Origin of the sequence: Neobacillus citreus, assembly GCF_018343545.2 — a bacterium.
Lineage (GTDB): Bacteria > Bacillota > Bacilli > Bacillales > Cytobacillaceae > Neobacillus > Neobacillus citreus.
On sequence record NZ_JAGYPE020000007.1, the window covers coordinates 71,602 to 128,512 of the forward strand.

The 56,911-nt window shown below is 42.3% G+C and carries 51 protein-coding genes (1 of these 51 cut by a window edge); 46 read left to right on the forward strand and 5 right to left on the reverse strand.

Annotated elements, in window-relative coordinates; all coding sequences use genetic code 11:
* The 25 genes from KHB02_RS06190 to KHB02_RS06310 all read left to right on the forward strand — a co-directional run.
* A protein-coding gene (locus KHB02_RS06190) for an SMEK domain-containing protein (RefSeq protein ID WP_213147703.1) crosses the window boundary here: on the forward strand, nt 1-975 show its 3' portion. It extends 6 nt beyond the left edge of the window; the window shows 975 of its 981 coding nt (coding positions 7-981); its start codon lies beyond the left edge, outside the window; the stop codon is at nt 973-975.
* Between the two features lie 684 nt (nt 976-1,659).
* Nucleotides 1,660-2,496 (forward strand): ABC transporter permease, encoded by an 837-nt coding sequence (locus KHB02_RS06195; RefSeq protein ID WP_213147702.1) that lies wholly within the window; start codon nt 1,660-1,662, stop codon nt 2,494-2,496.
* Nucleotides 2,489-3,268, forward strand: a complete 780-nt coding sequence (locus tag KHB02_RS06200) for an ABC transporter permease (RefSeq protein ID WP_213147701.1) — start codon at nt 2,489-2,491, stop codon at nt 3,266-3,268. Before KHB02_RS06195 ends, KHB02_RS06200 begins: the two co-directional genes overlap by 8 nt.
* A 41-nt stretch (nt 3,269-3,309) precedes the next feature.
* Nucleotides 3,310-4,350, forward strand: a complete 1,041-nt coding sequence (locus tag KHB02_RS06205; RefSeq protein ID WP_213147700.1) for an ABC transporter ATP-binding protein — start codon at nt 3,310-3,312, stop codon at nt 4,348-4,350.
* A 52-nt stretch (nt 4,351-4,402) separates the two neighbouring features.
* A complete protein-coding gene (locus KHB02_RS06210; RefSeq protein WP_213147699.1) occupies nt 4,403-5,458 on the forward strand; it encodes an ABC transporter substrate-binding protein in 1,056 nt (351 codons plus the stop codon).
* A gap of 75 nt (nt 5,459-5,533) precedes the next feature.
* Entirely contained in the window at nt 5,534-7,237 is a 1,704-nt protein-coding gene (locus tag KHB02_RS06215; protein ID WP_213147698.1) for an adenine deaminase C-terminal domain-containing protein, read from the forward strand.
* Between the two features lie 4 nt (nt 7,238-7,241).
* Nucleotides 7,242-8,573 carry an amidohydrolase gene (locus KHB02_RS06220; protein WP_213147697.1) on the forward strand — a complete coding sequence of 444 codons (1,332 nt, stop codon included), beginning with the start codon at nt 7,242-7,244 and terminating at the stop codon, nt 8,571-8,573.
* 260 nt (nt 8,574-8,833) lie between these two features.
* Nucleotides 8,834-9,298: a phage tail protein gene (locus tag KHB02_RS06225; RefSeq protein WP_213147696.1), complete on the forward strand. Its 465-nt coding sequence runs from the start codon at nt 8,834-8,836 to the stop codon at nt 9,296-9,298.
* A gap of 13 nt (nt 9,299-9,311) precedes the next feature.
* Nucleotides 9,312-11,387, forward strand: coding sequence for a DUF4179 domain-containing protein (locus KHB02_RS06230; protein WP_213147695.1), 2,076 nt, complete (start codon nt 9,312-9,314; stop codon nt 11,385-11,387).
* 118 nt (nt 11,388-11,505) lie between these two features.
* A complete protein-coding gene (locus KHB02_RS06235) occupies nt 11,506-12,294 on the forward strand; it encodes an enoyl-CoA hydratase/isomerase family protein (protein WP_213147694.1) in 789 nt (262 codons plus the stop codon).
* A 160-nt stretch (nt 12,295-12,454) separates the two neighbouring features.
* Nucleotides 12,455-13,390, forward strand: a complete 936-nt coding sequence (cyoE, locus tag KHB02_RS06240) for a heme o synthase (protein ID WP_213147693.1) — start codon at nt 12,455-12,457, stop codon at nt 13,388-13,390.
* A 352-nt stretch (nt 13,391-13,742) separates the two neighbouring features.
* Nucleotides 13,743-13,892, forward strand: coding sequence for a hypothetical protein (locus KHB02_RS06245; RefSeq protein ID WP_213120851.1), 150 nt, complete (start codon nt 13,743-13,745; stop codon nt 13,890-13,892).
* An 11-nt stretch (nt 13,893-13,903) separates the two neighbouring features.
* Entirely contained in the window at nt 13,904-14,371 is a 468-nt protein-coding gene (locus tag KHB02_RS06250) for a cytochrome c oxidase subunit II (protein ID WP_213147692.1), read from the forward strand.
* 15 nt (nt 14,372-14,386) lie between these two features.
* Nucleotides 14,387-16,066 carry a cbb3-type cytochrome c oxidase subunit I gene (locus KHB02_RS06255; RefSeq protein ID WP_213147691.1) on the forward strand — a complete coding sequence of 560 codons (1,680 nt, stop codon included), beginning with the start codon at nt 14,387-14,389 and terminating at the stop codon, nt 16,064-16,066.
* 163 nt (nt 16,067-16,229) lie between these two features.
* Nucleotides 16,230-16,862: an SCO family protein gene (locus KHB02_RS06260; protein ID WP_213147690.1), complete on the forward strand. Its 633-nt coding sequence runs from the start codon at nt 16,230-16,232 to the stop codon at nt 16,860-16,862.
* Between the two features lie 3 nt (nt 16,863-16,865).
* A complete protein-coding gene (locus tag KHB02_RS06265; protein WP_213147689.1) occupies nt 16,866-17,423 on the forward strand; it encodes a hypothetical protein in 558 nt (185 codons plus the stop codon).
* Between the two features lie 113 nt (nt 17,424-17,536).
* Entirely contained in the window at nt 17,537-18,358 is an 822-nt protein-coding gene (locus KHB02_RS06270) for an MBL fold metallo-hydrolase (RefSeq protein ID WP_213147688.1), read from the forward strand.
* Between the two features lie 99 nt (nt 18,359-18,457).
* Entirely contained in the window at nt 18,458-19,834 is a 1,377-nt protein-coding gene (locus KHB02_RS06275; protein WP_213147687.1) for an RsmB/NOP family class I SAM-dependent RNA methyltransferase, read from the forward strand.
* Between the two features lie 5 nt (nt 19,835-19,839).
* On the forward strand, nt 19,840-20,448 hold the full coding sequence (locus KHB02_RS06280) for an SAM-dependent methyltransferase (RefSeq protein ID WP_213147686.1): 609 nt from the start codon (nt 19,840-19,842) through the stop codon (nt 20,446-20,448).
* A 44-nt stretch (nt 20,449-20,492) separates the two neighbouring features.
* Nucleotides 20,493-20,993 (forward strand): hypothetical protein, encoded by a 501-nt coding sequence (locus KHB02_RS06285; RefSeq protein WP_213147685.1) that lies wholly within the window; start codon nt 20,493-20,495, stop codon nt 20,991-20,993.
* A gap of 67 nt (nt 20,994-21,060) precedes the next feature.
* On the forward strand, nt 21,061-21,705 hold the full coding sequence (locus KHB02_RS06290; protein ID WP_213147684.1) for a LytTR family DNA-binding domain-containing protein: 645 nt from the start codon (nt 21,061-21,063) through the stop codon (nt 21,703-21,705).
* A 130-nt stretch (nt 21,706-21,835) separates the two neighbouring features.
* A complete protein-coding gene (locus KHB02_RS06295) occupies nt 21,836-23,353 on the forward strand; it encodes an acetyl-CoA hydrolase/transferase family protein (protein ID WP_420848068.1) in 1,518 nt (505 codons plus the stop codon).
* Between the two features lie 119 nt (nt 23,354-23,472).
* Nucleotides 23,473-24,480 carry a DUF3231 family protein gene (locus tag KHB02_RS06300; RefSeq protein ID WP_213147683.1) on the forward strand — a complete coding sequence of 336 codons (1,008 nt, stop codon included), beginning with the start codon at nt 23,473-23,475 and terminating at the stop codon, nt 24,478-24,480.
* 128 nt (nt 24,481-24,608) lie between these two features.
* Entirely contained in the window at nt 24,609-24,728 is a 120-nt protein-coding gene (locus KHB02_RS06305; protein ID WP_213147682.1) for a histidine phosphatase family protein, read from the forward strand.
* A gap of 106 nt (nt 24,729-24,834) precedes the next feature.
* Nucleotides 24,835-25,848, forward strand: coding sequence for a DUF418 domain-containing protein (locus KHB02_RS06310; RefSeq protein ID WP_213147681.1), 1,014 nt, complete (start codon nt 24,835-24,837; stop codon nt 25,846-25,848).
* A gap of 232 nt (nt 25,849-26,080) precedes the next feature.
* Here the strand turns inward: KHB02_RS06310 and KHB02_RS06315 are convergent, their stop codons facing one another.
* Together KHB02_RS06315 and KHB02_RS06320 are read right to left on the reverse strand one after the other, a co-directional pair.
* Nucleotides 26,081-26,617 (reverse strand): ribonuclease H-like YkuK family protein, encoded by a 537-nt coding sequence (locus tag KHB02_RS06315; RefSeq protein ID WP_213147820.1) that lies wholly within the window; start codon nt 26,615-26,617, stop codon nt 26,081-26,083.
* 106 nt (nt 26,618-26,723) lie between these two features.
* Nucleotides 26,724-27,236 carry a DinB family protein gene (locus tag KHB02_RS06320; RefSeq protein ID WP_213147680.1) on the reverse strand — a complete coding sequence of 171 codons (513 nt, stop codon included), beginning with the start codon at nt 27,234-27,236 and terminating at the stop codon, nt 26,724-26,726.
* Between the two features lie 281 nt (nt 27,237-27,517).
* On the opposite strand from KHB02_RS06320, the gene KHB02_RS06325 reads away from it, so the two are divergent.
* The gene (locus tag KHB02_RS06325; protein ID WP_213147679.1) at nt 27,518-28,819 is read left to right on the forward strand and encodes a S8 family peptidase; all 1,302 of its coding nucleotides are present in this window, start codon (nt 27,518-27,520) and stop codon (nt 28,817-28,819) included.
* 154 nt (nt 28,820-28,973) lie between these two features.
* Nucleotides 28,974-29,567: a biotin transporter BioY gene (locus tag KHB02_RS06330; RefSeq protein WP_213147678.1), complete on the forward strand. Its 594-nt coding sequence runs from the start codon at nt 28,974-28,976 to the stop codon at nt 29,565-29,567.
* A gap of 116 nt (nt 29,568-29,683) precedes the next feature.
* Here KHB02_RS06330 and KHB02_RS06335 read toward each other — a convergent pair whose 3' ends face one another.
* Nucleotides 29,684-30,937 carry a GGDEF domain-containing protein gene (locus tag KHB02_RS06335; protein WP_213147677.1) on the reverse strand — a complete coding sequence of 418 codons (1,254 nt, stop codon included), beginning with the start codon at nt 30,935-30,937 and terminating at the stop codon, nt 29,684-29,686.
* Between the two features lie 245 nt (nt 30,938-31,182).
* Between KHB02_RS06335 and KHB02_RS06340 the strand changes: the two genes are divergently transcribed.
* Nucleotides 31,183-31,653 carry a nucleoside deaminase gene (locus tag KHB02_RS06340; RefSeq protein WP_213147676.1) on the forward strand — a complete coding sequence of 157 codons (471 nt, stop codon included), beginning with the start codon at nt 31,183-31,185 and terminating at the stop codon, nt 31,651-31,653.
* A 59-nt stretch (nt 31,654-31,712) separates the two neighbouring features.
* On the opposite strand, the gene KHB02_RS06345 is transcribed toward KHB02_RS06340, so the two are convergent.
* Nucleotides 31,713-32,447, reverse strand: a complete 735-nt coding sequence (locus tag KHB02_RS06345) for an IclR family transcriptional regulator (RefSeq protein ID WP_213147675.1) — start codon at nt 32,445-32,447, stop codon at nt 31,713-31,715.
* 171 nt (nt 32,448-32,618) lie between these two features.
* Here KHB02_RS06345 and KHB02_RS06350 point away from each other — a divergent pair, with 171 nt between their 5' ends.
* The 5 genes from KHB02_RS06350 to KHB02_RS06370 all read left to right on the forward strand — a co-directional run bounded on the left by KHB02_RS06350 (nt 32,619) and on the right by KHB02_RS06370 (nt 39,051).
* Nucleotides 32,619-33,473, forward strand: coding sequence for a dimethylarginine dimethylaminohydrolase family protein (locus KHB02_RS06350; RefSeq protein ID WP_213147819.1), 855 nt, complete (start codon nt 32,619-32,621; stop codon nt 33,471-33,473).
* Nucleotides 33,474-33,492: 19 nt separating this feature from the next.
* Nucleotides 33,493-34,296 (forward strand): dimethylarginine dimethylaminohydrolase family protein, encoded by an 804-nt coding sequence (locus KHB02_RS06355; protein ID WP_213147674.1) that lies wholly within the window; start codon nt 33,493-33,495, stop codon nt 34,294-34,296.
* Between the two features lie 28 nt (nt 34,297-34,324).
* Complete coding sequence (locus KHB02_RS06360; RefSeq protein WP_213147673.1) at nt 34,325-35,944, forward strand: M20/M25/M40 family metallo-hydrolase; 1,620 nt, start codon at nt 34,325-34,327, stop codon at nt 35,942-35,944.
* A 103-nt stretch (nt 35,945-36,047) separates the two neighbouring features.
* Nucleotides 36,048-37,457, forward strand: coding sequence for an amino acid permease (locus KHB02_RS06365; RefSeq protein WP_213147672.1), 1,410 nt, complete (start codon nt 36,048-36,050; stop codon nt 37,455-37,457).
* Between the two features lie 211 nt (nt 37,458-37,668).
* On the forward strand, nt 37,669-39,051 hold the full coding sequence (locus KHB02_RS06370; RefSeq protein WP_213147671.1) for an L-cystine transporter: 1,383 nt from the start codon (nt 37,669-37,671) through the stop codon (nt 39,049-39,051).
* A gap of 126 nt (nt 39,052-39,177) precedes the next feature.
* Here KHB02_RS06370 and KHB02_RS06375 read toward each other — a convergent pair whose 3' ends face one another.
* Nucleotides 39,178-40,335 carry a M20 metallopeptidase family protein gene (locus KHB02_RS06375; RefSeq protein ID WP_213147670.1) on the reverse strand — a complete coding sequence of 386 codons (1,158 nt, stop codon included), beginning with the start codon at nt 40,333-40,335 and terminating at the stop codon, nt 39,178-39,180.
* A gap of 218 nt (nt 40,336-40,553) precedes the next feature.
* Between KHB02_RS06375 and KHB02_RS06380 the strand changes: the two genes are divergently transcribed.
* From KHB02_RS06380 to KHB02_RS06440, 13 genes are all read left to right on the forward strand, one after another.
* On the forward strand, nt 40,554-41,846 hold the full coding sequence (locus KHB02_RS06380; protein ID WP_213147669.1) for an ATP-binding protein: 1,293 nt from the start codon (nt 40,554-40,556) through the stop codon (nt 41,844-41,846).
* Between the two features lie 194 nt (nt 41,847-42,040).
* Nucleotides 42,041-43,273, forward strand: a complete 1,233-nt coding sequence (locus KHB02_RS06385; protein WP_213147668.1) for a Zn-dependent hydrolase — start codon at nt 42,041-42,043, stop codon at nt 43,271-43,273.
* 149 nt (nt 43,274-43,422) lie between these two features.
* Complete coding sequence (locus KHB02_RS06390; protein ID WP_213147667.1) at nt 43,423-44,889, forward strand: PstS family phosphate ABC transporter substrate-binding protein; 1,467 nt, start codon at nt 43,423-43,425, stop codon at nt 44,887-44,889.
* A 320-nt stretch (nt 44,890-45,209) separates the two neighbouring features.
* Nucleotides 45,210-45,659 carry a hypothetical protein gene (locus KHB02_RS06395; RefSeq protein ID WP_241113749.1) on the forward strand — a complete coding sequence of 150 codons (450 nt, stop codon included), beginning with the start codon at nt 45,210-45,212 and terminating at the stop codon, nt 45,657-45,659.
* A gap of 1 nt (nt 45,660) precedes the next feature.
* Nucleotides 45,661-46,320 (forward strand): PspA/IM30 family protein, encoded by a 660-nt coding sequence (locus tag KHB02_RS06400; protein ID WP_213147665.1) that lies wholly within the window; start codon nt 45,661-45,663, stop codon nt 46,318-46,320.
* A gap of 171 nt (nt 46,321-46,491) precedes the next feature.
* Nucleotides 46,492-47,166, forward strand: coding sequence for a response regulator transcription factor (locus KHB02_RS06405; protein WP_213147664.1), 675 nt, complete (start codon nt 46,492-46,494; stop codon nt 47,164-47,166).
* Nucleotides 47,156-48,553: a sensor histidine kinase gene (locus KHB02_RS06410; protein ID WP_213147663.1), complete on the forward strand. Its 1,398-nt coding sequence runs from the start codon at nt 47,156-47,158 to the stop codon at nt 48,551-48,553. Before KHB02_RS06405 ends, KHB02_RS06410 begins: the two co-directional genes overlap by 11 nt.
* Before the next feature lie 114 nt (nt 48,554-48,667).
* Complete coding sequence (locus KHB02_RS06415; protein WP_213147662.1) at nt 48,668-50,302, forward strand: ATP-binding protein; 1,635 nt, start codon at nt 48,668-48,670, stop codon at nt 50,300-50,302.
* A gap of 340 nt (nt 50,303-50,642) precedes the next feature.
* Nucleotides 50,643-51,398: an NRDE family protein gene (locus tag KHB02_RS06420; protein ID WP_213147661.1), complete on the forward strand. Its 756-nt coding sequence runs from the start codon at nt 50,643-50,645 to the stop codon at nt 51,396-51,398.
* A gap of 243 nt (nt 51,399-51,641) precedes the next feature.
* Nucleotides 51,642-52,853 (forward strand): hypothetical protein, encoded by a 1,212-nt coding sequence (locus KHB02_RS06425; protein WP_213147660.1) that lies wholly within the window; start codon nt 51,642-51,644, stop codon nt 52,851-52,853.
* A 54-nt stretch (nt 52,854-52,907) separates the two neighbouring features.
* Nucleotides 52,908-54,098 carry a Zn-dependent hydrolase gene (locus tag KHB02_RS06430; protein WP_420848069.1) on the forward strand — a complete coding sequence of 397 codons (1,191 nt, stop codon included), beginning with the start codon at nt 52,908-52,910 and terminating at the stop codon, nt 54,096-54,098.
* A gap of 2 nt (nt 54,099-54,100) precedes the next feature.
* A complete protein-coding gene (locus KHB02_RS06435; protein WP_213147658.1) occupies nt 54,101-55,285 on the forward strand; it encodes an amidohydrolase in 1,185 nt (394 codons plus the stop codon).
* A gap of 590 nt (nt 55,286-55,875) precedes the next feature.
* Nucleotides 55,876-56,874, forward strand: a complete 999-nt coding sequence (locus KHB02_RS06440; protein WP_213147657.1) for a LacI family DNA-binding transcriptional regulator — start codon at nt 55,876-55,878, stop codon at nt 56,872-56,874.
* Nucleotides 56,875-56,911 lie beyond the last annotated feature (37 nt).

A 56,911-nucleotide genomic window follows, 5' to 3' on the forward strand; every position in this document is an offset into this window, starting at 1 on the left:
AAAGGTCAAAAGCAATTGGAAGAAGTAAATAAATACTTTTCGATACTTACTAATTACATTGAATTTCAAAATAGTTCGGGGTACTTTGATATAAATAAGTACTGTGAAAACTTCTTTTGTGAGTTGTTGAATAAAGTATATGATTTGGAGTTAGAAAATCTGAATAAAATTAAAGTCAATTTCCCTGCTGTTGACTTAGGAGATTATAGTGAAGGTGTATGTTTTCAAGTTACATCTTCGAATGGAAGAAAAAAGATAGTTGAAACTGTTGAAAAGTTCGTAGAAAACAAACTTTATGAAGATTTTAATGAGCTAAATATCTTGATTTTAGGATCTAAAAAGAATTATAAGAAAAGTGACATTGATACTAATGGAACTATTGAGTTTGATATTGATAAGAATGTCATTGATTTAAAAGATTTAGTAAAAGATATCTCCAATCTTAGAAATAAGAGGATTCGAGAAATTCTTGAATATTTGGAGGAAAATGTTGACCTTGAAACTCGTCAACCAAGTTATCTTTCTGGAATTAAGATGAGTGTAGCTAAAATTCCAAATAATTGTGCGAGTTATTTAAGATATTTAGATGTTTCTAATAGTATTGAAGCCAAGGATATAGTAGGAGATATAAAGTTATTTATTAATGATTTCATGCAGTTAGATGATAATACAAGAGAAATTGTTTATGCCATAATTAATAAGAGAAATTTGATCGATGAAAGAGGTATCCACTTTAATCATGTGGAGATTAGAAAGTATTTGAGGATAGAACAAAGTAAACTCTTTGAAGAACTTAGGATCTTGTATGATAGGGATTATATTTCTTCTGCCGATGATAATGGTACAGAGCATGATATACTTGGATACTGGACTAAGCATTGGGAAGTATTTAATGATTTAGTTAATTATTGTTTGTGGGGGAACATTGATATTAAAGAAATGATTGTGAATTTAGATTTCACATTATTGGATTGATAAAGTCTGATACCATTTCCTTAACACTTATAACTACTATGTGACACCGTAAAATAAAAGCTACACGTTATAATAAACTCGCTACCACCTGCAACCGCCAGTGAAAATAAAGTCTGTACCGAAAAGCATGAGCAAACAGCCCGTCAGGGCTGTCCTATCAACATTCGAGAAAAAAGTCAGAAGGAAAATCTTTATTTTAACTCGATAAAAAACGTGAAAAAAAGCGTGAAAAAATCCCGAAAAACTGATGGTTTTTGAAGAGAAAAAGGGTGAAAAGCGGGAGAAAAGGAAAGACTTTATTTTAACAGCAAACGGTGGAATGCGGGTTTGAGTGGGGGAAAAATGTAGGGTGTATTTTTTAACGGCACAAAAGTAAGACAATTAACCAACAATTATAATTCTAACCGTGAAAGGTTTTATTTCTATACCAAAAAACCACTCCTTATAAAAAATAGGGAGTGGTTTTTTGTTGATAATCTTCGTGAATGAGGGTAAAATTAATCGTCTGATTACGCAATATTATATTTAAAAATACAATTCACGAACATTAAACTTAAATATAATATATATCATTCGTATTTTATATTGCCAAAGAGAAATTAATAAATTATAATACTCATGGAAGGAATACAACTTATACTTGTTTACCAGCATGAATAACCCTTTTTGAAAGTGAGGCCAGATATGACACAGCGAAGAATCCCATACATCATCTTGGCTCCAGGATTGATTCTTTTGATTTTATTCTTGGTGTTACCGCTTATTACCGCCATTTACCCAACCTTCTTTGATGGAGGATTCACCTTGGCGAATTATACTTCGTTCTTCTTGGATGATTATAATTTTGGTATTTTTTGGCGGACGATAAAAATTTCACTGATTGCAACATTGATTTGTGTAGTGCTAGGAGTTCCGACTGCCTACTATATTTCGAAAAGTCCAAAAAAATGGCGTGGCCTGTTAATGTCGATTACATTGTTTCCATTGTTAACGAATTCGGTTGTGCGAAGTTTTGCATGGATCACCATTTTGGGACAAGACGGTATTCTAAATAATGCGTTAAAGGGCTTGGGGTTAATATCAAAACCACTTACCCTGCTTTATACGGAATTCGCCATTGTGATTGGCTCTGTGTATCTCTTCTTGCCTTTAATGGTCATTACTTTAGTGGGGATATTAGAGAACATTGATTCAGAAATTATGGAAGCTGCAGAAACGTTAGGCGCCAATCGTTTGGTTGCTTTTATGAAGGTTATTCTGCCGTTAAGTGTGCCCGGAATTATTGTTGGGAGTATATTGGTTTTCACTGGAAGCATGACCGCTTATACTACCCCGCAATTATTAGGCGGAAACCGGAACATCATGCTAGCAACTTTCTTATATCAAAATGCGACTGCGTTAGGAAACTGGCAGGGTGCCAGTGTTATTGCTTTGATTATGATTGTTGCGACTTTGATCGTGATGAAGCTGTTCAACTGGGTTGCGGGCCGCATGGATAAGAGAGGTGAGGCAAGTGCGTAAAAATGTTGGTTTAAAAGTCTTTGCGGGTTTGGTTTTTGCGTTTTTGCTAGTACCTTTGCTGATCATTATCGTGACTTCTTTTGGAACGAATTCAACCATTCAATTTCCAATTAAAGGTTTTACCCTTGATTGGTACGGCAAGGTGTTTAGTAATGAAGCCTTTATGGACAGCTTTTTTCTCAGTCTAAAAGTAGCTTTTATTGCGACACTCTTGGCATTGATTATTGGCGTGCCAGCTGCCTATTCTTTGGCGCGTCATAAGGTTTTTGGACGAAATTGGATTAAGAGCTTCTTCCTTTCGCCAACAATCGTGCCTGGTTTGGTCGTTGGATATGCGATGTATCAATTTATTGTGATTAAGTTCCAATTCCCGATTATCCAAGGATTATTGTTAGGCCATTTCCTAATTTGCCTGCCATACGTAATCCGGGTTGTCGGCTCAACGATTGAGCAGTTAGATTTTTCAATTGAAGAGGTTTCATGGACGTTAGGCTGTACAAAATTACAGACGTTTATCAAAGTAGTGCTGCCAAACATTACTTCGGGAATTTTTGCTTCCTTTATGCTTGCGTTCATTAACTCCTTTAACAATATTCCTGTTTCGCAGTTTTTATCAGGACCAGGTGTTACGATGCTGCCAACCAGCTTAATGAATTATATTGAATACAACTACGACCCATCGGTTTCGGCATTATCCGTTGTTTTAATGCTAGGGACGATTGTTTTAATGTTCATTATTGAAAAAACATTAGGGTTAGCCAGTATTTCATAGGAACAGACAGAATACAACAGCGACGGGGGTAGAACAGCATAATGTCCTATGTTGAATTAAAAGATATTCGTGTCAGTTATGATAACAAAGCTGACATATTAAAAGATTTAAATTTATCGATTGAAAAAGGAGAATTGGTCTCTTTATTAGGACCATCCGGATGCGGGAAAACAACCACTTTAAGGGTAATTGCCGGCCTAATTGAGCCAAATGACGGCGAGTTCGTGGTTGATAATCAAAACTTAACGAAAGTGCCCGTTCACAAGCGGGAATTTGGAATGGTCTTCCAAAGCTACGCCTTGTTTCCCCATCTAACAATTAAAGAAAATGTTGCATTCGGGTTGAAATTACGCAAGGAAAAAAAGCAAAATATTGAAAAAAAAGTAAGTGATATTTTAGCGATTACGGGATTAGAAGAGCTAGGCAATCGTTATCCTAAGCAGCTCTCAGGCGGGCAAAGACAGCGTGTAGCCTTAGCTCGAGCCTTAGTGATTGAACCGAAATTATTATTATTAGATGAACCACTCAGCAACCTGGATGCAAAATTGCGCCTGCAGATGCGGATTGAAATTAAACGGATCCAAAGCCAATTGGGGATTACATCCGTGTTTGTCACGCATGACCAAGAGGAGTGTTTTTCGATTTCGGACAAGGTGGCCGTTATGAATAAAGGCGTGATCGAGCAGTTCGACACACCTGAAGAAATTTATAAAAACCCAAAAACGGAGTTTGTGGCCCGCTTTATCGGGTTTGAGAACTTCTTTAAGCTAGTGCCTACCGAAGACTGGAAGTATAAAGCAGTTGATGGAACGGTCTTCGAAACCACCCGCCAATGGAGACCAGCAAAAGGTACAGGAACCATTCGTCCAGATGATATTGAGATTGGGGAAGGTACCGCGCCAAATACCAACAATGCGGTATCAGGAAAGATAAAGGTCCGGACGTTCCTGGGCAAGTCCTACCAATATGAGGTAGAAACCCCGATTGGAACATTACGGGCAAATAAAGCGGATGATGTCATCTACCAAGTTGGAGACACAGTTACATTATCCATCCCTGCTCACAAGCTAATCATAGTTTAATAGACAATAAAATTATTAATAAAAATACATCTAAGAAATGGGGACATGAAAAATGAAAAAGACAATAGGTTTAGTAGGTTTAACTCTTGCGGCTGCTAGTGTACTGGCTGCATGCGGCGGCGGCAGCACTGCAAGCAAGGAAAAACCAAAAACATTAGTAATCTCAACTTTTGGTTTGGAAGAAGATAAGATGCAGGAAGATGTCTTCAAACCATTTGAGAAAAAATATAATGTAGACATTGTGTTAGAAACAGGTACAAGCTCTGAGCGTTTAACAAAGCTTAAAAGCAATCCAAACTCAACGGTGGATGTAATTGAATTGTCCCAATCCAATGCGGCTGACGGTGTAGCAGCAGGTCTTTTTGAAAAAGTAGACAGCTCCAAGGTGCCAAATATGGACAACTTAATCGATAGTGCAAAAGAATTAGCTGCAGATGGTTCTGGTCCTGCTTACACGTTAAACAGTATCGGAATTGTCTATAATAAGAAGACAGCAGGGAAAGAAATCAAAGAATGGAATGATTTATGGGATCCTTCTTTGAAAGGGAAAATTTCCATTCCTGACATTGCGACTACCTTTGGCCCGGCCATGCTTTATTTAGGAAGTAATCACGAAAATACTGAGATTTCAAAGGATAATGGTAAGGCAGCGCTTAAAGGGATTACTGATATAGCACCAAACGTGGTAAAAACGTATAGCAAATCATCCGATTTGGCCAACATGTTCCAATCAGGAGAAATCACAGCAGCGGTTGTCGGCGACTTTGCTGTTCCGATGATTACCGAATCTAATCCAGATGTCGCTTATGTTGTACCGCAATCTGGGACTTACGCCAACTTTAACACTATCAATATCAACAAAAATTCTAAAAATAAAGATTTAGCTTATAAGTATATCAACTGGAGATTAAGCCAGGAAGTTCAAGAAAAAACTGCCGTTTCTCTAAATGAAGCGCCAACCAATAAAAAGGTAGAGCTAAACGAAGAAACAGCAAAAAATAAAACATATGGTGATGTGGCAGCTCGTACAAAGAAAGTGGATTCACTATTAGTCAATAAGAACCTTGAATCTTGGATCAATCAGTGGAATAGAATTTTGAACAAATAGTTTGGGTTAGGAAAAGGGCTGAGGATCATCTTGGCCCTTTTTCTTTAGCGGTTGATCTAAAGGAGGGAATGGGAAATGAAAGCTGATTTAGTCATTATAAATGGACAAGTTTTTAACACGTTTACGAAAAAGTTTGAACAGAAAAATGTGTACATTGTTAAGGATAAATTTTATTATTTGACAGCTGACGAAGTGGAGAATTTCCAGGCTGGTGATGTAGTCGATGCAAGAGGTCAGTATTTGGTCCCAGGCTTAATGGATATTCATATGCACATTGAAAGCTCTATGACGTCCCCTGCCATTTTTTCAGAGGCTGTCCTAACCCATGGAGTGACAACCGTTGTGGCTGATGCTCACGAGATTGCCAATGTGTTTGGCATGGAAGGGCTGGAGGCGTTTTTTGCCCAGCCGAGTGTCATGGATATTTTCTATGCGATTCCTTCCTCTGTTCCTTCGACGACCCCAGAGCTGGAAACGACTGGCGGTTATATTGGTGTTGAAGAAGTGAAGCAGCTCCTCAAGCATCCGAAAGTAATCGCTTTAGGGGAAGCAATGGACTTCAATGGCATTGTCAATCAACAGGATTCCTTGATTCGGCAGATTTTACGCGTTGTTCAAACGGAGAGGCCAGCTATGCCTTTGGAAGGACATGTGCCGCGTGTTTCGGATTTGGAATTGGCCAAATTTTTATATGCGGGCATTACCGCTGACCACACCCATCAGTCGCCCCAATCGATTTATGAGAAAATCACCGGCGGGATGTTTTTAGAATTTCAAAAGAAATCAATAACGCCGGAAAATATGCGTGTTATTGTGGAAAATCAATTCTATGAATATATGGCTATCATTACAGATGATGTGATGGCGGACGACTTGCTTGAAGGACATTTGGATGCAAACGTACGTTTAGCCATTTCATGCGGCATGCCGGCAGAACAGGCGCTATACTGTGCTACCTATACCCCTGCAAGACGGATGGGATTCCAGGACCGCGGTGCTATTGTCCCGGGGTTTAAAGCCGATTTTCTATTAGTAGATGATGTGGAAACCCTGGATATTGCGGCAGTTTATAAGGATGGAAAATTGGTACACGAGCGGGGAAATGCAATCAAGTATCCAGCAGTGGAACCTGCTTTTCCTGAGCACTTCTATCAATCCATACATTGTCGGGAACTGACTTTAGAGGATTTGCGGATCAAGGTGAATTCGGCTGAAAAGGCTGTCGTCAACGTGATGCAAATTTCCGAAGTGGGTACCTTTACCGAACATGTACAACGGGAGATGGCTGTTAAAGATGGCTATTTAGATTGGGAGAATAGCGGGCTGGCCTTAATTGTAGTAATGGAACGGTATGGGAAAACAGGGAACATCGCCTATGGATTTGTTGAGAATGCTTTATCTGAAAAAGGAGCTGTAGCCACTACTTGGGCACATGATCATCATAATTTGATGGTAATGGGGACGAGTGCGTCAGATATACTTGCAGCACAGAAACAATTATTGGACATGCAAGGCGGATACGTCGTGACACAAGCGGGACAGGTGAAAGCGGTATGCCCATTGCCAGTCGGTGGGATTATCAGCGATGCACCGATTCAAGAATTAGGTCAGCGACTAAAGGAAGTACGTCAAGCAATGATTACCTTAGGCTATCGCAACAGTAATGAGATCATGTCTTTTTCAACTTTGTCTTTGCCGGTTTCACCTGCTATCAAAATTACTGACAAAGGGATGATGAATGTACGTTCGCAAATGATGATCCCATTGGTGGAGGATTGAGAAATTGAAGATAGTTATTAAAAACGCTTGGATATTAACAATGAATGAAAAGATGGAGCAGTTTCAAGACGGCTATTTAGTAGTAGACGATGGTAAAATTATAGAGGTTGGTCCAATGAATTTACTGCCAAAGGGGCTGGCTTTCGACCAAGGTTTTGATGCCAGAGGGGCGATTTTACTGCCGGGTATGGTCAATACGCATACTCATATCGGGATGATTCCGTTTCGTTCCTTAGGTGATGACTATCATGACCGGCTGCGCCGTTTCTTATTTCCGTTAGAAAATGAATGTATGAATGAACAGCTTGCCTATACGAGCGGAAAATATGCGATTGCCGAAATGCAGCTTGCAGGTGTAACAACCTTCTTTGATATGTATTATTTTGAGCAGCAATTGGCAGAAGCCGCAGAAGAAATGCATAGCCGCGGCCTTTTGGCTGAAACAGTCATTGACTCCGTAACGGTCGATGTGCCGGTGCCAATGGGCGGCTTGCAATACGCCGAAGGGTTTCTGCCAAGATGGCATGGAAATATCAGGATTCGGGCAACGGTAGCACCGCATGCCCCTTACACGAACACCATTGAAGTGCTCCAGCAAGCGGATGCTTTGTCTCAAAGGTACAATGTGCCGTGGATGATGCATGTCAGTGAAATGGATTTTGAAATGGAGAAGTATCGTAAAGAACGCAATCAAACGCCGATTGAATTTTTAGAAGAGATCGGTGTGCTAAGCTCAAGGCTGGTAGCTGCCCACTGTATTCATTTGTCTGATCATGATATTGAATTGCTGAAGCGGTATGATGTAAAGGTTGCTCATTGTATCGGCGCCAATACAAAATCGGCTAAAGGTGTGGCCCGTGTCCAGGATTTATTGTCTGCGGGTGTGACAGTTGGGTTGGGAACAGATGGCCCAAGCAGTGGGAATACGCTCGATTTATTCAGCCAAATGCGCTTGTTTGCGAATTTCCATAAAACTATTTTACAGGATCGCGGTGCCTTCCCAGCGGAAGAGATTGTGAAGTTAGCGACGATCGGGGGAGCGAAGGTTTTAGGTATGAAGGAGCAAATTGGCTCTATCGAGGCAGGGAAACAAGCTGACTTCATTCTGGTAGAAGTTGATTCAGTCAATATGTTTCCTATTTTTGATCCGTATAGTGTTTTGGTGTACTCTGCAAATGCCGGAAATGTAAGAGATGTATTCATCGATGGAAAGCAAGTTGTGGCAGAAAAACAATTAGTAAATTTTGATCTAATGAAATTAAGAGCAGAGCTTACTTCAGCCATGGAGGAATGTGGATTTAAAAGAAAGGCACTAAAAGCAATGGAGGGAAAATAGGATTAGAGTTGGTTGGTAACTCCCCTTGCTGCATTATCAAACGTATCTACAATCAGTGGTCGACACATGTAGAATGTGGGGCGCAACTCATTTTAAAGAAAGGCAACTAACCTGGGGAGTTGCCTTTTTTCTATTTCTAACTAAATTTCACCGGTTATGATTAATTCAAAAAGGTTGAGATATGGCAGTGAAACGGATTAGTTTTTGGTGAAATGTGGTATCCTGTTGTTAGGAAATAAGAGATTAAAGGAGAGATGAAAATGTCCTATATCGTTGATTTTAAAAATGTGTCTACAGTGGGTTTAGAGTCCTCACCGGTAGCAGAAGCGCTTGCTGGTTTACGTGCTAATGAAGCCCGTTACTTTATGAACAAATACAAGCATGAATTTACGGTCGTACCAGCTAGCGAAAGCGGGGAGACCCTTGATTATGTGAACCGAATTTTGAAAGAAGAACGTGATATTGAGTTTGCCGCTAAACCTTTAGAGACGTCGCGTTTTCAAGTGGAAAATATCGATTGGACTTATGTCTTTTATGAGGATGGTCTTTCGGTCAACGTCCTGTATACAGTTGATAATCCTAAGAAGCGGGCTGTTGGTTTTAAGCTTTCTGAGGGGATGGAGGTACCAGAGGAGTTAGAAGGGAAGTTTAAGTTTGCTAGGCAGAAGTCTAAACTAGCTGGAACAATTCGTGGCTCGTTTTTTGTAATTAAAGGTGAATATTAGGGGGAACACGTTTATGATCCCAGCAAAAATAGATCCTTTATCTATCACTCCAATAAGGGAAAAAAGCCTCGAGTCCATCGTTGATTGGTTTGACCAACATAAACAATCGTTCTATACTCTGGGCTGGTCTTATCTTAGGACTCAGCAGCAAATGGAAGAGCTTTTTTACCGGTCTATTATAAAAGTGCACAAGGAATTACCTCGTTTTAAAAGTGAAACAACATACGAAACGGGGGTTACATCTATTTTTATACATAACTGCCGAGAACTTTCTAAAGATAGAAGTTTACAAGACTCAGAGGAAAGTGAACAACATAAGGATTTATTTAAAGCACTTGATCGGTTGAAAGAGGATGAGAAAGTAGCGGTGGCCCTTACATATGTAAAAGGAATCTCTAAGGAGGAAACGGCACATCTTCTCCAAGTTTCAATGGAAAAGCTGAAAGAGCTTCTGTTTTCCGGTATCCAGTCAGTTAGAAAAGAAATGGGGTACGGGTCATCCTTTAATGGTTGTAAGGAGTACCAAAAGAATTATATCGATTACTTGGAAAGAACCATGGATCGGTCGGAAAAGATTGATTTCGAGGTGCATATTTATCATTGTCAAGACTGTCAGAAGGATTTGGGTCCCTTTCAGGATGTCATGTTAACTATGGTAAATCTTACTGAAAGGATGAAGGATTTCCGTGTGCCATCTGATTTCATGGAGAACGTCAAAGCTAGGCTGGCAGAAAGGGAAAAGCAAAGACAACAGAAGAATAACAAACGTAAAAGAGTGGGCCTTGTTTTTGCAAGTGTTTTAGCATTATTAATGGGTATAGAAGTTTTTACAGGATCTTTTACCAACCTTTACTACACATGGACAGAAGAAGATCAAGAGTTGCGTGCCTTTCTGCAACAGGGCCTGGGTGAAAGGCTGAACCTGGAAGCGGAAAGCGCGGGGGTGAAAATTAAGATCAAGAGCGCGATTGCTGATGATGTTCAGACGCTTATCCTTTATGAAATAGAAGATACAGAAGAAGACAATCAATATGTAATGGATTATAATGAAGGTTTTTTTGTAGAGAACGAACAAGACATCATGAGCCGTGATACATATCCAAGGTACTATCCTCCTGACCTTAAATCGGCTGAAAATAATAGAGAAAAGAATGTGTATCATGGAAAGATTAGTCTGCTGCCACTCACAACGGATAACGGGACAATCAAACTCAAGATCACCAAGCTTCAGAAATTGATTCGTGATGCCTCTGACCAGAATAGTTTTAGGCCTTACGGGAACATGGAGAATAAAGCGGGGGAGTGGAACTTCGAGATTCCTGTAACAAAACAGCCATCTATCGAATATGCGTTGAATGAAGAGACTGACATCGACGGGATCCCAATTCGATTTGATAAACTAACGATTGCTCCAACAGCAACGATTCTGCAATATGCTATTAATAATGAACAGACAGAGAAACGGGTGGATTTTCTTAATTTTGACAATCTAGAAGTGAACGATAAAAAAATGAAAGCTGATATGTATGGCAGCAAATTTTTGGATATACAGCAAGACATGAATTGGACTACTTTTCAAACACATTTTGACTCTCTTTTTGGAGAAAAGCCTAAAAAGATCAGCGTTCAATTCAAATCTGTTCTTTTAACGTTTGAAGACCACAAAACCATTGAACTGGACGCTGCTAAGGAATATCCTCAAACTTTTGAGTATGCAGGCAGTACAATCTCTATCGACCAGGTGGAAGTTGGACAGCCTACCAATGTTATCATAAGCAATCATGAAATTAAGAATCGGGCATATGAGTCGCTTAACTTCAATATTGTGGGTGAGGATGAAAATGAAATTAGTTCAATGGAGATGGATTCAGAAGGAGTGCTCGTTGATAAAGACGGAGTAGAATACGATATGAGTAAAATTCATATACCATATGAAGAAATCGAACAGCCTCGCAATTTTTTTACCGTTCAAAGAATAAGATTACACAGTAACAACGCTGATGACAAAGTGATCCCTAAAAGACTGGAGATTTATGGGTATAGCACTACGAAATATTTGGATGATGTTGTGAAGATTTCGTTGGACTAACATAAATCATAGGTGATTATATTTTTCCAAAATAAGTAACTCGCATGTACAAACCATCTTGGATATGCTATGTTTTTATTAATCAGAAAATTTAAATTAATAGAATAGGAGGAGTAAAATGGAACATATTTTAGTAGAAACGCAGAATGGGGTTCGCACCTTAACACTAAACAGGCCAGAGCGTCTCAATGCTGTCAATGATAAACTTAGTGCTGAGATTATTCAGGCTATTTCAGAGGCATCTGCTGACGATGAAGTCCGTGTCATTGTGATAACCGGGAGCGGAAAAGGTTTTTGTGCAGGTCTTGACCTGACTGAGTTTGCGAAGAGAGATAAATCCGCTGATTCTCGTCATAAAACATTAGATAACCTGGGCTGGGTTGGTCATCAGGCGTTAGGAATCGTTCATTGTGATAAACCTGTCATCGCCGCGATTAACGGAATTGCAGCTGGTGCAGGACTCGCTCTGGCTCTTGCCTGTGATCTGCGCTTTATGTCTGCTGGTGCAAGGGTAACTGCTGGATACATTCGCCGCGGTCTTAATCCGGATGCGGGAATGACCTATTTCTTACCACGTTTGGTAGGACAGGGAAAAGCAACGGAGTTGATATATACGGGTCGCGATATCTATCCTGAAGAAGCAGAACGGATTGGTTTGGTTAATGGAATATTCCCAGATGAAGAATTCCAAGATAGGGTTATGAATTTTGCTAAGGAGTTAGCGGAAGGACCGCCTGTTGCGCTGACACTTTCCAAAAGATTGCTCGCCGCAAGCCCTGACACGGATCTTACAACAATTCTAAAACAAGAATTAGCTTCAATTAAAGTTTGTTTTGGAACAAAAGACGTCCAAGAAGGGGTAAAAGCTTTTGCCGAGAAACGGAAACCTGTTTTCCGGGGAGAGTAGTAATAAGTAAATTTAAAGAATAATTAAGTTTCGGGGGCCATCCCCCGTCTTTTTTTTTGCCAATTTTTCTACAAGAGTGTTCCATGATAAAGTATGGTAATATGGAATCATGTACTTAAGTTGTAGATAGTAATAACCACTTTTTGGGGAGGTTGTAAGGATGAGTCAAAATGGAATACCTTCCGCACTGAAAGGCAAAAGTGCTGCTATTTCAAATAATCGTTCCGGCCTTATGGCTGATATAAAAGCTCTTTTTAAAGGACCTGTCTTAATAGCCAATGTTCTGCCAGTATTTACTGGGTTTTGGCTGGCCCTTTATTTTACCGGCGCCTCTTTTTCTGATTACTTGAATGTATTTTTGCTGACCATCATCGGCAGTACGCTGGTCATGGGCGGAGCACTTGTCATCAATAACTGGTATGATGTTGACATCGATACTGTCATGGATAGAACGAAGCATCGGCCGACCGTAACAGGGCATATTCCTCTAAAAGTAGTATTAACGATAGGAATTGTCCTCACAGTACTAGGCTTCATTCTTTTGTCTTTTACAAGATGGGAGGCAGTGATTTATGCCTTCGTAGGCTGGTTTACTTATGTCATCTTATATACAATGTGGTCCAAACGGAGGTATACACTTAACACCGTGATTGGTGCCGTTTCAGGTGCTGTTACCCCGCTAATTGGCTGGACGGCAATTGAGTCAGGGACTCATATTGTTCCGATTATGTTATTTCTGATTATCTTTGTTTTCCAAATGCCGCATACCTTTGCCATCGCGATGAAGAAGTGCGAGGAATATCGTGCGGCGAAGGTAGCGATGCTGCCTGTGGTACATGGGTTTGAAATGACGAAGCGGCAGATGGTGGTCTATATCGCCTGCCTATTGCCATTGCCGTTTTATCTAGGATCGCTTGGGCTTACCTTTGTTGTCATTGCGACAGTGATGAACCTTGGCTGGCTAATTGTCAGCATCAGCGGATTTTTTACAAAAGATGACCTGAAATGGGCCCAGATTAATTTTCTGTACTCCGTAAACTATATCACCATCCTGTTTCTTATGATGATTGTGGTAACATTGCCAATATTTAAATAGGCTATTTAGCAGCTGTCCTTATGAAAAATAAGGGCGGCTTTTTTGTTTTTTTAAGATGATTTTACTTTAATTCACAAATTTGTCATTTTTGATTTCTTCCCCTTTTCCCGCCATTTTTTTCTATTCCACAATAAAAATTATTCGATTAACAAGTTAAAAACAGTGGAAATACAGCTATTTTCCGTACTCTTTTTCATAAACATTCGGATTTTGGACAAAAAGTACAATAATATTCCCTTTTTTCTTACGACCAAAATCACTTATGAAATGTGACGCAGTTCACTTCGCTGAGAATCGTTCCTAACTATGATAGAAGTAAGAAAACAGAATAAATCAAAAGGGGGATTCACAAATGGCATCTGCAAAAGCAAATCGCAATAATAAGCCAGGCAAGCAGCACGAAGAACCGTTAAAAGGTACATGGATTTCCGTAGGTGTGGTTGGCGTCGTTATTCTCGTTACTTATTTAACTTTATATGGGCTTTATATGACTAGAGTATAGGGGGGAAAGAAATGAAAATGCATCTTGATGAAAAAATATGGCTGGCATTAAGCTTCGGTATAATGATGATTTTCATGTTAATCACGGGCTATCAGGCTGTTGCTGAAGGAATGGCACCGCCAAGTAATGTCCAAACAATCGATTCGCAAAAAGTAGATCAAACAGCGCCTTTTGATAAGCCTGGAATTAAACAGATTGGCGATCATGAATACGAAGTAGTCATGACATTGCAAGTATTTAGCTTTAATCCTGGAAATATTGAAGTTCCAGCTGGATCAACAGTACATTTTATCTTAACTTCAAAAGATGTTGTCCACGGTTTTGAAATTGCCGAAACTAACGCTAACGCAATGGTAACACCAGGTTATATCTCAAGAGTTACCCAAAAGTTTGATAAACCGGGAAGTTATTTAGTGTTATGTAACGAATATTGCGGTGCCGGTCACCAAATGATGAGCACGACAATTACGGTTAAGTAAAGGGGGGAAAGGCTAATGGAAACAGCAATAAATCAAACGTATAAAACAAAAGCAACTAAATTACTAGGTGTTAATAAAGCAGACGCAAAAATTTCGAAAACATATTTATTTGTATCATTTGTCATCTTGTTAGTTGGTGGATTTTTAGGGTTAGCGCAAGGATTAAACCGTGCCGGTCTTCTAGAACTGCCATCGTGGTTAAACTATTATCAGGTTCTTACGATGCACGGTGTGTTCATGCTTCTTGCCTTCACTACTTTCTTTACATTCGGCTATCTGTATGCAGGTCTTTCACATGAACTGGGAGGGCTTCTTCCAAAGGTTAGAAAGATTGTCTGGACTGCGTTTGCATCCAAGATTATTGGCGCGGTATTGGTTGTTATTCCAATCCTCATGAATGAAGCATCAGTAATGTACACATTCTATCCTCCTTTAAAAGCACACCCAATGTTTTATATCGGGTTGGTATTCTTCGCAGTGGGTATGTGGCTGTGCAACGTTGGCGCATTTATCCAAGTAGCCAATTGGCGGAAAAATAATAAAGGAAAGCATGTTCCAATCTTCTCTTACTTTGCAACTGGTATTAACGTTCTAATGTTTTTTGCACTTATTCCTGTAGCAATCGAAGTTTTATATCTAATTCCTTGGTCTTTAGGCTGGGTTAAGACCGTTAATGTTATGGTTTCTCGTACATTATTCTGGGCCTTTGGACATACGCTCGTAAATATCTGGTATTTAACAGCTACTTCTGCATGGTATGTCATTGCACCGAAATTAATCGGCGGCAGACGCTGGAGCGACACATTAACCCGCGTCGTTATTATCGCTTTGGTAATCATGAACATTACCGGTGGATTCCATCACCAAATCATTGACCCAGGAATTTCTTTACCAGTTAAAATGATGCACGTATTTATGAGTTTAGCAATTGGTTTCCCATCATTAATGACCGCTTGGGCAATGTTTGCAGTATTTGAAAAGACTGCAAGAAAGCAAGGCGGAAAAGGACTAATCGGCTGGTATAAAAAAATGCCATGGGGCGATGTTCGTTTCCTAGCGCTATTTATCAGTATGGCTTCCTTTGCTCCAGCGGGTGCCGGTGGTATTGCGCAAACAACAAACCAATTGGACACAGTTGTTCATAACACGATGTGGATTGTCGGTCACTTCCACTTAACACTTGGTGTGACGGTCGCATTGGCATTCTTTGGGATTAGTTATTGGTTAGTTCCATATATTTCAGGACGTGTTCTAACACCACAAATCAATAAATTAGGTGTTATCCAAACTTGGATCTGGACAATCGGCATGATCTTTATGTCAGGTGCCATGCACACAGTCGGATTATTTGGCTCACCACGAAGAACTTCATTTACAACATATGGCGATCATGCAACAGCGTTAGGCTGGAGCCCATATATGATGGCAATGGCTGTCGGTGGTACTTTGTTAATCATCGGTGTTATTCTTCAAGTGTATGCGGTAATTAATATGATGTTCTTTGCACCAAAAGGAGAAACAGAATTCCCAATTGCGGAAGCAGAAGAAAATGCCTCTCCAACTCCTTATTGGACAGAGCGCTGGGGACTATGGATTGTGGTTATGCTGTTAGTCGTTGCAATGGCATATGTCGTTCCAATAACAGAATTTATTGTTAATGCACCTCCAGGATCACCTGGATTCAAAACTTGGTAATTAGAAAAGCGGAAGCGCCTTGCACAGGGGCTTATGACCCCGAGCCCCTAGGCGCTGAAGCTGGACAGAATTGATAACAAAAGAGATAGCTCGTTTGCTGGGCTATCTCTTTCTGCTAAAAGAGAGAGAACTTTTTTAAAAATAGGTTTGGGAAGTGGTCGTTATGATCAAAAATCGGCATCAGGTAATTTCACTATTAGTCGTATTTGTGTTTGGATTTGTTTTATTTTATACAGGTACAGACGGGTTTCGGGCCTTTACGGCGGAAACGGCCAGGGTGAACAGGCTGCTGGACGAGAAGCCGAAATTTCCTAAAATAACGTTGGAGGACAGTAAGCAACGGGAGTATTCCATTTCTGAATTCAAAGGGAAGTACGTATTTATTACCTTTCTTTATACGTCTTGTACATCTGTCTGTCCACAGTTAGAAATGAACATGTCAAAGGTTTACGAGCAGATTCCAAAAAAATATTTGGGAAAAGATATTGTATTTTTAAGCATTAGCTTTGACCCATCCAGAGACACTCCACAGACGCTGGAAAAATACCGCACTTATTTTAAAAGTGATGGGGAAACCTGGCGGATGGCAAGGGTTCCGGACAAGAATGAATTGGATGCATTGCTAAAAGAATTTGGAGTGACTGTCATTCCTGACGGATACGGGAATTTCACGCATAATTCAGCATTTTATTTAGTGGACCCAAAAGGCATTCTTCAAGATGTGATGGACTATAAAAAAATAGATGAGGCATCCGATAAGGTTGTCAAGATTCTGAATCAGGAAGCGGGGGAATAATCAATGCAACAATTTATATATGGATTATTGTTACTTATTGCCCTAGCTATTCCGCCTATTGCTCATTTTATGGAATCCGTGATGATTATCCATATGCATATGCAAATGCCAATGGTGGTGTTTGCGGGATTCCTGATGGCACGACTTTTTATGGACCGCTTTCCGAGATTTTTTGAAAAATGGAACGGGAATGGCGTTCCGGGAATTTTATTGTTTGTCATAATTATAGGCTTCTGGACTCTGCCGCGTTCGATGGATGATGCTTTAACTGAACAAAGCGTAGAGGTATTTAAGTTTTTGAGTTTATCACTTTTAGCTGGAATTCCCTTGAGGGACAGCTGGAAAAAGTTAAATTCTCTTGGTAAAAATATTTTTTTCATCTTCTTCACCATTTTGTTCCTGGTGGTGGGCTGGCTTTATATTGATGCGCCTGTCCAGTTATGCAATAACTACTTGGTTATCGAGCAAATCACGCTAGGCTGGGGCTTCTTGACTACGGCAATTTGTATAGTTATATACTTGATATATATTACCTTTACGGACCGGACGAAATATGAATAATAGAAATGCAGCCGCTTGGAGTGATTCCGGGCGGCTGTTTTTAGGCAAATAAAGAGGGATGTTTAATGGCAGTGTAGAAGTAGATGACTGGAAGATAAAGAGGTGATTTAATAATGATTGAAGTGTGCTCAAAAGAGGATGTTGTCTGTGTCGAGGGGACCGTGGAAAGGTTTGGCCGCAAAATTTTTGCCTATTTAGTAGACGGCATGTTAGTTGATACGGGTCCTCAATCCCTTGAAGAGGATTTTATTTCTTTCTATAAAGAACATTCATTTGATAAGGCTGTTTTAACCCACAGCCACGAGGATCATTCCGGAACCGCACCGTGGATTCAGGAGAATCGCGATATTCCAATTTATGTCCATCCAAAAGGGGTCGGCGTTTGTGCGGAGTTTGCTCCTTATCCGAAATACCGCCAAATTACCTGGGGGGTACGAAGGGAGTTTCAGGCATTGCCGCTGGGAGAATCAATTCAATCGCACAAATCAACTTGGAAAGTGATTTACACCCCGGGCCATGCCGATGACCATGTTGCGCTTCTAGATATGGAAACTGGACGGCTTTTTTCCGGAGATTTATTTGTTGCTCCCAAAACAAAGGTGATTATGTCGAGCGAATCGATTCCAGTCATTATGGATTCGTTACGGACTCTATTAAATTATGATTTTGGTTCGATGTTTTGCGCCCATGCAGGTTACATACCGAATGGAAAAGATACGCTGAAGCAAAAATTAGACAATCTCGAGAATCTTAGCGGGGAAGTGGAGCATCTTTATAGAAGCGGGCTTTCTGTAGCAGAGATTAATGAAAAGCTGTTTCCAAAAAAATACCCGCTTATTACTGTTTCGGGCGGGGAATGGGACTCGATTCATATCGTTTCTTCAATAGTCGCGGATTTTCTAAAAGATGTTATTAAAAGTGGATCACAAGATTAACGGCAGTAACCCGGAAACGGGGAACTGCCGTTTTATTTTTTAAAAAAAAGTGGTAAATTTATCGTAAACATTATTTTAATCAGCAGATGGGTGATCAACATGGAGTTGCCAAAGGATTTTCTCGAAAAAATGAAGGGCCTTTTAGATGAGGAATATGAGGATTTTGTAAAAAGTTATCACGAGAATAGAGCGCAAGGGTTTCGGGTAAACCCTTTAAAAATCTCAGTTGAGGAATTTAAAAAAGTCAGCCCTTTTAATCTGGAAAAAATTCCATGGGTGAAAGAGGGATTTTTCTATGGAACAGAGGACCGGCCCGGGAAGCACCCGTTTCATGAGGCGGGCTTGTACTATATTCAGGAGCCAAGCGCGATGGCAGCAGGGGAGCTAGTTGACCCGCAACCGGGTGAGCGTGTCTTGGATTTATGTGCAGCGCCTGGTGGGAAAACCACTCATATTGCGGGTAAGATGCAGCAGCAGGGATTTTTGCTCACGAACGAAATCCACCCTGCACGTGCCAAAATTCTTTCGCAAAATGTGGAGCGGATGGGGATTAGGAACGCCGTTGTAACCAATGAAACCCCGGCGAGACTGGCCCAGCGGTTTCCGGGTTATTTTGACCGGATTATGGTCGATGCACCGTGCTCTGGAGAGGGAATGTTTCGCAAGGACCCTGATGCCTGTACTGAATGGAGTCCTGAGAATGTAGCGGTATGTGCCGCTCGGCAGTTTGATATTCTCAGACACGCTGGGACGATGCTTCGCCCGGGGGGCAGGATCGTTTACTCGACCTGTACATTTTCACCTGAAGAAAATGAAGGTGTCATTAGTAATTTTTTAAAAGATAACCCTACCTTTGAGATAGAGGACGTTCAGGTTTATGAGGGCTTTGGAAAGGGCAGACCTGACTGGATTTCGGATGGTGCTTCTGATCTTAGAAAGACGGTCAGGATTTGGCCGCATCAATTACAGGGTGAGGGCCACTACATGGCCGTTCTAAGAAAAACGGATGGTGACGAGGCGGGCGGCAGGCTGAAGTACGCCAAAACTTTGTCCGACCAGAAAGTTTTAAAAAGCTATTATCAGTTTGCGGAGGAGACTTTACTTGAGACGCCAAAAGGGGAATTTCTTTTATTTGGCGAGCAGTTGTACTTGCTGCCGAAAGAGATGCTGTCATTGGAAAGTTTGAAGGTAGTCCGGCCAGGATGGCATCTGGGAACGATTAAAAAGAACCGCTTTGAGCCGTCACATGCCTTCGCTTTAGGTTTAACCGGGGAACAAGTGAAGCATAAATGGAATCTCAATAAGGATTCCCGAGAAATGCTCGCTTATTTGAAAGGAGAGTCTTTGGCGGCAGAAGGCCCGAAAGGCTGGTACTTGTTGGAGGTAGACGGCTATTCCATTGGCTGGGGCAAGCTGTCAGATCATATTTTGAAAAACCATTTCCCAAAAGGGTTAAGATGGACGGGGATGGGCTGATAGACATGAAAGAACATTATTATGATAAGCTATTAAATATAAAGACAAGAGCGGAGCAGCAGGGATTTCACCAGTCCATGCATTACCACCGCTATGAGCCAACTCCCTATAGCGGGCTGGAAGAATTATTTAAAACCTATGAGCTGAAACCGGACGACCGGGTTGTGGACTTTGGCTGCGGACGGGGGCGGCTGAACTTTTATATCGACTATTTTTTTCATGCATCAGTGGTTGGAGTTGAAATGGATGAGGGGCTGTTTCAGGCAGCTTTGGCAAATCACGAAAGTTATATTAGAAAAACAAAGAATCGCAGCGGCAAAGTTGAGTTTCGTTGCTGCCTGGCTGAAGAATATCCGGTAGCTCCTCGGGATAATCGGTTTTATTTTTTCAATCCGTTTTCGGTTCAGGTCTTTCAAAAGGTTATTAATAATATCTTAGTTTCACTGGAAGAACACCCGCGGGAAATTGATGTGATTTTATATTACCCATCTGAGGATTATATCTATTTTCTGGAAAACCAAACGGCCCTTGAACTGCAGGAGGAAGTAAAGTTGCCGTATGTTTATCGTCATAATCAAAACGAGCGATTTTTAATTTATAGGCTGGGATATTAGAGAAACTGTACGGGCAGCGTTAGGATTCACCGGGAGGGATATGGTTGTACCACCGTTTATGGATTTTTTTAAATGGATGTTTAGCCTTGATTTCTATCGTCTATATTTGGTTATTCAGTCCTCATGATAATTCACTAGTAGTTCTGGCGCAACTCTTGGCTCAGTTGGCAATGCTATTGTTTATAGTCAATATCAATATGTATTTCATCTTTTTAGTGATTCGGAAGACGTCGATACGAAAGGTGAAAATCCGGCTTGCCAAGTTTTCACGCTATTTTATGAAATGGCATATCCCGATTGCGGTATTGGGTACGTCAACGATTATTGGCCATGCTGCGATCAATTTATATGCGATTGCCCCACTCCTTGGCTGGGGACATGTAAAATTATGGAGCGGCGTATTGGCAATGGTGACGCTGGCAGTCGTGTTGTTTGCGGGCTGGCTAAGGCACAAAAAGGCATCCGGATTCCGCCGCAGGTTCCACCTCACCGCCGCGATGATATTTCTAGTCATATTCTTGGTCCATATGTTTATTCCAGTATAATAAAAGGTATTGAAATTAGCTGAAGTGTCCTCGGACGGTGCCTGACCTAATTTGGAGGTGATTTTGAATGGAGAGTATTACGGTTGTTTCGCTGTTAGATGTAATTAGTGAGTTGTTTTCGGATGAGATTTCGATTGCGGTTTCCAACACTAGTGAGTATATTTATTACCGGCCGAGCAAGCGGATTGATTTGAAGATTCGGAGTGGCGATCCTTTGAAGGATGGCACGATTGCCTATAAGGCAGTGAATACTGGGCAGAAGGTTTCGGAGTTTATCGACCGTGACGTTTTTGGGATACCATACCACGGGATGGCTGTGCCATTTTTTCATGATGGGAACATTGAAGGCTGTGTGACAGCAATATTTCCGTCACTGACAAGCGGCAAGTTAGTCGTCACCATTAAATCAGAAGATGGCTGGATTCCAGTTCCGTTTTCACAGGTGATCTACCTCGAGGCTAAGGAAAAGAAGACCTTTGTTTACGCCGAGGAGCATAGCGGCACCCATAAATATTCGCTGCAGGAATTTGAATTTCTGCTGCCAAAGGATAACTTTATCCGCTGCCACCGCTCGTTTCTTGTGAATGTCAATCATATAAAGGAGATCCACCCTGACACCCATTCAACCTTTATTTTAACGATGAAAAATGGCGACAGGGTGCAGGTCAGCCAATCTTATTCGAGCTATTTTCGTAGATTGTTAGGATTTTAGAAAAAAATTCTGCTTTAGTCAGTAGATTTTCTGTTTTATCCGAAAATTTCGTAACTAGTCCCCAATTTCTCTGACTGAAAACCTTTATCGGTTACAATTAAAATAAAATTCCATTGGGGAGTGGGATGAAATGTTGGATAGCAGATACGAACGGATTAAAGATTCACGACTTTGGGACCGTGTAGTGTCACCAGAAGAGGCAGCATCTTGGATTCAAGACGGTATGACGCTGGGATTAAGCGGCTTTACACGTGCCGGTGATGTGAAAGCGGTTCCCTTTGCATTGGTGAAACGTGCCGAGCATGAATCGTTTAAGGTAAATGTTTATACGGGAGCATCATTGGGCTCAGACGTTGACAAGCTGTTTGCAGAGGCTGGAATTATTGGGAAAAGGCTGCCTTTCCAAGCAGACCCGACGATGCGCGGAAAAATCAATAACGGTGAGATGTTGTTTGTAGATCAGCATTTATCACACACTTCGGAACTAGTTCGCGCTGGTGTAATGGATCCTGTCGATTACGCTATATTGGAAGCGTTCTCAGTTACTGAGGATGGAATGGTGATTCCGACCACTTCAGTGGGCAATTCTCTATCGTTTGCCCTGAATGCAAAATCGATTATTATTGAGATCAATTTGGCCCATCAGGTGAACCTGGAAGGCTTGCATGATTTATATGAGCCTGGGAAGCAGGGAGAGCGCGGACCGATTCCATTGACGGGGGTAAAAGACCGAATCGGAACGATTGGAATACCGGTTGATATTGATAAGGTAAGAGGGATTGTGTTTACCAACCAGCTAGACTCACCTTCAACGATTGTTCCTCCAGACGAGGAAACGGTCATCATGGCCAACCATTTAATTGATTTCTTACGTACCGAAGTGCAAACGGGCCGTCTCACAAACCGGCTTGCGCCGCTTCAGTCAGGGATTGGTTCGGTTGCGAATGCAGTTCTTCATGGCCTCTTGGATTCAGAGTTTGAAGACCTTGAAGTATACTCTGAAGTATTGCAGGATGCCGTGTTTGATTTAATTGATGCTGGGAAGGTTAAGTATGCTTCATGCTGCTCGATTACATTGTCAGAGCAGAAGATGAAAGAGGTTTATGGCAATTTTGAAAAATACCGCGATCTGCTTATCATGCGGCCGCAGGAGATTTCCAATCATCCGGAAATTATCCGCCGTCTTGGATTAATTTCCATTAACACCGCGCTGGAATTAGACATTTACGGCAATGTCAACTCCACTCATGTACTTGGAACAAAGATGATGAACGGAATCGGCGGTTCCGGGGATTTCGCTCGCAATGCCCGCCTTGCGATTTTTGTAACGAAATCCATCGCTAAGGGCGGTAAGATATCAAGCATCGTCCCTTTCGTTTCCCACGTCGACCATACCGAGCATGATGTCGATGTCATTGTGACGGAACAGGGGTATGCAGACTTACGGGGACTTGCACCGAGGCAGCGAGTAGAATTGATCATCGAGCGCTGCGCTCATCCAATGTACCGTCAGCAGCTGCGCGAATATTACCAGGAAGCTCTCACAAGAGGCGGACAAACCCCTCATGTATTGGAAAAAGCATTTTCCTGGCATACCAATTTCGCTGCGAATGGTACCATGCTGCAGCCTGTACTGGAAACGGTCTAAAATATTATATAGAAAAGCTAAAGGTGAGCCATGTATTCTAGGGCTCACCTTTAGTTTTTTGTTTGAAAAAACATATCTAATTGAAGTTTGGGGGAATTTAGATGATGGAGGGATAAAAAATGAATAAAAATGTGATCAAGCTAACTAGTAGTGAAATATCCTCGTTATGGTCTTCATATATAAACATCGGTGTGGCAAACTGCCTATCAACACACTTTGAAGAAACATGTAATGACCCTGAAATTCTTGCTCTTCTTGAAGAGTGTCAACATTGTGCCAAAAAACATTTGAAGCTGATAGAAGATTTATTTAATGCAGAGAAAATTGCTATACCTGAAGGCTTCAAGGTGGAGAAGCATGTCATCCCCCGCGCACCAAAACTTTTTTCCGATATGTTTTATATCCATTCGATCCTTCATATTGCAATGTTTGGGATTACCTCTCATACTGCTGGAATGATTCTTGCGGCTCGGGAAGATGTTCGGATATTGTTTAAAGGGCTATTTGATGATGTTTCTTATCTCTATAATAAGGTTGTAAATTGTATGCAAGAAAAAGGGATTTTTGTAAGAATGCCATATATGAACTATCCAACTAAAATTGACTTTGTAAATAAAGAAAGTTTTTTAACTGGGTGGTTTGGCAGAAGGCGTCCTCTGTTAGGTATTGAAGTAACCCATTTAATGGTCAATGCCATTCAGAATGAAGTTGGAAGGGCAATTTGTGCTGGATTTTCTCAGGTAGCCCAAGACCAGGAGGTTAGAGAGTACTTTCTCCGAGGAAAACACGTCTGCAAGCATATCCTAAGTTCCATCCATGATGTGTTAATAGAAAGTGATGTCCCAGCGGCGATGTCGTGGGATACAAGTGTAACCGACTCAACAGTTGCACCATTTTCGGATCAATTAATGATATATATCGTGGGGATTCTTTCTAATCTAGGCATTGCAGCCTATGGCACTGCGTTATCAGCGACAATGCGCAGGGACATAAGTGCCATGTACACCGGCTTTATCGCCAAAACGGGAACGTTTGGCGAGGATGGTTTGAATTTAATGATTGAAAGAAGATGGATGGAACAGCCGCCACAATTTGAAGATCATGATAAATTGGCTAAAAAGGAATAAATGATGAAAATAAATGATTGAAAAAAGGGAATCAACCTGGTGACTGGTTATTTCCCTTTTTTATATGGAGGAGATATCAGGAGAGCGGCGAAATAAAAGAAGTGTTTGTTTTTAAGGGGGGATGTTTAATGGAAAAAAAGGTGTACGTGATTAGGCATTGTGAGGCGGAGGGACAGCTAAAGGGTGCGCAGTTAACAGAGAAGGGGCGAAAGCAGGCGAAGGAATTGGCTGAATTTTTGGCGACCTAAGTAACCCAGATGTCTACCTTTTGACCTTTTGCAATCAGAATGTCAGTATTAAGCGTGTGTGGGAGTAGAATGATCTGGTGTCAGGGACCAATTTAAGGAGAGTACAATGGAGTTAAATAAACGAATTGATGTAATTGATTATTTGCGCGGTTTTGCTTTGTTGGGAATCATTCTAGTGAATATTGGACCATTGCTGTCTGCTAAAACCCCCGCGCCTCACTCATTGGACGCTTCCTATTGGCGATTTTTATATTTATTAGTGGAAGGCCGGTTTTATACCATTTTCACCTTTTTGTTTGGCGTCGGATTCTATATTTTTATTACACGGGCCAACGCAAAGGGCAAGAACGGATATGTCTTATTCTTGAGACGAATTGCTGTACTATTCCTCTTTGGCTTGATTCATGTACAGTTTCATCCGGGAGAGGCATTAACCGTTTATGCAGCCTGTGGATTGATACTTTTGCCTTTTTATAAGATTAATAAAGCGGTTAATCTCATCATAGGGATTGGTTTGTTAGTCATTATTGGCATTTCCGCCATAAAAATTTTAATGGTTATTCCGGTTATGCTGTTAGGGATTGCAGCAGGTCAGTTCGGTTTGTTTGAGGTTGTGTCCAAAAGGATAAAGCAGGTTGCCGTTTTCACTGTGATTATGTTCGGGTTAAGCGCAATAGGACTGCTTTATCAATACCAATATGCACTGGTTTTATCCGAGGGTGTATTATTTGGAAGAGAGGCATCGAGGTTTATTAATATTGGCATAACAATAGGTCCGATTGTTTCGGCTTTTTATACCGGTCTTTTAGTGCTGTTGCTGCAGATTCAGATTATCCAAAAGCTGCTGTCACCTTTAAAAAGCTACGGAAGGATGGCACTGACGAATTATCTATTGCAAACTATGTTTATCTATCTGGCAGGCTATACCTTTAACCTGTTCGGAAGGGTTTCTTACATAGAAACTCTTTATATATGTCTGGCTATTTACGTTATTCAAATGACATTTAGTGTCATTTGGCTGCGATTCTTCCAATACGGCCCGCTCGAATGGATTTGGCGGGCAATCACCTATATGAAGCTTCCGCCAATGCGGCGACGCACTAAAGCGCCGGGGGCCTGACCCTCGGAACCCCATTCTATGCCACAAAGGACAAAGGAATCGGGCTTGGCCTATCTGTCAGCAATAAAACTATCTAAGAACACCAGCCACCATGAAAATCGAAAGTCAAATCGGCCATGGCAAAACAGTAAAAGTGGAATTGGAACATATTTAAAAAAGGTGTCAGGCACCGCTCGTGGACAAATGGGCAATTTGTCCACCAGGGGTGGACACTTTTTTGCTGTTTGCAGCATTATTTTGTATAACGGTTGGCATAGCTTGAGGCGACGAAGGCATCAGGTTTTATTTTTGGTTCTACGCCCATGGATTCCATTCTCATGACCATTTCTTTCACAAACTCACTCGTTTTGTTTCTAATTCCCGCCCCGATGTCGATATGGCCCTCTATCGTAAAAGTAGCCCCTTGATAGACATTAGGCAGAACAATATTGATTAATTCATTTTTCTTTTCCTCTGTAAACAGGGAGACGACTTCCTCCGTTAATGATAATTCCAGTGAAATCCGCTCGTGCAGCTGAGTCATTTTTCTTGGAACAATCACCTTTTTAATACACGCCCATACGCCATTCCCCATATTTTGAATGACAATGCCGGTAATGAAAATGGTATGTGACCTGTGAACCTGAGAATCCGTTCCCACCATTAAGCGGTAATTCCCGCGTGGATCACACTTCATAAATTCAGTTATTCGCTCGAAAACCTGTTCAAATGCCATTTTGCTCTCTTGAAGATTTTTAAATGTATGGCCTGCAGGCCTGGGATTTACCATCATGAATCCACCACATCTTTCCCTTCAATTCTTTGATGTTATTACTCTAGCTTATGGAAAAGTAAGGATTGGCGTGCAGCGATTGAAATGATTCTAAGGATGGGCTTTAGAGAATTTCAGATTTAATTTCCTTTATTTGCTCAATATGCCGTTGATCGTGCAAATAGACGTTTTCAATCCATTGGTAAAGAGGCAGATAACCAAAAAGAGGATGTTTAGCAGATTTCTCTGTCAGAATGGTTTCGTCCTTTATTCCATCCATAACCTCGAGTAAAAATGTTCTTGATTCATCTAGCAAATTGAGAATTTCCTCCAGCTCGATAGACTCCGCTGAAGGGGCAACGATACTCGGGGCATCTACTTTCTTGGAACGGTCTAATAAATATAGGTGTAACGGTTTTGCTTCTGCCTTTTTACTCTTTTCGGAGTTAAGGCCATAAAGTAGCGCACTAGTAAAGGACTTTTCAGCTAAATAAAGATGGTGGCAGACTTGAGCAACACTCCAGGAATTTTCTCCGGGTAATTTGTTTAAATCTGCAAAACTGAGCGTTTGGATCTCGTTCATCAACTGCTGGCGAGCCTCTGCCAGCCTTTCGCGTAGAGCCTCCAATTCTATCATAAACATTCCCCCTAAATTGGACTAACAAAATATGTCCCACTATGTTTTATATTCGCCCCCAAGCCAAATATTCCTTTTTAAGCCAATCAACAATGGTGAGAATTTGTCCTCCTGAGGTGGACAATGTCCACGAACGGTGCCTGACACCCTTACAAAACAAACGGTTATTTTTCAGAAACCTTAAAGGTACGTCTATTTACTTGAAAATTGGACAAGTACCGTTACCATTTTTTTAAAGTTTCATAACTTATTTAAAAAGCTATGAAAGGGTGAGAAAATAATTGTTTGGTTATTCAATGGTTCAAATGGTGCGTACTCATGCCCATAAATTGGACAGACATTTGCGGGAAGAAGTTTTAAACCTGTACAAGCCGTTTACATGGACACCATGCTTTTTGCATAAACATTTCGAGGGATTCCTTAAATGGGGCCGCAAAATGTCCGTTATTATTGAATTTGAGGAAGGCTGTTTTGAAAAAGGCTGCCATCAGGTATCCGAAGTAATGAAACAGCATGCCCGAAATAGCATGAAACGAAGTTTATCAAGTGTTTCCTGCCATAGTGCAGACTTGACGCCAAATGGGTTAGAAGGGATCCTGTCAAGCTGCCATCATGTCAAAAAGGTTTATTTAAACAGGGAAGTGAAGGCTTTGCTTGATATTGCTGTCCCTGCTGCTAATGCCAAAAATATCAAAAGAAATAACACTGTACTAACAGGGGAAGGAGTAACAATCGCGATTATCGACACTGGCATTTATCCACACAAGGATCTAGGGGATAGAATTAAAGGCTTTGTTGACCTCGTCAATAATGAAATAGACCCTTATGATGATAATGGCCATGGCACGCACTGTGCTGGTGATGCGGCTGCCAATGGTCCCTATGCAGGACCAGCCCCAGGAGCTCATCTGATTGGCGTAAAGGTGTTGGATAAATTGGGCTCGGGGTCCTTGGATACCGTCATGGAAGGGGTGGATTGGTGCATTAATTACAATGCCGGTAATCCGCCTGAGAAAATTGATATCATCAGCATGTCATTAGGTAGCACAGCTCAGCCGGGTGAAGATCTAATGGTTAAGGCGGTTGAAAAGGCCTGGGCAGCAGGGATTGTCGTGGTAGTGGCAGCTGGGAATGAAGGTCCAAATTATGGAACCATCGCAAGTCCTGGTATTAGTCAAAAAGTAATTACCGTTGGGGCTCTTGATGATAAAAATACAGTAGGCCGTGGCGATGACGATGTGGCCAGCTTTTCCAGCAGAGGGGCAAAGGATGTTAAAGATGAGCTAAATAAGCCGGATATTTTAGCGCCAGGGGTGAATATCATTTCACTAAGATCCCCTAATTCCTATTTAGACAAGCTGCAAAAATCTGCAAGGGTAGATAATGATTACTTTGTTTTATCAGGTACTTCCATGGCAACACCTATTTGTGCGGGTATATGTGCATTGATTAAACAACGCGTGCCTGGAGCAACACCGCAGCAAGTGAAAGATCTATTGAAGAATAACACAGATTTATGGAAGGACCGCGAGAACGCGATTTACGGCGAAGGCTATATTAATGCGGATAGATCAATTCCGTAGTGAGCCAATAAAGCGGAATAGGGAGATATCTCATTAATTATGGTAGAAATCAGTTATTTTTGTTAACTTAAATCATATTTTGGTTGACAAATAACCACCCGCCCATTATTTTTAAACTATCAGATATCAGAATTTAATTTAGGGTGGGGAGAAAATGAGAAAGTTAAGAGCGCTGGACATCACGCTTGTCGGGATGTTCGTGGCCCTGATGGCGGTCGGGGCAAACATTACGACGATTGCACCATTTTTGCAGGTTGGCGGAGTACCAATCACGCTGCAGACCTTTTTTGCTATTTTAGCAGGGTTAATTTTAGGAAGCAGATTGGGAGCCATTGCGATGATTGTTTATACGTTAGTTGGCATGATCGGAGTACCTGTTTTTGCCGGCTTTTTTGGAGGACTCGGAATAATCCTTCGTCCAACCTTCGGCTTTATTATTTCTTATATTTTTGCAGCTTTTATCATTGGGAAAATCGTCGAAAAGAAAAAAAGCCTGCCTGCTTTTATTATAGCGGCTTTAATTGGAATGACGGTCAATTACCTGTTTGGAACCAACTGGATGTATTATGCCTACAAGCTTTGGGCTGCAGCGCCGGAAGGCTTCACCTATAAAATGGCCTGGTTATGGATGGTACCGCCGCTTCCGAAAGATATCATCCTGTCCGTATTTGCCGGCATCATGGCCCACCGTCTAGAAAAAACCGTCCTCTCTAAGGGACAATTCAAAAACCTGAAGCGGGCATCCTAAGGTAAAAGACTAAGCGGGCATCTTGAAATGTCCACCCCATGTGGACAAATGTCTTTTGTGTTGCCTGTCACCAAAAATGGCACCACACCAAAACAAAGAAGCGGCAGTACCTATTGTTAGGTTACTGCCGCTTCTTTGTTTATAAGACCGTTTAGAAAGGATACATGGTTTTTTCCGAGCTGCTTGGATTCGAACATTAATTCGTCGGCAAGGATATAGGCCTTTTCCATTGATACATATTCATTAACCTTATAGTAGTAAAGTCCGAAAGATGCGGTATAAAAAATCAGAATGTTTTCCCCGTTGTATTCCGCATTTACTGACCCTTTTTCAATCCCATTGCGAATATCGTTAACCAAATCAACGGTTTGTTGGAAATTCCGATTTCGGAGGCAAAGTGTAAATTCCTCTCCGCCGCTCCTAAACAGATAATCCTCCGGTCCAAGATAACTCTTTAAAGTGGCGGCAAACTGCTGAATGACTTTATCACCCACAGCGTGGTTATAGCTATCGTTTATTCCTTTGAATTTATCAATATCGGTTACGACAATCCCGATATTTTCATTAGATCGACTGAGCTCGGCCAATTTTTTGTCCATAAAGGTCCGGTTGAAGGCCCCTGTCAAAAAGTCTGTATAGGCCATTTGCTCGAATTGGTCACGCTCCAATTTCGTTTGAATGTTTTGCGATTTTAAATAGAAGGAATGGCTGACGATGTAATTCAAAATAAAGACAATGATTAACATTTCCCACTTTTGATCCTGAAGGAAATGGAAAAGAAGGCCGTTTGATATGGAAACTTTCCCATAATCCAGCATGCTGATGTCTTTAAAAATAAAATCGATGGCCTTCTTAAAGGATATTTTTTCACCCAAAAATAGAAACAGGATGACCATCGTGGTACCGGAAAGGTAAGAGGTAATGCAAACAATTAGAAAGATTAGAATCCAATACCCAAAGGGAATGGCTTGAAAGCTTTCATGGAGGTAATGAAATAACAGGTAGGCTGCCGAGTTAGTGATCACAAAGGTTCCGGTATTATAAAAGGCATCAAAAAACTCGGTCGGGTCTGCTTTTTTTGTCCATTTCCGATAAATATAAACAGAAAAACGGTAAATCGTCTCAAATATAAATAAGCCGAGCGGCCCGGCAAATAGGACAAAGGATAGGTCGTAGCTAATCCCATACTCAATATTGGTATTGCCATTTTTAAAGAACACCCGAAGGCGGAAGTAAAGAATGGAGAAGAACCAGTATACAATTAATATTTTAAAAAAAATGGAATGGTCCACTAAAATACCGGAAGAACTTAAAGCTGCCAAAAGAGCAGCGGTAAATAAGGAAATCTCGTAAAGCTTGGCTTTATGCATGATTGTCAGTCCTTCCAACAGGTTTCAAAGAAGAGGCAATGAAATTGCCGATTTATTAAAAAAGAATGATAATTGGCCAAGCGAGTGGATAATCATATTTTACAAAATTTCTATTATATAACCTACATTTTTTAAAAAAATATCCTGCCTCAATTTTAAGTGGGAAAATAAGTCATCATTCTTTTTTCATAGGAAGGATAATAAATTGAAGGGAAGAGATAATGTCTTAGTGTTGGGGGGAATTTATGAGGGACGAGAGGTTTATGAAAATGGCCGTTGATGTAGCGCTTGATAATGTACTCCGTTTTGGCGGCGGTCCGTTTGGGGCGGTTATCGTGAAGAATGGCCAGATTATAAGTGTTGGCCGTAATCAGGTAACCGTGAAGACTGACCCGACTGCCCATGCTGAGATGCAGGCGATTAGGGCAGCCTGCAAGGTTTTAAATAGTTTCCAATTAACCGGCTGTGAACTATATACAAGCTGTGAGCCCTGCCCCATGTGTTTCGGCGCCATCTATTGGTCCAGATTAGAGAAGGTGTATTATTCCTGTACACATGAAGATGCCGCGAAAATCGGGTTCGACGACCAATTTATTTACGAACAGCTTAAAGTGCCTCCTGAAAAACGCACCATTCCTTTTATACGGCTTCTCACAAACAACACTTATCAGCCCTTCACTGCTTGGGTCAACAAACCAAACAAACAACAATACTGAGCAAATGTCCACCCAGGGTGGACATTTGCTTTTTTTTGCGGTGCCTGACACCGTTTCGATTATTTTGCTCCTAATTTTCCGGAGATGCGCAGCCCAAATTCCATTACTTTTTCAATCAAAAAGCTTTTCCTTTCCTCCGTTACATTGAAATTGACATAACCAATGCTGATGGCGCCGATGAGCTCGTTTTGGTGGTTGTAAATCGGAGCGGCGACGGATGACGTACCAGGTGTCCTTTCCCCGTGACTCTCTCCATACCCAAGCTTTTGAACATCCCGCAATAATTGTAAAAATGCCTCGTGTTCATTTTCAGGTACTAAAGAAGAAACAATTTTTAGCTTTTCTTTTGGAGGCATGTGAGCAAGCATCACTTTATTAGCCGCGCCAATGTTCAACGGAATCCGTATTCCAAGCTGATCATAAATTCGAATCGGGTTATTCAGGCAATCGATTCTCTCCACAACTAAAGACTCTAAACCAATGGGTTTACTGAAATAAACGCTTTCCTCTACTTCATGCATTAATTTTTCCAATTCCGGCCGGATCAGCGCCACAAAATCAAAGGTATCGTACATTTGCAGGCCATACTCAAGCCAGGCAGTCCCCATTGAATAGAATTTTGAATCGGAATCCTGTTGAATAAGACCGTGCTGCTTCATGGATTGCAAAAGCCGGTGAAGAGTACTGACAGGCAGTCCACATTCCTTCGATAATTCAGAAATGGCGAACCATCTTTTTGTATCACTTCCTGCAAGAACCTTAATAACCTGCATTGCTCGATCGATTGTTTGCATATAGCTATTCCCTGCCTTTATTAAACTACTGGAAGATATTGTATATATTCTGTAAATTCAAAAAATATTGACATGTAATTTCTAAGATTATAATATCATATTATAAGTTTTCCTGTCACAGGAAACACATTCCACTATGCGGAAAATGGAGGAGATTTTTTGCTGACGTCCATGTATAAGAAGCTCAACAGAGTCATCGTCAAACATCCGAAAGACGCTTTTATCAGTCAAGAACATTTAGGTAGGGAATGGAAAAGATTCAACTATATTAATGAACCGGATTTTCTAAAGGCTCAGCATGAATATGAGCAGTTTATTGCCATCATTAAGGAGCATGTGGGAAATATTGAGTTTTTGCCTGTCTCGGAACTGGTTGGATTGGATTCACTCTATGCCCATGATCCCGTTAAATTTACGCCAAAGGGCGCCATCATTTTGAAATCAGGAAAAACATTGCGGCAGCTGGAGGCAGAGGTTTACAAAGATTTTTTACAAGAAAAAGAGATTCCGATAGTAGGAGAATTGACGGGCGAGGCAGTTGCCGATGGGGGAGACCTTGTCTGGCTTGATGACCGCACACTGTTAATCGGACGCGGCTACCGGACAAATGATGAAGCCATCCGGCAAATTAAAGAGATGGTCGCAGATCAAGTCGAAGAGGTCATTGTCGTGCAGCTGCCACATGACCAAGGGGAGAACGAGTGTCTGCACCTAATGTCCATAATCAGTATCGTGGACAAAGATTTGGCAGTAGTCTATTCAAGATTGATGCCTGTCTTTCTCAGACAAATGCTGATTAAACGGGGCTTCCGGCTGGTTGAGGTACCCGAAGATGAGTACCTAAGACTTGGCTGCAACGTGCTCGCGCTGGCACCTCGGGTTTGTATGATGGTTTCTGGAAACCCCTTCACGAAACAGCAATTAATCGATGCCGGAGCAACTGTCTATGAATATGACGGAAACGAAATCTCTTATTTAGGGACGGGCGGCCCGACCTGCCTGACATGCCCAGTGGAACGAGAATAAGAAATTGGAGGATGAAAAAATGTTAAAAGAATCTGCATTGAAATCAACAGAAGGAACAAAATTGTTCCATCATACAATTGTCAAAAGACCTGGAGCGACTTACGTTAATGGCTTAACTACCTCAGACCTTGGCAAACCGATTTTGGAAACAGCATTTGAGCAGCACGATGCTTATATTGAAGCACTTAAAAAGTGCGGCACTGAAGTAACTGTCCTGCCAAGCAATGACCAGTTTCCGGACTCCACCTTTGTGGAAGATACAGCTGTTTTAACCCCGGAATTTGCGGTTATTTCCAATCCGGGCGCTAAGTCAAGAAACGGAGAGATCCATGACATGGAGCCGGCTATCAAATCCTTCTACGATAAAATTTACTATATTAAAGCGCCAGGTACACTCGATGGCGGCGATATTTTACAAGCTGAAGACCATTTTTATATCGGCATTTCCGCCCGGACAAACCAGGAAGGCGCCGAGCAGCTCAAAGCAATTTTAGAATCTGAAAACTATAAAGCTACTATTGTACCGCTTCAGAAGTTCTTCCATTTAAAAACCGGTATCGCGTATTTAGGAAATCAATTAATTGTTGCAGCCGGTGAATTTGTGGATCACCCTGATTTCAATTCCTACAAAAAAATTATCGTGCCTCCGGAAGAGGAGTATGCAGCGAACTGTATTCGCATAAACGACTACGTTATAATCCCGACAGGCTATCCGCAAACTAAACAAAGAATTGAGGAAGCCGGCTATCAGACGATTGAGCTGGATACATCGGAATTCAGGAAATTAGACGGCGGTTTGAGCTGCTTGTCACTAAGATTTTAAAAATTGTGTGTGAAGGAGTTTGGAAGCAATGACACAGCTTAAGTGGGGAACACCGAAAGCTTTGCGGGAGCTATTATGCGAAGTAGTAAGCTGGAAAAGTATGACGCTGACGGAGGGAGAGCGTGAATTTCCTTCCAAGTTGATGGCGAAGCTTAAAGATTTGGCATATTTTCAAGAAAATCCAGAACACTTGGGTCTTCATGATGCCGATCTGGGCCGCCGTTTTGTAACCGCTTTATATAAACACCCGAGTGCCGCGGAAACGGTTGTATTGATTAGTCATTTTGATACGGTGAATACCGAAGAATACGGAGACCTTCAGGAGTATGCATACCGTCCAGAGGAATTAACCAAGCTTCTCCATTCTCGAATCGAGGAATTGCCGGCAGAGGCCCGGGAAGATCTTTTATCAGGAGAGTACCTATTTGGCAGGGGCACGATGGATATGAAAATGGGTCTGGTCATGCATATGGGGCTGATTGAAAAAGCTTCGGTCGAGCAATGGCCGATTAATCTCTTGCTCCTGACGGTTCCGGATGAAGAAGTGAATTCTTCGGGAATGCGGGCAGCGGTTCCAAAATTATTAGAATTAAAGGAAAAGCATCAGCTAACCTTTAAGCTTTTCCTAAACGGTGAGCCGGTCTTTACCCAGGAGCCGGGCGACCGAAACTTTTATGTGTATTCAGGTTCAATCGGCAAGATTATGCCGTCTGCCCTTTTTTACGGAAAAGAGACCCATGTAGGGGAACCGCTTAGCGGAATTACCGGACCGTACATTGCTTCATTTTTAACACAGAGGATGGAGTGGAATTTAAGCTTGCAGGAAACAGTGATGGGAGAAAGAACGCCCCTTCCAGTGACACTGCAGCAAAAGGATTTACGGCTAGAGTACTCTGTTCAAACACCATACCGTTCAGCCGCTTTGTATAACGTATTTTTAATGCAGCGGAATGCGGAAGAAATTATGAATATGTTTGAAACGGTCGCATTAGATGCAGCTAAATCCTGCAACCAGGCCTATTATGAGATTTGCAAAGCCCAGTCGGTTACTCCGGTAGGGCAGGTACGGGTGCTGCGCTATGATGAACTGGAAAAGCATGCGCTTCGAAAATTTGGTGCAGATTTTGTTGCGGGGATCAAAGCCTCCGTTCATAAAAGGGAGGAGTGGGATGACCGTGAAAAATCTTTCCGTATTGCGGATGCCTTAATCATTGAGTGTCAGGAGCTTGCACCAGCGATTGTCCTCTTATATGCACCACCTTATTATCCTGCTGTAAACTCGTCGGAAAATGAATTGGTGAAAAAGTGCATTGCCTACGTGAAGGAACACGGTTTTGAAAAGTTTGGGCTTCCTGTCAATCAAGTCCACTATTTTAATGGAATCAGCGATTTAAGCTATGTCAATTACCAGGATGCCGGCGAAGGCTGGACCGTCTATAAAGAAAATACACCTACTTGGGGAACAAGCTACAGCATCCCATTCGATGAAATGACCCAGCTCCATGCACCGGTTCTAAACGTCGGACCATTCGGCAAAGATGCCCACAAACGAACCGAACGCCTTCACATCAAAAACGCCTTCGAAGAAGTGCCAGCCCTCGTCGAAGGCATGGTCAAAATGCTGGTGGAGAAAAAGGTTCGCTGCTAGAAATTAATGAATGTTATTGGAATTGGTGTCAGGCACCGCGCGTGGACAAATGGGTGTTTTGTCCACGTGGGGTTGGACACCGCTAAAAAAGGGGTGGGTAAAGATGGAACAAGAAGGTCAAAAGAACCAGTTAAGCAGGTCAATGAAACGGCGTCATTTGTTTATGCTTTCGCTAGGTGGTGTCATTGGCACCGGGTTATTTTTAAATGCGGGCTACACGATTAACCAGGCAGGAGCAGGCGGGGCGTTAATAGGGTATTTATTTGGCGGCCTTATTTTATATTTAGTAATGGTGTGCCTGGGAGAGCTTGCGGTCTATATGCCGGTTACAGGTTCTTTTCAAACATACGCCAGCAAATTTATTAATCCAGCAGCCGGTTTCTCGTTAGGATGGATGTATTTCATTGGTTCCGCTACCACTGCGGGTGTGGAATTTACAGCTGCGGGTATCCTGATGCAGCGGTGGTTTCCGGGTGTTTCAGTGTGGATTTGGTGCGCCATTTTCATCGCCTTGTTATTTGTCCTAAATGCGCTGACCACAAGGGGCTTTGCAGAGGCCGAATATTGGTTTGCAGGTATTAAGGTTGTAGCCGTTATTTTCTTTATCATTATTGGGGCAGCGGCGATTTTTGGCATTATTCCGCTTGAAGACAGACCAGCACCATTTATGGAAAACCTCGCTCCCAAAGGGCTGTTTCCAGCAGGGCTGACAATTATTTTTGTCACCATGATGAATGTTATTTTTTCCTACCAAGGCTCAGAATTAATCGGCATTGCCGCCGGCGAAAGTGAAGAACCTCAAAAGAATATACCTCGTGCCATTCGAAATGTCCTTTTTAGAATTATCATCTTTTATATCGCTTCTATTATTATCTTATCGGCTATTTTTCCAACAAAGGAACTTGGCCTGCTGGAAAGCCCGTTCGTTACGCTGATGGATATGGCGGGAATCCCATTTGCTCCTGATATTATGAACTTTGTTATTTTAACTGCAATTCTTTCGGTGGGGAACTCCTGTATTTATGCTTCCACCCGATTGCTTTGGGCGATGGCCCATGACGATATGGCGCCTAAGTATTTCGGAAAATTATCAAAACGGAAAGTGCCGTTCGCAGCCCTTGTGTTTACGATGATTTTCTCATTATTGTCGCTGCTTACAAGCGTGTTGGCGGCAGATACAGTGTTTGTGCTGCTCATGTCCATTGCCGGTATTTCTGTGACCATCTCGTGGATTGGGATCGCTTTGTCCCAGTTCATGTTCCGGCGCAAATTCTTGCAAGCAGGCGGAAAATTGGAAGACCTGCAATTTAAGGTTCGCTACTATCCACTAGTTCCGCTCGTTTGCATCATCTTCTGTGTATCCATATTAATATTCCTGGCCTTTGACCCAACCCAGCTGACCGGGCTCCTGATTGGACTAGGCTTCTTATTAATTTGCTATTTGTTCTATTACTTTAGAAATAAGAAGTTGGAGAAACTCAGCGCAACGAGTAACGATATAAATCCACTTTAAGAACATTCTATTTAACTGACTTGCTTCGCGGCAGGTCAGTTTTTTTCTTCAAAAATTTATTCCATTACACCGTTTCTGTAATGGAATTTTAATATTCTTCTAGACATATTTATGTAATATCAAACGTTTGATGATGTAAAACGGAATTCCGACTTGGCGCATTGGAATGTGTGAGTAGCGTTTCCCAACAACTTTATAAGGGAGGACTAACATGAATACCATTCTGATCATTGTAAACATTGTTGTTCTGTTGTTGCTCATGTTCGGGTTGTTCCAAATGCAAAGGAAGCATGTCTCGTTTTCGAAGCGTGTTTTCACGGCGCTTGGCTTAGGTATTATTTTTGGAATTATTCTTCATGCCATCTACGGTACGACATCTGAAGTGCTGGCCCGTTCCATTGAATGGTTTAATATTGCCGGAAACGGTTATGTCAAACTACTGCAAATGGTAGTTATGCCGTTGATCTTTGTCTCGATTGTCGGGGCATTTACGAAACTGAAACTATCCAAAAACATTGGCAAAATCAGTGTCCTTGTCATTGGTATCCTGCTGGGGACGACGGCGATTGCGGCAGCCATCGGAATTGGCTCTGCCCTAGGATTTAATTTAGACGGCGCTCAGTTGACCCAAGGCGATGCAGAGAAGGCCCGTATCGCACAATTGGAGGAACGGGTTCCGACCGTGGAAAATATGACATTGCCGCAGCAAATCGTTGATTTCATCCCAAGTAATCCGTTTCAAGACCTTACAGGCGCCCGAGCAACCTCAACAATCGCGGTGGTCATCTTTGCCGCCTTTATCGGGATTGCCTATCTCGGGGTAAAACGAAAAGAACCGGATCATGCGGAATTCTTTGCAAAAATCATTGATACCGTCTATTCGATCGTTATGAGAGTGGTCACCCTGGTTCTCCGGCTGACACCATATGGGATTCTTGCGATTATCACGAGGGTGGCTGCAACAAGCGATTACGACGCGATTGTGAAATTGGGGACGTTTGTGATCGCATCCTATGTAGCACTCATCATTATGTTTATTGTGCATCTATTGCTTTTAATGGCGGCGAAATTAAGCCCATATAACTATGTGAAAAAAGCATTGCCAACGTTAACCTTTGCGTTCACTTCACGAACGAGTGCGGGAACGCTGCCGATGACGATTAAAACCCAGTCGAAGGATTTGGGTGTATCAGAAGGGATTGCAAACTTTGCCGGCTCCTTCGGACTGACCATTGGGCAAAATGGCTGTGCCGGGATTTATCCAGCAATGCTAGCGGTCATGGTTGCACCGGCTGCCGGGGTCGATCCGACGAGTCTAAGCTTTATTCTGACCCTTATTCTTGTCGTCGCAATTAGTTCTTTCGGTGTTGCCGGTGTTGGCGGCGGTGCGACCTTCGCAGCTCTCATCGTGCTATCCGTGATGAACCTGCCAATCGCCATCGTCGGACTGCTCATCTCCGTTGAGCCGCTCATTGATATGGGCCGTACCGCCCTAAACGTCAGCGGCGCCATGACAGCTGGCGTTCTCACTAGCAAAGCAACAGGTGAATTCGATGCTGACACCTACAAACAGCCGGATATCGTTGAAGCATAAGCACAGGTGTCAGGCAACGCTCGTGGGCATTTGTCCGCCTAGGGTGGACACCTAATATAAAAAGCCGAGCCCCAAATGTTATGGTTGGGGTTCGGCTTCTTTTATTCCTTATTAAACCTCTCTAATCTACGCTTGCAGCGCCAGTTGAATCATGAGTTCGATAGCGGTTGGGATAGCGTCTTCGTCAATATCGAATTTCGGGTGGTGGTGCGGATACTGGCTTTTATCACTTTGCATCCCGACGTTGATGAAGGCCCCGACTTTATCTTTCAGGTAATAGGAGAAATCCTCGGCTCCTAATACAGGATCTATTGGCAAGAAAGCATCTGCTCCGAAGGTGTTTTCGATGACACTGCGAGCAAATTCACATGCCTCCGGGTGATTGTACAACGGAGGGGTTCCCTCGATAAATTGATAATGTCCTTTAGCCCCAAAGCTTGCGCAGATGGACTCTGTCAACTGGGCCGTTTTCTCATGCATGAGCTCGGCTGCCTCAAAGGTCAACGCCCGGATTGTCCCCTTCAACGTCACCTCGTGAGGAATGACATTGTAGGAATTTCCTGCCTGCATCCCACCAAATGAAATAACGCCTGCATGCAATGGATGCAAATTCCTGCTGACAACGGATTGGAAAGCCTGAATCAAGTGGCTGGCAATATAAATCGGGTCGACCGTATCATGTGGATAGCCGGCATGTCCGCCTTTACCTTCAATTTTAATATCAAAATCATTACAGGAAGCCATCGCATAGCCGGTGGCAAAGCCAACCTTTCCCATAGGCATGCGTGATATCAGATGGATTCCATAAATCGCGTCAATCCCGTCCAGCACTCCTTCTTTCACAAGCTTCTGGGCGCCGCTTGGCGAGGCCTCCTCTGAGCTTTGAAAAATCAAGCGGATATTATTTTTCACCAAATCAGGATTGTTGCTCATCCATTTTGCCGCTGCTAGCAAAACCGCTGTATGGCCGTCGTGGCCGCAGCCGTGCATGACGCCTGGAACCTTGGAAATATAAGGCTTGTCCCCTTCCTCTTGGAGTGGCAGTGCATCCATGTCGGCCCTTAAGGCAATCGTCTTGTTGCCTTCCGTTCCTTTAAAAAAAGCCACTACGCTTGGGCCTGAAAATTTGTCATCCAAAGGGATGCCGAATTCCGCCAATTTTTCTTTTACATAGGCGGAGGTATTGTACTCCTGCCCGGACAGCTCCGGATTCATATGAAAATGTCGGCGCTGCTCGATGGCCCAAGCCTTTAACTCTGAATCTACATTTTTTGTCTGTAACATGATGTAACTCCTTCGATTATATGTGTATTTTTATGCAACCAATTTTAAGGTATATTCACTAATATTACAAGAATCAAATGCTGGATGGAAAAAAATGCTGTCATGCATCGGCTTATCTAGATAGTTCCCAAGGACCTAATCCGGAAAAGAAATCCACTAGACTATTAACCTATTTAAGAGATATATTTATTGTAAGATTTTTGAAAAAGGAGAACCGGATGAAAAACAATAAAGTACTTTTTAATGCAGGGGAAATGGACCGCACAGAATTACCTTACTATTACGATTATGGAAAAATTATTTCCACGATTCAATATCGTCTTCATGAGGAAGTGGGCGTGGACTTCAACATGTATTCCGATGAAGACACCTCCAATGAGATTTGGGAGATTCTCGAAGAAGATTTGAAGGTGGAATCACCCGAGGTACGGCTTCTAAGCTATGTTTATAAGGAGGGTGAGACCCGGACGATTTCCTCCAACCATACGGATAAAGCCTTGGAGTTTATTATAAAGCCGCGGATTGCGAATGGTCTTTACTACTATCCAGCCTATCGGGTTGCCTTATCCAGGGTGCTAACCTTTCAAAGTGATGGCGAGCTCCACCGCGATCTTATTTTTGCCGAAAATGACGCATGCTTGGTTTCTTTCCTGCAATATGTTCTAAAAAGAAAGCGGGATTATATTAAAAACTACGTGACCGTTTATACGGATACCGAAGATGGTGTGGAGACAGACATCGAAAGCATTAATAGTTTGGTAAGAAGAGAAGACGTTTTCCTTGAAGAACCATTGAAAAAGGAAATCTTCCGGTCGATTGACGAATTCTTCTCAGATAGCGGTGAGTTTTTCAAGACGTATGATATCCCGTACAAACGGGGGATTCTTTTATATGGCAGTCCAGGGAATGGCAAAACAACACTAGTAAAATCAATTGCCAGCAGCATCAATGCTCCGGTGGCTTATTGGCAAATTACCGAATATACCTCGAGCTATACGATTAAAGAAGTGTTCAGTTCTGTTTTGAAGCTAGCGCCAATGGTACTGGTGATTGAGGATATTGACTCAATGCCGTCTGGAGTCCGCTCGGTATTCTTGAATACACTTGATGGAGCTACCTCTAAAGAGGGTGTTTTTTTAATCGGCACGACGAATTATCCGGAAAAAATTGACCCGGCACTAATGAACCGCTCGGGACGGTTTGACCGCGCCTATGAAATCAAACTGCCGACAAAAGAGCTACGCTATCAATATTTAATGGCGAAAAAGCTGGACCGAATCCTATCGGAGGAAGAAATAAGGGAGGTCGTCGCGACATCGAAGGACTTTTCCTATGCCCAGTTGAACGAACTGTACACCTCCATTGCACTTCAATGGCATTATGAACAGCAGGTCGACATCGCGCGACTCTGTGCCGATTTAAAATCCATCCAGCAAAAACAGAAAAAACAATCGTGGGATGACAACGATTCGAATGCTTCGATGGGATTCATCGGATTTCACGAAGAGTAATTTATATGAACGGATAGCCCTAGTCGGTTATCCGTTTTTATTTTTGAAACTGTCTAGTGAAATATTGTTTAGCTGGACTATAATTAAAATAACTGAATATTCCTGTAATGTTTAAGGGGCATTTTTAACACAAAAGCATTTCTTCTCCAAGAGATTTTTAAAAAATGTTATCAATCTATAAGGGGAGTGTTTAAATGCAAAAACAAAAGCTGTTGATTAATGGAGAAAGACTTAAAGAAGAATTGGAACGTTTTGCCCAGTTTGGCCGAACGGAAAACAATGGTGTCACCCGTCTTTCTTTATCGGGAGAGGACCGTGCGGCAAGAGGTTATTTCCGCAAATGCTGTGAGGATCTAGGGATGGCTGTGAAGGTCGACGACATGGGGTGTATGTACGCGACACTGGCCGGAACGGAAAATAAGCCTCCTATTCTGATTGGCTCCCATCTTGATTCGGTCAAAAAAGGCGGCCGGTTTGACGGTGTTTTGGGTGTCGTAACGGGACTGGAGGTCGTGCGGACAATCGTTGATCATAAAATCCAACCCAAGTACCCGATTACAATCGTAAACTTCACAAACGAAGAGGGAGCAAGATTCGAGCCTTCGCTGATGGCTTCAGGTGTGCTCGCCGGGAAATTTGACAAAGCTGCCATGCTGCAAAAGAAAGATTCAGAGGGTATAACCTTTGTGGAAGCCCTTATGGCAATTGGATACGAAGGCAGTGAAGAAAATCGTCTCAAAGAAGCAACAGCCTTTTTGGAACTGCACATCGAGCAAGGCCCTATCCTTGAAAAGGAGGCCAGCACCATCGGTGTCGTTGAATGCGTCGTTGGCATGGCTTGCTTTGAAATAGAGGTAACCGGCGAATCGGACCATGCCGGAACAACTCCGATGAGCATGCGCAAGGATGCTCTATTTGCCACAAACAACCTAATTAATGAGACCCGTAAACGTCTAAGTGCAATGGACTCCGATCTTGTTTTCACCATCGGCAGGGTTAACGTGTATCCGAGCATCCATACCGTCATTCCGAATAAAGTTGTCTTTACGCTTGAAGCGCGCCATAAGGACATGGACATCGTCAACAGCTTTAAGGATTTTGTTCAAGGGCTGCCGCACCAAGGCCTCAACGAAGGCTGTGAGGTAAAGGTAACAAAACTTTGGGAGCGCGACACGGTCTGGTTTGCGCCCGAACTGTGCGCTTCTTTGGAACAATCCGCGGAAACGCTCGGGTATAGCCATAAGCGAATGGTCAGCGGCGCTGGGCATGATGCCCAGTTTATTGCAAGCTACGTCCCAACAGCGATGCTGTTTGTTCCAAGCATCAATGGAAAAAGCCATTGCGAGGAAGAACTGACTGCCTGGGAAGACTGTGAAAAAGGGGTCAATGTCGTTCTGGATACGGTTCTGAAGCTGTTAAATAAGTAAAATAGTATTGAAGAACAGACTCTTCCGAAAGTGGTGGAGTCTTTTTTAATGTTAATTTTAGGAAAAAACCATATTGCTAAACGGAGTAGTGAAGTGTAAAATTACACTAAAATATATTGGGAGTTCTATTTTATAAAAGGGGGCTTAAAATGGGGAAAAAACTGCTTTTCGTCATCTTGTATTTTGGTGTAGTGCCACTAGTGATTTCTTTCTTAGCACTGCCGTTAATGGGGAATTTTGAAATGCTAATGGAAATCCTGCTGTCTGTTCTGATTGCGGGCGGTAGTCTGACAGGATTTTTTGCTAGCAGGAAACTGCTAAGATTGTGCCAATTAAAAGAGTATATTGTCCTAATCCCGCTTCCACTTGCCTATACTGCAGTGATGTGGGCCGTTTTTATGCTGATTAACGGCGGATTTTATGGGGCGAATTCATGGTTGTTCTATTGCATCTTACATATTGCCTATGCACCGATTTATTTTGTCGCTATGTTTGGCGGCGAGGGACGGCTGTTTTTATGGGCGCCGCTGGCCTACGAGCTTTCATTTACTATTGGAGTGATTATAGCAGCGGCTACTCGAAAGGTACAATTCACTGCTGTTTTCACCAAGAGAAAGCAGATATTTTCCATTTTAGCGGTGATCCTTTTGGCAATAGGAGCTGGTTCAGCTGTTCAATGGTATCGCAGCCAAACTGTTTTGCCATCCTACGGCTTTAAATATGCCGGTGGCTATTCAAGCACGGACCTAACCCCTTATGAGGTAATGAATCCTAACAACAAATTGCCTAAGCTTAACACAAAATCGACTTTTATCATTTCGAACCCATTGGAAATGCCTGTTCTTGATGGAGCGGAAGCGGCTTTTCCGGTTTATTCCGCCTTTGCCCTCGCAACTTATGAAAATATTGAAAAAGTGATGGGTGAAAGCAGGGAGGTTGTCAGCTTTACAAACACCATTTATTCCTATGAACGCTTATTATCGGGAGAAGTAGACATTTACTTTGGGGCTGAGCCATCTAAGGAGCAACGGGAAATGGCGAAGCAGGCTGGAAAAGAGCTAGTGATGACCCCGATTGGCAAGGAAGCGTTTGTGTTTTTTGTGAATCCGAAAAATAAGGTAGATAGCTTAAGGGTTTCGGAAATTAAAGGAATCTACTCGGGAGAAATCAAAAGTTGGTCCGAGATTGGAGGAGACTCCGAGAAAATCATTGCCTTCCAGCGCCCGAAAAACTCCGGCAGCCAAACCCTTTTGGAAAAAATAATGGGAGATACAAAGATTATGAAGCCTCTAAAGGAGGATGGTCCCGAAGGAATGGGCGGGATTATCGAACAAGTGGCCGACTATCGAAACTATCAAAATGCAATCGGATTCTCATTTCGCTTTTTTGCAACGGGAATGAAAGAAAATCCGGACATCAAACTGTTGGCGATTAACGAGATAGATCCAAATCCCGAAAACATTGCAAGCGGCAAGTATCCATTCACAGCCACACTCTATGCTATCACACTTAAAGACAACCCTAACCCAAACATCCAACCCTTCCTTGAATGGATGCATGGCCCGCAAGGACAGGAACTAGTTGAACGAACAGGCTATATAAAGCTTGCGGAATAAAGAGAGATGGTGTCAGTGAACAAAATGGCTCTTCCGTTTTTTGCGGGGGAGTCATATTTTTTGAAATTGCACTTTTTTTGAAGAGTCTTCAGGGTTTGTTTGTGAATCCAGCACTTATATTTGCAATTTTAGGAGTTTTATTTGCGAAAGAATTCACCCTTTTTATTTGCAATTTTACGAGTTTTATTTGCGAATCCTTATTAGCAACAATCTTTTTGAAAAGAGCCTTTGAAAAAAATTTATAGCATGTTCATTCTTTCACCAAGTTTTCACCAAACTCTTATACACTTCAATCATCAAGAACGAAAGGAGGCAAGAGTTTGATGAATACGAAAGTGAAAAAAGGAGTTTTCTGGGGTGTGATCATTGCTGCGATGGTGTTTGCCGTAAATGCCCTCCATTATCTATTTGGGGGTGCTGGCGCCATGGCCCGTGGACCACATGGACCGGGAATGGGACAAGGAGGTCCAGGCGGACGTGAAGGCATGGGCGGAATGAATCCGCGCGGTGATTTCGGACACGGCCACTTTATGAACGGCCACCATCACGGAGGCGGCTTTCACTGGATTGGCGCCTTATTATTCATTGCCATCGTCATAGCGGTCGTATTCTTCTTAGTGAAATGGCTAAGAAAACGGGGCAAAGCCTCTTCGATGCAGCAGTTTATTGATACATCTTTAATGAGTTCACATAAACCTTTAATCAACCAAAGTGCAAGTCTTTTAGACCAATGGGAAAAAAATCTTACTAGCAAAAAGGAGAATCAGTAAAATGGGTATTTTTAAAAGAATGAAAACAATCGCGAAGGCAGATATCAATGGTTTGTTGGACAGCCTTGAGGATCCAATTTCCATGTTAAATGAATATTCAAGAGAAATCGAACAAGAATTGGTTAAAGCCCAAAAAGCTCTGTCCCGGCAAATTTTTGCGGAAAATAAACTTGCATCTCTAATTCTTGACACGAAGGCATTAGTTGAAAAAAGAACCCGCCAAGCGAAGCTTGCGATCGAGCATGGCGAGGAAACGATGGCGAAATTGGCCGTGCAGGAAAAACTAACCCAAGAAAAGCAGCTAAACCTGTATGAGCAGCAATATGAAGCCATGAAAGGTCAGACCGAGGTTCTGAAAGGGAAAATTCAGGAGCTGCAACAGTTTTATCACGATCTTCAGCAAAAGAAGATTGTGCTGGCATCCCGTGCGAATGTAGCTCTGTCTATGAAACAAATTCAAAAAGCAACGGTATCCTTCCAAACCGACACGATTGCAAGAGGAATTGCCCGCGCTGAGGACAAGATTCTCTTAATGGAAGCAGAAGTACAAGCCGGCAGCCAGTTTGCCCCGTCCGTCACTCAGTTCAATAGCTTTGTTAACGAGGATGAACTGAATAAAGAAATCGAAAAACTAAAAACGGAAAAAGAACTGCTTGTATAATACAGGCAGGAAAGAAGCACCTTCGGCTTTAGGCAGTCCGGGTGCTTCTTTTTTATGTCGCAATGCTAAAAAACCCCTTGCTCGATTTTAAGTAAAAGTTAAGGTTCCGATAGTAGATTCAAGCTGTAGAAATTTGCTTCCTATCAAACTCGAAAGGGGCTCTTATTACCAATGAAAATTTTATTAGCCGAGGATGATTTTAATCTAGGAGAACTAGTTGTCTATATGTTAGAAAAGAAGGCCAGTGCCAAAGTCGAGTGGGTCCAGGAAGGGGAGGATGCGTTTTATTATGCAACCGCAACCCACTATGATGTGTTAATACTGGATTGGATGATGCCGAACGGCGACGGAGTCGAGGTTTGCCGCCGTCTTCGGAAACAAGGCTATCCGGGCGCCATTTTGATGTTAACGGCAAAAGATTCCGTTCAGGATCGGATTGAAGGCTTGGATTCAGGCGCCGATGATTATTTGGTGAAGCCGTTTGAAATCGATGAGCTTTTAGCCAGGCTGCGGGCCCTTTCTCGTCGCAACTATGCGCCAATACTGGAAGAGGAAACTTGGATTCAAGATTTGGTCCTGAACCGAAACAGTCATACCGTCCGCTCCCAAGGCGGCGAAATTCAGCTCAGCCCCCGTGAATTTCAGCTCTTGGACTTATTGGTGCAAAACAAGGGACGGGTCCTGCCGCGCGAGGTCATACTGGAACGGATTTGGGGCTATGATGCAGATGTCGCGCCAAAAACAATTGATGCCACCGTGAAATTAATCCGTAAGAAGCTTGACCCAATTGGCAAACAGGAGCTGCTGCAAAGTGTAAGAGGGGTAGGTTATAAGATTGTACACTAATTTCCTTTCATTTATCCGCCTTATCACCAACCGAAACGAGAAGAATGTTTTTAAAAAAACACAAGGGCAATTGGCACGGATTTTTAGCGGGCTGTTGATTCTATTTCTTGCCATCTTTATTGTCATTGTGTTTTCCGTTCTTTATCTGGTCATTTTAAAAACGCAGGAACGAGATCTGCAAACATTGGTGAAGCAGGAAGCTGCGTATATAGAAAATTATTTATGGGAGAATGGAAAAAGCAGTCTACAGGGAATTCAAAATCAAGAAATCGTATTTGCTGGTGCCGGGCAATCCTTTTATTATGTGGTTGACTCAAAAGGAGACCTCATCATGGGAAATGAAGCGGATTACCGGCTTCACCCCAACCTGCTTCGGATGGTGAGCGGTAAGTTTCAAAAGACGGCCGAGATTCGTCATGTAAAACTGCATGTGGAAGGCAATCCCCGGGGAAGGGGAAAACCTGGTGAATTCCGCCCTTCGCAGGAGCCCCAGGATGTCCGTCTTCTGACTGCAAGCCAGCCTATTTATGTGAAAGGCCAGCTTGTGGGCCAGCTTTATATAGGAAAAGACATTTCATTTGCCTATCAGATGTTCTACATGCTGCTGATTGTATTTGCTGTCTTAGGGTTTGTTTTTATAGGAGTAGCCCTCTTGATAAGCGCAAATATGTCAAAAAAAGCCATGGTGCCTATCGGCAGAGCCTTTACAAGGCAGCAGGAGTTTACCGCGGATGCCTCCCACGAGCTGCGGACTCCTTTAAGCGTCCTGCTGTCTTCGATTGATGCCATGGAAATGACCATGGAACCACAGAGGGAGTCTTTTCTGGATAGGATCCTTACGAACATGAGGCAGGAAGTCAAGCGGATGAATCATTTGGTAGGTGACCTGTTAACCTTGGCCCGTTCGGACTCGAATGCGATTGAATTGCGGGCAGAGCAATTTGATTTCCGGCCGCTTGCGGAAAAGGCTATCGAATCTGTCGGAGCACTTGCTACTGCAAAACAAATTACGCTTAAAATGGAGGCACCGGAAAATTTGCCTAGTATCGGTGATTCCCATCGGCTTTCACAGCTTTTATATATTCTTTTGGACAATGCCATTAAGTACACTCCAAATGGAGGGGAAGTTAGTCTTATTCTCGAAAAAGATGGGCAGGGACTGCGGATGATGGTCAAGGACACCGGGATTGGGATGAAATCAGAGGATCTCCCCCATATTTTTGAACGTTTTTATCGGGCTGATAAATCTCGGACCCGGCAAATGGGAGGGCACGGTTTAGGGCTTTCGATTGCCAAATGGATTGTCGAAACTCATCGAGGCTTGATAAAAGTCGATAGCGAACTGGGGAAAGGGAGCAGGTTTACCATCCTTATCCCACAGCCTTAATATGCACATAACAACTGCCTTTACTTTTTTGAATTCCATTTAAAGGAATCTATTCCAATGAAACAGTGTCTGGTTTATTATAGGATTATACATGTTTTTTAGGTGGGAAGCCGGTTGATTCTATTAGATTACGTTGTTAATCTTGCAATCTTTGCATTATTAATATTTTTGCCGATTGTTGCCAATTCCTTTAGTGAGTTTAAACAGCTTAAGTATTACCGCCTGTTTGTGGGCCTTTACGGAGGGATTGTCGCTGCTATTCTTGTTGCCTTATCCATCCACCAGCAGGGCTATGTTTACGATATTCGTTACGCGGCAGTCATTATTAGTTTTGCCTATTTTGGACCAGTAGGTGGAGTCATTACCGGTATATGTTCAATAATCGCCAGACTTCTTGTGGGGGGCCAGTGGGTAACACCTATCATTGGTTGGCTAATCATTATTGTCGGTTTTTGCATCGCCCATGTGTTTACTGCCCGCTTTACCGCAGTAAAAAGAAGTGTTATATTCTTTACCCTATATGCCATTATTTATTTTATTGATGTACCAATTATATTTAATATTTTTAGAGATAAGCCTCTTTTCCACATTCAATATGTAGCTTTTGTAATGCTTGGTGTCATAACCGGCGTTTTGTTGATTGAATCCTATTTAAAGCTTTACAGGATGAATGGACGGTTAATAGAAATGTATAAGATGGTCGAGGAGAGCGAGTCAAAATATAGGTTGATTGCGGAAAACACATCCGACTTAATCAAAATAATGTGGAAGGACCATTCGATAACGTATTTTTCTCCATCACATGAACTGGTACTGGGATATCAGCTATCAGAATTAGAAGGAATTGAACTTTGTAAATTCATTCACCCTGATGATGTAGAGTTTTTTAAAAAAACCGTTCAAAGGATGTTTGAAAAAGAAGAAGCGCAGTCGATGGAAATCCGCTTCCTTCACAAGAACGGCCGGTGGATTGAGTTTGAGTCCCGCTGTATGCCTGTCAGAGGGAAAAATCAAGTAATAGAGCACCTTGTCATTGTCAGCAGGGATATTTCAGAACGGAAAAAGGCAGAAGAAATTCTCTTGCAATCCGAGAAGCTTTCTATTGTTGGAGAGCTGGCTGCAGGGGTAGCCCACGAAATACGGAATCCCCTTACGACCATTAAGGGCTTTGTTCAGCTTTATAAGGCTGGTAACAATAATCTTGAATATAGTGATTTGCTGCTGGGTGAACTTGAACGGATTGAAACGATTACAAGCGAGATGCTTTCGTTAGGTAAACCGCAGGCGGTCAAACTCATCCAGGCAGATTTACGGGAATTGATTGAAAATACGATTGAATTTCTATCTCCTCAGGCTCTTATGAACGGTTTTCAAATGAACACTTTGTTTGAGGAATCACCGTTCCCAATTATTTGTGAGAAAAACCAATTGAAGCAGGTATTCCTAAACATTTTAAAAAATGCCATGGAGGCGATGCCCCAGGGCGGAAATATCGAGATTTATCTCCGTAAAGGGGATGACGACGAATGTATTGTCCAAATCAGGGACCATGGCTGCGGGATCCCGGAAGAGCTTTTGCCGCGGTTAGGTGAACCGTTTTATAGTTTAAAAGAAAAAGGAACCGGACTGGGTGTCATGATTTGCCACAAGATCATCAAGCAGCATAAAGGAAGTATTTCGTACTCAAGCAAACAAAACGAAGGAACGGTAGTAGAGATTAAACTGCCGCTGTCAGAAGGATTGTTATAAGGGGCTGTCTATTCAGAGAGTCTCTTTTTTGTGGGGAAAATTAATTATACGTTTGATTGAAACGCTGAAATGCTTGGCACATAAGGGCTGGGGAAACTAATCAAACGTTTGATTGGATTTTAGGTATAAGATGGAAAAACTAATTAAACGTTTGATTAAAACTTTGGAAAGAGAGAAAAAAACTAACCAAACGTTTGATTGAAATGCTGGAATACTTGATAAATAAGGTTTTGCGAAACTAATCAAACGTTTGATTGAGTTTTATCAAGAACATGGCGGATAAGGTGATAAACCGTTAAAATAGGAGAAGGGAAATTTTTCAAAAAGGCTGTGATAATTCGTGTGTTTAATTCTTTTTGCGTATAAAGTGCACCCTAAGCATCAGCTGATTGTGGCTGCCAATCGGGATGAGTTTTATAAAAGACCGACTGCCCCTGCCCATTTTTGGAAAGATGAGCCTGATATCCTTGCCGGAAGGGACCTTGAGAAAATGGGAACTTGGATGGGGGTTACCAGGGGAGGGCGGTTTGCCGCCTTGACCAACTATCGTAATCCAAAAGAGGTTGCCGTGGGAAAACGGTCACGGGGGGAACTGGTGGCCGATGCCTTGAATTATACTGGGACCATTGAAAGCTACATGCAAAAGCTGTCAGAAACAAAGGAGCAGTATCCCGGCTACAACTTGCTGGCTGGAGATGACGCGGGGCTTTATTATTATTCAAACATTGGACAAGAGCTTCAAAAGCTTGAGCCGGGCATTTATGGAGTCAGTAACCATCTTCTTAATACCGAGTGGCCGAAGGTGATAACAGGGAGGGCAGGCCTGTCAAACATCGTAACCGAAGACCCAAAGGACCTCGAAGAGCAGCTTATGACTCTCCTCAATAATGCAGATCCTGCTCCGGATGAACGACTGCCGAATACGGGTGTGTCATTAGAGATGGAAAGAATGCTTTCACCGATGTTTATCAAAAGTGGGAATTACGGGACAAGAAGTTCGACGGTTATGCTTATGTCCAATAATGGAATCAAATATATAGAACGAGTTTTTTCAACTGAAGGTACCAATGATCAAAAATATATCATCTCCTATTAATACAGCGGATCATGCATCTGCTGTATTTTTTTTGGTTATAAATATTTTTGGATAATTTTATAAAACTACTAAAATAACAATTAATTTGCATATAGTTGGATAAAAGCTTTGAAAACGGTTACCTGATGATTGGAAAAATTATAAATTGACTGAAAAATAAAATTATATTATTATTCTTATAATAACAATAATTTAGCAACGCGAAATATTAATATTCCATCTTAGAGAAAGTGAAGTGATTTTATGTCACAAATGCTAGCCTTAGTTATAGTAGTATTCATTTTATTAGTAGGAGACCTTGTTGCCGTACGGACGAAAGCATGGATACCTTCGATATTTGTCAGTGCAGTGTTATTCCTTATTGGTTATTGGACTTTTTTTCCGAAAGATATCGTAGCGATTTCCGGTGTACCGCCCGTTGTGGCGACGATGATGATGTATTTACTTATCACCAATATGGGTACATTGCTATCTCTTCATGAATTGAAAAAGCAATGGAAAACGATTGTCATTGCCCTTTCTGGAATCCTTGGGATTATTGCCATGTTGATGACCGTGGGCAGCCTAATTTTTGGCTTTCAGACAGTCGTTGTGGCGATTCCGCCATTAGTTGGCGGGGTGGTTTCTGCGTTAATCATGTCTGAGGGGGCAAAGGAGGCAGGCCTTGCAACTCTATCGGTTTTTGCTATCGTTATCTATGTTGTTCAGGGGTTTGCAGGTTACCCGATCACTTCAATCGTTTTGAAAAAAGAAGGAAAAAGGCTTTTGAAGCAGTACCGCAGCGGGGAAATTGCGGCAGTTAAGGAACAGGCAACTGCTGCAACAGAGGTAGCGGCCGCTTCCGCCGTTGCCAAGCCAGAGCTAAAGCTGTTTAAAAATTTACCTGATAAATACAACACCGATTTCTTTAAGTTTTTTAGACTTGCATTAGTTGCTTACCTTGCCTACCAAGTTTCAGTGTTGGCAGCGCCAGTTGTTTCGATCAGTCCGTTTGTTCTATGTTTGCTGTTTGGGGTTATCGCCTCAAGTGCTGGCTTTTTGGAAAAACAGGTTCTTCAAAAAGCCAACGGTTTTGGTTTAGCCATTATGGCGCTGATGCTTTTTATATTTGACGGCCTAAAGCAAGCGACACCAGGCATGATGATGGAAATTCTATTCCCACTGGTGGGAACCATCATTTTAGCAGTCATCGGTATGTATATCTTCTCATTTATCGCCGGCAAGATTTTGAAGGTGAGCAAAGATATGGCGTTTGCCGTTTCTCTGACTGCCTTATACGGATTTCCGGCTGACTATATCATTACCAATGAGGTAATCAAGTCGTTAACAGATGACGAGGAAGAAAGAGAAATGCTGACAAGCCATATGCTGCCGCCAATGCTGGTGGGTGGTTTCATCACAGTTACAATCGTATCGGTCATTCTAGCCGGCATCTTTGTTGGATTCTTGAAATAATTGGAGGGGAAAACATTGAGCGATTTACAGCAAAGAATTGAAAAACATATTGAGATGTTGAGTCAATTTACTGCCACACCGGGAAAAGGGACGACCCGGCTGACTTATAGCAAAGAGGACTTGCAGGCTCGTAATTACATTAAAGAAATTATGAAGGAATACGGACTCTCGGTTCGTGAAGATGGTTTAGGTAATATTTTTGGTAAACTCGAAGGCACGTTAAAGGATGCACCTAGTGTCTTGGTCGGTTCCCACTTTGATTCCGTACCGAACGGCGGGTCCTATGACGGTCCTGCCGGAGTAGTGGCAGGACTTGAGGTGGCGGGTCTTTTTTCGAAAAATAACCTGACACCCAAATACCCATTGGAAGTGATCGCCCTAATAGAAGAAGAGGGTTCTAGATTTGGCGGCGGTCTGATGGGGTCGAGAGGGATAACTGGCTTATTGACAGAGGAAGAATTTTTCAAGATTACCGATAAAGACGGGAAGACCACTGTAGAAGCGATGACGGAAATTGGTCTTGACCCGTCTTTGCCGAAAAAAAGGGATCCAAAAACTCTGAAGGCCTTTTTGGAACTGCATATCGAACAGGGGCCAATCCTTGAAGAAAAGGGCATTCCAATTGGCATGGTCGAAGCCATTGTCGGATTAACCCAATTAGAAGTAACGGTTGAAGGTCGTGCAGGGCATGCGGGCACCACCCCAATGGACCGAAGGGCAGACGCCTTAGTAGCTGCTGCACAAATGATTGCTAAATTCCCGGAATTCGCTTGCGAGGAAGGGGATGGAACAGTCATCACCACCGGCCGTCTTAACGTTTGGCCGAACGGGGCGAATGTGATTCCTGATAAGGTTGTTTTTACCGTCGATATCCGTTCCGGAAAAGAAGAACGCGTCCTTGATGCGGTCGAGAAGGTAACGGAATGGGTAAAGTCCTATAATGGCCATGGAATTAAGACGACAGTACAGCAGCAATTATACATGCCGCCGAAAGTAATGAATCAAGAGATTGTCTCTCTTTTAAAACAGAAATGCAGCGAACGGAACCTTTCCTATTGCTCAATCAACAGCGGTGCAGGCCATGACGCAATGGTCCTTTCCGATGTAACCGACGTGGCTATGTTATTTATTCCTAGTAAGGACGGACTCAGCCATTGTCCGGAAGAATGGTCCAGCAGTAAGGATATCGCCAATGCCGTAGAGATTTTATACGAAGCAGCAAAAACGTTAACGGAGGCAGAATAGCTATGATTCATGCAAAAATTAAAGAAGCGATTCAAACATATAACGAAGAATTAGTAGAATTACGCAGAAAGTTTCATCGTGAACCAGAATTGTCTTGGGAAGAATATAAGACAACCGCCTTTATTTGCGAGTATCTTGAGAACCTTGGGATCCCATACCGGAAGACAGAGCCAACGGGAGTCATTGCCACGATTGAAGGCGGGAAGTCTGGTAAAACCGTGGGGCTGCGGGGGGATATGGATGCCTTGACGGTGGAGGAATTAAATAAGGAACTTCCGTATGCGTCCCAAGAAGATGGCAAAATGCATGCTTGCGGCCATGATGCCCATACTGCGATGCTATTGATCGCAGCTAAGGCTCTGAATGATATAAAAGAAGAACTGCCTGGAAATGTCCGTTTAATTTATCAGCCAGCAGAGGAAGTGGCGACTGGAGCGAAAGCAATGGTGAAACAAGGGGCGATGGATGGGGTCGATAATGTTTTCGGCATCCATATCTGGTCACAGATGCCAACAGGAAAGGTTTCCTGCAATCCTGGTCCATCCTTTGCGTCCGCAGACCTTTTCACCGTCACTTTTAAAGGCAGAGGCGGTCATGGAGCCATTCCACAAGCTTGTATTGATGCCGCGGTTGTGGCTTCATCCTTTGTGATGAATGTGCAGTCAGTGGTCTCACGGACCGTCGATCCACAGCAGCCCGCCGTTCTAACAGTTGGAAAAATGGTCGTTGGGACGCGGTTTAACGTGATTGCTGAAAATGCGTACATTGAGGGAACGGTCCGCTGTTTTGATCCGGCAGTGAGAGACCATATTGAAACCCAGCTGAAGCAATATGCAGAACAAGTGGCTGCCATTTACGGCGCGACGGCAAAGGTCGACTACGTTCACGGCACCCAAGCAGTCAACAACGATGAGTACAGTGCAAAGCTTGTTCAAAAGACCGCTTCCGAAGCGTTTGGCGAGGAGGCCGTCTACTTCGAAAAGCCAACCATGGGCGGCGAAGACTTCAGTGAATACATGATGGAGGCCCCTGGCAGCTTTGCTCTTGTAGGCTGCGGCAACCCTGAAAAAGACACACAATGGGCCCACCACCATGGCAAATTCAACATCGACGAAGACGCCCTTGCAACCGGCGCCGAACTCTACGCACAATATGCATGGGCATACTTGAACGAAAAGAAAGCATAGGAAATGGAATAAAATGAGGAAAGGTGTCAGGTATCCTCCGTGGGACAAAATGGGATTTTGTCCACGGAGGATACCTGACACCTTTTTTATTTAGGCTCTGTTATTATTCATTGTTGATTTTCGTTTAGGTATGAAATTCATAGGCGGAGAATTTCCGGCTAATGTATAAAGAAGAAGCTTAAGAAGCAGATATAAGCGAAGATATTCCGATTAACTGCTCTAAATAAGACAAAATCCAAAGATTTGGATAATATAAGTGGAAAAACTTCCTTTATTTTAAAGGGAATATGGATATTTTCCAATTTAAACGGAATTTTATCGTTTATTTTTCAAACACAGTGAAATCAACGTTCGGTAATAACGAAGCCTTTATTTAAAAAACTAATCAAACGTTTGATTGAATTTTATTAAGAACATGGCGGATAAGGAGATAAACCGTTAAAATAGGAGAATGGAAATTTTCAAAAAGGCTGTGATAAAAATCCCGCGACTCAGTAGGATTCGTGAATAAAACGTTTAGTAAACTTGTTTACTTTGCTGGCTCATTTGGATAAAATAAAAATGGAGCGAAGAAGAGGGGGTGGAAGAGAATGGCAACCATTAGGGATATTGCCAAAAAATCAGGATATTCAATCACAACCGTTTCAAGAGTTCTTAATAATGATAACAATTTATCAGTAAGTGATGATACACGGGAGAAAATAAAAGCGATTGCAGAAGAGATGGGCTATAAGAAAAAACAAGGGATAACTCAATTGAATAATGTTGCTTTTTTATATTGGATATCTAATGAGGAAGAGCTTGAGGATGTTTATTTTAAGGGAATTCGTACAGAGTTAGAAAAGCAGGCAGAACAAAGGAAAATAGAATTAATACGATACCATCAAAAAGATGGTATTGAGAAAATTGATAAAAATTCATCGGCTTTTATCGCGATCGGAAAATTAACGGATCGAGAAATAAAGTATTTGGAAGAAATTACACCCCATGGTGTGTTTTTAAATACAAGCAGGGATCCGCAGAATTTGGATTCGGTGCTCCCAGATTTAAAACTGATGACAGAATATATGATTCAATTTTTTGAAGAATGCGGCTATGAACGGATTGGTTTTATTGGCGCAATGGACTATGATGTTGAAACGAAAGAACCAATTCCACAATTAAGGGAAATCACCTTTCGGAACTATCAAAGGGAAAGAAATAAATTAAGAGAAGAAGATATATTAATTGTTCCTTCTAGTACAGTAAAAAATGGCTATCAGATTGGATTGCAAGCAATTGAGAAGATGGGGGATGACCTGCCGGAGGCATTTGTTGTTGCGACAGATCCACTTGCAATCGGAGCCTTGCAGGCGTTTAATGAAAAGCAGATTCCGATTCCTCAAAGGGTCGCCTTTTTCAGTATAAATAATATCAGTGTCACCAAATATGTGTCGCCTCCGTTAACGACATTCCATATTGATATTCCTACGATGTGTGAAACCGGATTAGATCTTATAACCGAGAGACTATTTAAGAATCGAACCACAGCAAAAACGGTATATATACAAGGTACACCGATTTTCCGCAAAAGTACTCCAGCTAAATAAACCGAAAAAAACGAGCAAACCAGCTCGTTTTTTTTTT

Bases quoted from the DNA above. Each gene is read 5' to 3' on its own strand.
- KHB02_RS06310 (WP_213147681.1), top strand. From the start codon at position 24,835: ATGGAGTTAAATAAACGAATTGATGTAATTGATTATTTGCGCGGTTTT.
- KHB02_RS06260 (WP_213147690.1), top strand. From the start codon at position 16,230: ATGATCAAAAATCGGCATCAGGTAATTTCACTATTAGTCGTATTTGTG.
- KHB02_RS06375 (WP_213147670.1), bottom strand. From the start codon at position 40,335: ATGTTACAGACAAAAAATGTAGATTCAGAGTTAAAGGCTTGGGCCATC.
- KHB02_RS06295 (WP_420848068.1), top strand. From the start codon at position 21,836: ATGTTGGATAGCAGATACGAACGGATTAAAGATTCACGACTTTGGGAC.
- KHB02_RS06210 (WP_213147699.1), top strand. From the start codon at position 4,403: ATGAAAAAGACAATAGGTTTAGTAGGTTTAACTCTTGCGGCTGCTAGT.
- KHB02_RS06425 (WP_213147660.1), top strand. From the start codon at position 51,642: ATGTCACAAATGCTAGCCTTAGTTATAGTAGTATTCATTTTATTAGTA.
- KHB02_RS06305 (WP_213147682.1), top strand. From the start codon at position 24,609: ATGGAAAAAAAGGTGTACGTGATTAGGCATTGTGAGGCGGAGGGACAG.
- KHB02_RS06225 (WP_213147696.1), top strand. From the start codon at position 8,834: ATGTCCTATATCGTTGATTTTAAAAATGTGTCTACAGTGGGTTTAGAG.
- KHB02_RS06360 (WP_213147673.1), top strand. From the start codon at position 34,325: ATGACACAGCTTAAGTGGGGAACACCGAAAGCTTTGCGGGAGCTATTA.
- KHB02_RS06280 (WP_213147686.1), top strand. From the start codon at position 19,840: ATGAAAGAACATTATTATGATAAGCTATTAAATATAAAGACAAGAGCG.
- KHB02_RS06385 (WP_213147668.1), top strand. From the start codon at position 42,041: ATGCAAAAACAAAAGCTGTTGATTAATGGAGAAAGACTTAAAGAAGAA.
- KHB02_RS06315 (WP_213147820.1), bottom strand. From the start codon at position 26,617: ATGGTAAATCCCAGGCCTGCAGGCCATACATTTAAAAATCTTCAAGAG.
- KHB02_RS06245 (WP_213120851.1), top strand. From the start codon at position 13,743: ATGGCATCTGCAAAAGCAAATCGCAATAATAAGCCAGGCAAGCAGCAC.
- KHB02_RS06290 (WP_213147684.1), top strand. From the start codon at position 21,061: ATGGAGAGTATTACGGTTGTTTCGCTGTTAGATGTAATTAGTGAGTTG.
- KHB02_RS06330 (WP_213147678.1), top strand. From the start codon at position 28,974: ATGAGAAAGTTAAGAGCGCTGGACATCACGCTTGTCGGGATGTTCGTG.
- KHB02_RS06255 (WP_213147691.1), top strand. From the start codon at position 14,387: ATGGAAACAGCAATAAATCAAACGTATAAAACAAAAGCAACTAAATTA.
- KHB02_RS06345 (WP_213147675.1), bottom strand. From the start codon at position 32,447: ATGCAAACAATCGATCGAGCAATGCAGGTTATTAAGGTTCTTGCAGGA.
- KHB02_RS06350 (WP_213147819.1), top strand. From the start codon at position 32,619: ATGTATAAGAAGCTCAACAGAGTCATCGTCAAACATCCGAAAGACGCT.
- KHB02_RS06370 (WP_213147671.1), top strand. From the start codon at position 37,669: ATGAATACCATTCTGATCATTGTAAACATTGTTGTTCTGTTGTTGCTC.
- KHB02_RS06215 (WP_213147698.1), top strand. From the start codon at position 5,534: ATGAAAGCTGATTTAGTCATTATAAATGGACAAGTTTTTAACACGTTT.
- KHB02_RS06235 (WP_213147694.1), top strand. From the start codon at position 11,506: ATGGAACATATTTTAGTAGAAACGCAGAATGGGGTTCGCACCTTAACA.
- KHB02_RS06390 (WP_213147667.1), top strand. From the start codon at position 43,423: ATGGGGAAAAAACTGCTTTTCGTCATCTTGTATTTTGGTGTAGTGCCA.
- KHB02_RS06300 (WP_213147683.1), top strand. From the start codon at position 23,473: ATGAATAAAAATGTGATCAAGCTAACTAGTAGTGAAATATCCTCGTTA.
- KHB02_RS06340 (WP_213147676.1), top strand. From the start codon at position 31,183: ATGAGGGACGAGAGGTTTATGAAAATGGCCGTTGATGTAGCGCTTGAT.
- KHB02_RS06275 (WP_213147687.1), top strand. From the start codon at position 18,458: ATGGAGTTGCCAAAGGATTTTCTCGAAAAAATGAAGGGCCTTTTAGAT.
- KHB02_RS06265 (WP_213147689.1), top strand. From the start codon at position 16,866: ATGCAACAATTTATATATGGATTATTGTTACTTATTGCCCTAGCTATT.
- KHB02_RS06440 (WP_213147657.1), top strand. From the start codon at position 55,876: ATGGCAACCATTAGGGATATTGCCAAAAAATCAGGATATTCAATCACA.
- KHB02_RS06250 (WP_213147692.1), top strand. From the start codon at position 13,904: ATGAAAATGCATCTTGATGAAAAAATATGGCTGGCATTAAGCTTCGGT.
- KHB02_RS06405 (WP_213147664.1), top strand. From the start codon at position 46,492: ATGAAAATTTTATTAGCCGAGGATGATTTTAATCTAGGAGAACTAGTT.
- KHB02_RS06270 (WP_213147688.1), top strand. From the start codon at position 17,537: ATGATTGAAGTGTGCTCAAAAGAGGATGTTGTCTGTGTCGAGGGGACC.
- KHB02_RS06205 (WP_213147700.1), top strand. From the start codon at position 3,310: ATGTCCTATGTTGAATTAAAAGATATTCGTGTCAGTTATGATAACAAA.
- KHB02_RS06320 (WP_213147680.1), bottom strand. From the start codon at position 27,236: ATGATAGAATTGGAGGCTCTACGCGAAAGGCTGGCAGAGGCTCGCCAG.
- KHB02_RS06365 (WP_213147672.1), top strand. From the start codon at position 36,048: ATGGAACAAGAAGGTCAAAAGAACCAGTTAAGCAGGTCAATGAAACGG.
- cyoE (WP_213147693.1), top strand. From the start codon at position 12,455: ATGAGTCAAAATGGAATACCTTCCGCACTGAAAGGCAAAAGTGCTGCT.
- KHB02_RS06380 (WP_213147669.1), top strand. From the start codon at position 40,554: ATGAAAAACAATAAAGTACTTTTTAATGCAGGGGAAATGGACCGCACA.
- KHB02_RS06430 (WP_420848069.1), top strand. From the start codon at position 52,908: ATGTTGAGTCAATTTACTGCCACACCGGGAAAAGGGACGACCCGGCTG.
- KHB02_RS06400 (WP_213147665.1), top strand. From the start codon at position 45,661: ATGGGTATTTTTAAAAGAATGAAAACAATCGCGAAGGCAGATATCAAT.
- KHB02_RS06195 (WP_213147702.1), top strand. From the start codon at position 1,660: ATGACACAGCGAAGAATCCCATACATCATCTTGGCTCCAGGATTGATT.
- KHB02_RS06335 (WP_213147677.1), bottom strand. From the start codon at position 30,937: ATGCATAAAGCCAAGCTTTACGAGATTTCCTTATTTACCGCTGCTCTT.
- KHB02_RS06230 (WP_213147695.1), top strand. From the start codon at position 9,312: ATGATCCCAGCAAAAATAGATCCTTTATCTATCACTCCAATAAGGGAA.
- KHB02_RS06435 (WP_213147658.1), top strand. From the start codon at position 54,101: ATGATTCATGCAAAAATTAAAGAAGCGATTCAAACATATAACGAAGAA.
- KHB02_RS06355 (WP_213147674.1), top strand. From the start codon at position 33,493: ATGTTAAAAGAATCTGCATTGAAATCAACAGAAGGAACAAAATTGTTC.